38 protein-coding genes (1 of these 38 cut by a window edge) are annotated in these 42,707 nt (G+C 51.9%); 34 read left to right on the top strand and 4 right to left on the bottom strand.

The window, feature by feature from the left end; translation table 11 throughout:
* Nucleotides 1-485: 485 nt before the first annotated feature.
* The 16 genes from IEY53_RS18635 (at nt 486) to IEY53_RS18560 (ending at nt 21,766) form a co-directional block, all read left to right on the top strand.
* Complete coding sequence (locus tag IEY53_RS18635; RefSeq protein ID WP_189027605.1) at nt 486-2,135, top strand: response regulator; 1,650 nt, start codon at nt 486-488, stop codon at nt 2,133-2,135.
* A gap of 3 nt (nt 2,136-2,138) precedes the next feature.
* Nucleotides 2,139-3,959, top strand: a complete 1,821-nt coding sequence (locus IEY53_RS18630; RefSeq protein ID WP_189027604.1) for a sensor histidine kinase — start codon at nt 2,139-2,141, stop codon at nt 3,957-3,959.
* On the top strand, nt 3,959-4,981 hold the full coding sequence (locus IEY53_RS18625; RefSeq protein ID WP_189027603.1) for a substrate-binding domain-containing protein: 1,023 nt from the start codon (nt 3,959-3,961) through the stop codon (nt 4,979-4,981). The genes IEY53_RS18630 and IEY53_RS18625 overlap by 1 nt, the downstream gene beginning before the upstream one ends.
* 312 nt (nt 4,982-5,293) lie before the next feature.
* On the top strand, nt 5,294-6,370 hold the full coding sequence (locus IEY53_RS18620) for a galactose ABC transporter substrate-binding protein (protein ID WP_189027602.1): 1,077 nt from the start codon (nt 5,294-5,296) through the stop codon (nt 6,368-6,370).
* A 120-nt stretch (nt 6,371-6,490) separates the two neighbouring features.
* On the top strand, nt 6,491-8,002 hold the full coding sequence (locus IEY53_RS18615; RefSeq protein ID WP_189027601.1) for a sugar ABC transporter ATP-binding protein: 1,512 nt from the start codon (nt 6,491-6,493) through the stop codon (nt 8,000-8,002).
* An 84-nt stretch (nt 8,003-8,086) separates the two neighbouring features.
* The gene (mglC, locus tag IEY53_RS18610; protein ID WP_189027600.1) at nt 8,087-9,094 is read left to right on the top strand and encodes a galactose/methyl galactoside ABC transporter permease MglC; all 1,008 of its coding nucleotides are present in this window, start codon (nt 8,087-8,089) and stop codon (nt 9,092-9,094) included.
* A gap of 195 nt (nt 9,095-9,289) precedes the next feature.
* Nucleotides 9,290-9,664: a nuclear transport factor 2 family protein gene (locus IEY53_RS18605; protein ID WP_189027598.1), complete on the top strand. Its 375-nt coding sequence runs from the start codon at nt 9,290-9,292 to the stop codon at nt 9,662-9,664.
* A 28-nt stretch (nt 9,665-9,692) separates the two neighbouring features.
* Complete coding sequence (locus IEY53_RS18600) at nt 9,693-10,241, top strand: hypothetical protein (protein ID WP_189027597.1); 549 nt, start codon at nt 9,693-9,695, stop codon at nt 10,239-10,241.
* A 104-nt stretch (nt 10,242-10,345) separates the two neighbouring features.
* Nucleotides 10,346-12,310, top strand: a complete 1,965-nt coding sequence (locus tag IEY53_RS18595) for a WG repeat-containing protein (RefSeq protein WP_189027595.1) — start codon at nt 10,346-10,348, stop codon at nt 12,308-12,310.
* Between the two features lie 263 nt (nt 12,311-12,573).
* Nucleotides 12,574-13,308, top strand: coding sequence for a CAP domain-containing protein (locus IEY53_RS18590; protein WP_189027594.1), 735 nt, complete (start codon nt 12,574-12,576; stop codon nt 13,306-13,308).
* A 303-nt stretch (nt 13,309-13,611) separates the two neighbouring features.
* Entirely contained in the window at nt 13,612-14,514 is a 903-nt protein-coding gene (locus IEY53_RS18585) for a GDSL-type esterase/lipase family protein (RefSeq protein ID WP_189027592.1), read from the top strand.
* A 39-nt stretch (nt 14,515-14,553) separates the two neighbouring features.
* Nucleotides 14,554-15,534: an ABC transporter ATP-binding protein gene (locus tag IEY53_RS18580; RefSeq protein ID WP_189027591.1), complete on the top strand. Its 981-nt coding sequence runs from the start codon at nt 14,554-14,556 to the stop codon at nt 15,532-15,534.
* Entirely contained in the window at nt 15,527-16,516 is a 990-nt protein-coding gene (locus tag IEY53_RS18575) for an ABC transporter permease (protein ID WP_189027589.1), read from the top strand. Before IEY53_RS18580 ends, IEY53_RS18575 begins: the two co-directional genes overlap by 8 nt.
* Nucleotides 16,517-16,585: 69 nt before the next feature.
* Nucleotides 16,586-18,568: a DNA topoisomerase IV subunit B gene (gene parE / locus IEY53_RS18570; RefSeq protein ID WP_189027588.1), complete on the top strand. Its 1,983-nt coding sequence runs from the start codon at nt 16,586-16,588 to the stop codon at nt 18,566-18,568.
* Between the two features lie 104 nt (nt 18,569-18,672).
* Nucleotides 18,673-21,114, top strand: coding sequence for a DNA gyrase subunit A (gyrA, locus tag IEY53_RS18565; RefSeq protein WP_189027586.1), 2,442 nt, complete (start codon nt 18,673-18,675; stop codon nt 21,112-21,114).
* A gap of 208 nt (nt 21,115-21,322) precedes the next feature.
* Entirely contained in the window at nt 21,323-21,766 is a 444-nt protein-coding gene (locus IEY53_RS18560; RefSeq protein ID WP_189027584.1) for a MarR family winged helix-turn-helix transcriptional regulator, read from the top strand.
* 72 nt (nt 21,767-21,838) lie between these two features.
* On the opposite strand, the gene IEY53_RS18555 is transcribed toward IEY53_RS18560, so the two are convergent.
* The gene (locus IEY53_RS18555) at nt 21,839-22,582 is read right to left on the bottom strand and encodes an RluA family pseudouridine synthase (protein ID WP_189027582.1); all 744 of its coding nucleotides are present in this window, start codon (nt 22,580-22,582) and stop codon (nt 21,839-21,841) included.
* Nucleotides 22,583-22,586: 4 nt separating this feature from the next.
* Nucleotides 22,587-23,450 (bottom strand): class I SAM-dependent methyltransferase, encoded by an 864-nt coding sequence (locus IEY53_RS18550; protein WP_189027580.1) that lies wholly within the window; start codon nt 23,448-23,450, stop codon nt 22,587-22,589.
* Between the two features lie 186 nt (nt 23,451-23,636).
* On the opposite strand from IEY53_RS18550, the gene IEY53_RS18545 reads away from it, so the two are divergent.
* The 6 genes from IEY53_RS18545 (at nt 23,637) to IEY53_RS18520 (ending at nt 28,009) form a co-directional block, all read left to right on the top strand.
* Complete coding sequence (locus tag IEY53_RS18545; protein WP_308424233.1) at nt 23,637-24,512, top strand: helix-turn-helix domain-containing protein; 876 nt, start codon at nt 23,637-23,639, stop codon at nt 24,510-24,512.
* 79 nt (nt 24,513-24,591) lie between these two features.
* Entirely contained in the window at nt 24,592-24,984 is a 393-nt protein-coding gene (locus IEY53_RS18540; RefSeq protein ID WP_229696225.1) for a VOC family protein, read from the top strand.
* A gap of 114 nt (nt 24,985-25,098) precedes the next feature.
* Nucleotides 25,099-26,031: a YwqG family protein gene (locus tag IEY53_RS18535; RefSeq protein ID WP_189027576.1), complete on the top strand. Its 933-nt coding sequence runs from the start codon at nt 25,099-25,101 to the stop codon at nt 26,029-26,031.
* Between the two features lie 194 nt (nt 26,032-26,225).
* Entirely contained in the window at nt 26,226-26,678 is a 453-nt protein-coding gene (locus tag IEY53_RS18530; RefSeq protein WP_189027575.1) for a flavodoxin, read from the top strand.
* A gap of 2 nt (nt 26,679-26,680) precedes the next feature.
* Complete coding sequence (locus tag IEY53_RS18525; RefSeq protein ID WP_189027573.1) at nt 26,681-27,460, top strand: hypothetical protein; 780 nt, start codon at nt 26,681-26,683, stop codon at nt 27,458-27,460.
* A gap of 90 nt (nt 27,461-27,550) precedes the next feature.
* Nucleotides 27,551-28,009, top strand: coding sequence for a hypothetical protein (locus tag IEY53_RS18520; protein WP_189027572.1), 459 nt, complete (start codon nt 27,551-27,553; stop codon nt 28,007-28,009).
* 142 nt (nt 28,010-28,151) lie between these two features.
* Here IEY53_RS18520 and IEY53_RS18515 read toward each other — a convergent pair whose 3' ends face one another.
* Both IEY53_RS18515 and IEY53_RS18510 read right to left on the bottom strand, forming a co-directional pair.
* Nucleotides 28,152-28,985 carry a GNAT family N-acetyltransferase gene (locus tag IEY53_RS18515; protein ID WP_189027570.1) on the bottom strand — a complete coding sequence of 278 codons (834 nt, stop codon included), beginning with the start codon at nt 28,983-28,985 and terminating at the stop codon, nt 28,152-28,154.
* Between the two features lie 100 nt (nt 28,986-29,085).
* Nucleotides 29,086-29,382, bottom strand: a complete 297-nt coding sequence (locus IEY53_RS18510; RefSeq protein ID WP_189027568.1) for a GNAT family N-acetyltransferase — start codon at nt 29,380-29,382, stop codon at nt 29,086-29,088.
* Nucleotides 29,383-29,649: 267 nt separating this feature from the next.
* Here IEY53_RS18510 and IEY53_RS18505 point away from each other — a divergent pair, with 267 nt between their 5' ends.
* From IEY53_RS18505 to IEY53_RS18450, 12 genes are all read left to right on the top strand, one after another.
* Nucleotides 29,650-30,270 carry a 50S ribosomal protein L25 gene (locus IEY53_RS18505; protein WP_189027567.1) on the top strand — a complete coding sequence of 207 codons (621 nt, stop codon included), beginning with the start codon at nt 29,650-29,652 and terminating at the stop codon, nt 30,268-30,270.
* 127 nt (nt 30,271-30,397) lie between these two features.
* On the top strand, nt 30,398-31,774 hold the full coding sequence (locus IEY53_RS18500) for a vWA domain-containing protein (RefSeq protein ID WP_189027565.1): 1,377 nt from the start codon (nt 30,398-30,400) through the stop codon (nt 31,772-31,774).
* Nucleotides 31,775-32,134: 360 nt separating this feature from the next.
* Nucleotides 32,135-33,976: a fibronectin type III domain-containing protein gene (locus IEY53_RS35910; protein WP_308424232.1), complete on the top strand. Its 1,842-nt coding sequence runs from the start codon at nt 32,135-32,137 to the stop codon at nt 33,974-33,976.
* 189 nt (nt 33,977-34,165) lie between these two features.
* Entirely contained in the window at nt 34,166-34,504 is a 339-nt protein-coding gene (locus tag IEY53_RS18490; RefSeq protein ID WP_189027561.1) for a DUF2294 domain-containing protein, read from the top strand.
* Between the two features lie 269 nt (nt 34,505-34,773).
* Nucleotides 34,774-35,856 carry an ABC transporter substrate-binding protein gene (locus IEY53_RS18485; protein ID WP_189027559.1) on the top strand — a complete coding sequence of 361 codons (1,083 nt, stop codon included), beginning with the start codon at nt 34,774-34,776 and terminating at the stop codon, nt 35,854-35,856.
* Between the two features lie 3 nt (nt 35,857-35,859).
* The gene (locus tag IEY53_RS18480) at nt 35,860-36,828 is read left to right on the top strand and encodes a nucleoside hydrolase (protein WP_189027557.1); all 969 of its coding nucleotides are present in this window, start codon (nt 35,860-35,862) and stop codon (nt 36,826-36,828) included.
* Nucleotides 36,825-37,646 carry an ABC transporter permease gene (locus tag IEY53_RS18475; protein WP_189027555.1) on the top strand — a complete coding sequence of 274 codons (822 nt, stop codon included), beginning with the start codon at nt 36,825-36,827 and terminating at the stop codon, nt 37,644-37,646. Before IEY53_RS18480 ends, IEY53_RS18475 begins: the two co-directional genes overlap by 4 nt.
* A gap of 4 nt (nt 37,647-37,650) precedes the next feature.
* Entirely contained in the window at nt 37,651-38,439 is a 789-nt protein-coding gene (locus tag IEY53_RS18470; protein WP_189027553.1) for an ABC transporter permease, read from the top strand.
* A 15-nt stretch (nt 38,440-38,454) separates the two neighbouring features.
* The gene (locus tag IEY53_RS18465) at nt 38,455-39,519 is read left to right on the top strand and encodes an ABC transporter ATP-binding protein (protein WP_189027551.1); all 1,065 of its coding nucleotides are present in this window, start codon (nt 38,455-38,457) and stop codon (nt 39,517-39,519) included.
* Nucleotides 39,520-39,542: 23 nt separating this feature from the next.
* Nucleotides 39,543-41,270, top strand: coding sequence for an adenine deaminase C-terminal domain-containing protein (locus IEY53_RS18460; RefSeq protein ID WP_189027549.1), 1,728 nt, complete (start codon nt 39,543-39,545; stop codon nt 41,268-41,270).
* 222 nt (nt 41,271-41,492) lie between these two features.
* A complete protein-coding gene (locus IEY53_RS18455) occupies nt 41,493-42,209 on the top strand; it encodes an SMI1/KNR4 family protein (RefSeq protein WP_189027547.1) in 717 nt (238 codons plus the stop codon).
* A gap of 69 nt (nt 42,210-42,278) precedes the next feature.
* Nucleotides 42,279-42,707, top strand: partial view of a carboxymuconolactone decarboxylase family protein gene (locus IEY53_RS18450; protein ID WP_189027545.1) — the 5' portion only. It continues 27 nt past the right edge of the window; only the first 429 of its 456 coding nucleotides appear in the window; its start codon is at nt 42,279-42,281; its stop codon lies off the right edge, out of view.

The following is a 42,707-nucleotide window of genomic DNA, read 5'->3' as shown; positions in this document are numbered from 1 at the left end:
TAATCTAAAGCTTGCGAATTGACCTTTTTACTGTGTCCACTCTATTGACAGAAGTACACATTTTCCCTTTAGTTCGGAAAATATCGTGTTTTAGTTAGATTTAGTGGGTGTATTTCCCGCTATATAGATTGAACTTGTGATCCAGTTTCAGACCTCCCCCTCTGTCACTTTCCCCTTTTTGTTTATTTTTCAAGTTCGATCTCTGTATCCACTTCCCACCCTATTCCGACCAACCCGTAAGTTACTTGGACATTACCGCGCGAGCTCACCATTTGCTTCCCCAAGTCTTCCACTTTACAGACTTTCCGCAAAATTCTTGAGTCATAAGTTGGTTATAGCCATCTGGCTCAAATCAGTTTATAGTAGATTTCACCCCAATATTTTAAACACAAGGGATAAGGATTGAATCAACAACACAAAATGTCTGTAATTACCAACAGCACAGCCGTGAATGCCCCGTAATTACAGAAACAGAGGGATGAAACATGTTCAAACTGATTCTGGTAGAAGATGAAGAAGACGTTAGAGAAGGAATGGCCGGGCAGATTGACTGGGCCCGTTACGGATTTGAAGTGGTGGATCAGGCGGAGAACGGCAGGGAAGCGACAGAAGCGATTGACCGTTTGCTGCCGGATGTGGTAGTGACGGATATACAAATGCCGTTCATGAACGGGCTGCAGCTGGCGGAATGGATCCGCAGCCATCATCCTGCCACCAAAATTATTATTTTGACCGGCTATGATGAATTTGAATACGCCCAGCAGGCCATTAAGCTGCAAATTGACGAGTATATTCTGAAACCGTTTTCTTCGCAGGAGCTGATTGATGTGCTCCTTAAAGTCAAAGTGACGCTGGAAGCCGAAATTGCCGAGAAGGAAAATGTGTTCGTATTAAGCGAGCATTACCGCAAGAGTCTGCCGGTACTGCGGGAGCAGTTTTTGTCCTCACTGGTTTCCCGCAGACTCCCTTCAGCCGAAATTGCCGCAAAAAGTGCGGAATACGGGATTATTCTTGCCGGGGAACGATTCCAGTCCTCGGTCATCCGGGTCGATAATATCCGCGGTGCAGGAGAAGCTCAGCAATCCGCCGATCAGCCGGTATCTCTGAGGGATACCGGAGACCATAATTTGCAGCTGTTTGCGGTCCTGAATATTGCCGAGGAAATATCGGAGAAGCACGCTTTTGGACGGGTGTTTATTCATCGCGACGATGTGGTCCTGCTCTCGGTCAGCGCCTCCGGTGATAAGGGGGAGATTACGGGGAAGACGCTGGAAATCCTTGAAGAAATCCGCCTCAATGTCCAGCGATTTCTGAAGCTTACTATTACTGCAGGTGCCGGAACCGTCTGCGATTCTCCCGCGCTGCTGTTTCAATCGTTCGAAGATGCGCTGCAGGCACTAGACTATCGCCTGATCCTCGGCAACAATAAGGTCATCTGGATTGAGGACGTGGAGTCGCGTCCGAGCCGAATGCTTGCGTATGACGAGCTGACACAGCAATCGCTGATCCGTACCATTAAGCTGGGGACCGTGCAGGAGCTGAAGGAGGTAGTGGAAGAGCTGTTTGGCGGGCTGGATGCCGGTCAGGTATCCACACAAGATTATCAGATCTTCCTGCTGGAGATCATCACCTCGATCCTGCGGGTTGCGAAGGAATCGGGCAGCGAGACCAGCGGACTGATCGGTTCAGGCATTCATTCACTGCTGGATATGAACCAATTCAACAATATGGGCGAAGCCAAACAGTGGATTATTGCCGTGTGCACGCGGCTTATGAATTCAATAGCCCTGGAGCGTCAATCCAGTTATAAACAGCTGATCGACCAGGCAAAGGAATATATCCGCAGCCATTACGAGGAATCGGATATTTCCATCGGCAAGGTCTGCCAGCAGCTGCATATCAGCACAGGTTATTTCAGCAGTATTTTCAAAAAAGAAATGAAGATGACGTTCGTCAGCTATCTTCTGCAAATCCGCCTTGAAGCGGCCAAGGAGCTGCTGCGTTCCACGGAGCTGAAAGCCTTTGAGATTGCTGAAAAAATCGGCTTTGCCGATCCGAATTACTTCAGCTTCTGCTTCCGCAAGAAATACGGGCAATCTCCGAAAGAATACAAAAACAGCTCCAGGGGAGGGTAAACGATGCCCCGGAACAAATCCCGGTTTTTTCCGCTGCGTCCGCAGCGGCGCGAAGCAGGCAAGGTCAGGCTCTCATCCAAGCTGCGAAGCATTCAGCTGATCATCACGTTGACCTTTACGGCAATAACCGTCTTGGTGGCGATTATCGTCAGTTTAATGCTGTACAACAAATTTTCTGCAACAGCGGAACAAAACGCCAATATGAACATGCAGCAGATCATCGAACAGGTCACTTACAATCTGGATTTGTATGTCAAAGGGATGCGTAGTTTGTTTGAAACGGCTGAGGCCCAGATTACGGGCAGTTCCTCCATCACTTCTCCGCTTTTGACCGAGCGAATGGCCATGCTGATGGGCAGCCGGGAGGATCTGGTATCGATGGCCGTTTTTACACCACAGGGACACTATGTCTCGGGGACTCCCGGCCAGCGGCTGCGCCAGAATACACAACTGGAGAGCCAAAGCTGGTTTACCTCTGCCCAGCGGGCATCTGCCATTGCCTTTTCGGCACCTCATATCCAGAATTTGTTCAAAGGGCAGTATACCTGGGTTGTTTCCGTAAGTAAAATGATTCAATACCGCGAGAACGGGGAACTTAAGACCGGCATTCTGCTGATTGATTTCAACTTCCGGACCATTGACCAGCTCAGCAAGCAGGTCAAGCTGGGAAACCGGGGTTATGCCTACATTTTGGATGCGCTGGGCAACATCGTATATCACCCTCAGCAGCAGCTTATTTATGCCGGACTCAAATATGAGAATGTGGAGCCGGTGCTGGAATATTCTTTCCGCAGCTATCTCGACGAGTCTACGGGGGAGAAACGTTTTATTACCGTGCGTACGTTGCCCCAGACCGGATGGAAAATTGTAGGCGTAGCCTATTATGATGAGATTGTAACGACCAAACGCGATCTGAATCAATTCCTGGCCTGGTTCCTGGCCGCTGTCATCCTGGGAGTGATTATCGTGTCCGTGCTCCTGTCAGCCCGTATTGCCAGACCTATCCGCAAGCTGGAACGCACCGTGAAGCTCGTGGGAGAGGGAGATCTCCACACGCCGATTAATGTGAGCGGAGCTTATGAGGTGGAGCAGCTGTCCAAAAGGTTCAACCTGATGCTGCAAAGAATCCGGCAGTTGATGGAGCAGATTATTTATGAGCAGGAGACCAAACGCAAAGGCGAGCTTGAAGTGCTGCAATCGCAGATTAATCCGCATTTCCTGTACAACACCCTGAACTCTGTCATAAGACTTGCGGAGCGCGGCAAAACGGACGAGGTCATCACCATGATACAGTCTTTGTCGAGGTTCTTCCGCATCAGTCTGAGCAAGGGAAGCAACATTATCACCGTACAGGAAGAGCTGGACCATATCCGCCACTATCTCGTGATCCAGAGCTTCCGGTTCAAGAATAAATTCCGCTATGAAATCACTGCCCGGGATGAAGTGCTGCAGGTGCAGACCATCAAGCTGATTTTGCAGCCGCTGGTTGAGAATGCAATCTATCATGGCATTGAAATGATGCCGGATGAAGGACTGATCTCGATAGATGCCCGGCTGCAAGGCGAGCTTGTGGTCATCCGCATCAGCGACAATGGGCTTGGGATGTCCCCCGAGAGACTGGGTATGATCTTATCCGGCAGCAAAAGCAGCAGCGGTTCAGGCGTAGGCGTCAAGAATGTGAATGAACGGATTGGGCTCTATTACGGCCGCGAATACGGGCTTTCCTTTGAAAGTGAAATTGAAGAAGGAACAACAGTGACTATTACCTTCCCGGCTAGAAGAGACGCCCGGAACGAGACGGAAGTAAAGGAGGAATCACCGTGATGAGGAGACGGCGTTTGTGGCTTGTTGTGCTGGCAGGTGTTGCCGTGAGTCTTCTGGTTACCTCCTGCTTCCAGTCGTCGCCTGATTACATCAACACGAGCAAGACGCGCAACATCCATATGATTGTTAAGATGGGCAGGGGAGACTACTGGAATACGGTGAAGCTGGGAGCGGAAGCGGCAGCCCGGGAATTCAACGTCAAGCTGACCTTTAAGGCCCCGGATTCGGAAAGTGATATCAACGAACAGATCGGTATGGTGGAGGATTCCATCAAGCAGAAGGCGGATGTTATCATTCTGGCGGCGAGTAGTTATATGGGACTGGCCCAAGTGGTAGACCGGGCAGCCTACTCCCGTATTCCGGTCATTTCCCTGGATGCGGAGGTCGGCTCGGCTAAAGTGAAATCCTATATCGGCTCGAACGGCTATAAGGCGGGTCAAAGGTCTGCGGAGAGGCTGATTCAGCTCTTGGACGGGTATGGAGAAATCGGCATTATCAACTTTACGAACACTGCGCTGAACGGGGAAACGGCAGCGACGGGGGTTATTGATTATGGAGCCCGGGACGCGGATGAGCGGGAGAAAGGTTTCCTGAACTACGTTGCCCGCTATCCGGATGTTCATGTGGTCCAGATTTCATATACGTCTTCCAGTACGGCGGAAGCCGAAGAGCTTACCCGCCTGATGCTGCTGAAGCATCCCGATTTGCGCGGCATTGTCACTTTGAATGAGACGGCTTCCCAAGGCGCAGGCAAAGTGATCCAGAGCCTGGGAACAAACCGCATCAAAATGGTCGCTTTCGACAGCTCGCCCTCCATGCTGGAGATGCTTCAGGATGGAACGGTGCAGGCCACAGTGATCCAGAATCCGTTCAGCAATGGCTATTTGGCCGTAAAACATGCCGTTGAAATCGTAGAAGGGATTAAAGTTCCGGAACGCGTGGATACAGGCACGAAACTTATTGACCTGGAGAACATGCTGTGGCCGGAGAATCAGAAGCTGCTGTTTCCTTTTGTCAAATAGGGAGAAGGGTAGAGTTAAAGGGTGAACGGGATGATCCTGGTTCATCCTTTTTTTAAATATAAGAATTTATATGCTTCGCACTATAAATTATCCTTCTATTTCTCGCTGAAACGGTTACCGTCCTTATAAGGACGGCATAGCCGTTTCTACTTGATGAATGCGTTTTTTGCTCCGATTTTTTTATATGAGAATTTTTATAAAACAGAGGAGGATTTTATATTCGCAACCGTTTTCATATCAGACATAATAAGGATGTGCCCGGGAGCGACCGGAGACACTAACAAAGAAAAATAATCAGGAGGTCAATTGATTATGAAAAAGATAACTTCCGTTTTACTGGCTAGTGCTATGCTGGGTGCTGCTCTGGCAGGCTGCGGCGGCAATAACAAAGCTGAAGACACCGCGAACACAGACAGCGGCGCTGCCACCAATACAGCAAACTCGGGAAAAACTGCAGATATGCCTAAAGTGGGGGTTGCGATTTACAAATTCGACGATACATTTATGACGGGTGTCCGTAATTCCATTGACAGTGCAGCAAAAGACATCGCCACCGTGGATATCGTCGACAGCCAGAACTCCCAACCTACGCAGAATGATAAGGTAGACCTGTTCATCACTAAAAAATACAACGGTATGCTGATCAATCCGGTGGACCGGACAGCTGCAGGCGTCATTATTGAAAAAGCTAAAACGGCAAATATTCCCGTGGTCTTCCTGAACCGTGAACCGCTGCCTGAAGATATGAAGAAGTGGGATAAGGTCTACTATGTAGGCGCCAAAGCGGAAGAGTCCGGCACTATGTCCGGCCAGCTGATCGTCGATTACTGGAAAGCACATCCCGAAGCGGACAAAAACGGCGACGGTGTTCTCCAATACGTAATGCTGAAAGGCGAGCCGGGACACCAGGATGCCGAGCTGCGCACAACTTACTCGATTCAAGCGATCGAGGATGCCGGAATCAAGGTGGAGAAGCTGGCTGAAGATACGGCAATGTGGGACCGCGTAAAAGGCCAGGAAAAAATGGCGGCCTTCCTCGGCTCGCATGGTGACAAGATTGAAGCCGTTCTCGGAAACAACGATGATATGGCCCTTGGTGCCATCGAAGCTCTGAAAGCGGCCGGTTACTTCACAGGCGACAAATATATGCCTGTAGTAGGCGTGGATGCAACAGCTCCGGCGGTTCAGGCCCTGCAGGATGGCACGATGCTCGGTACGGTTCTGAATGATGCCAATAACCAGGGCAAGGCTGCGATTACCGTGGCAACGCTGCTTGCCAAAGGCGAAACCCCAACCAAAGACAATGTTGGTTTTGACATCACCGACAACCAGTACGTATGGATTTCCTATAAAAAAATCACCAAGGACAACGTGGCGGACGCTCAATAAGCAGGCAGTGTCATTACCGGGAAGCGTAAGCCGCTTCCCGGAATTCCTTACGGGTAGGAAACAGGATGGAACCGCTGTGCCTCTCATGGAAAAAGAAAAAAGCGTAGGGGGCGAAACAACATGGCTCAAAGCGAATTTTTGCTCGAAATGAACAATATCACCAAAGAATTCCCAGGCGTAAAAGCGCTGGATGGCGTAAGCTTAAAGGTTAGGCCGGGTTCAGTTCATGCCCTGATGGGCGAGAATGGGGCCGGAAAATCTACATTGATGAAATGTCTGTTTGGCATATATTCACCGGATGCCGGTGAGATCTTTCTGGATGGAAAAAAGGCTTCGATTAACAGCTCCAATGATGCGCTGGGACTTGGAATCTCGATGATTCACCAGGAGCTGCATCCTGTACCGTTCCGCAGTGTAATGGAGAACATCTGGCTGGGCCGGTTTCCTACCAGGGGTTTCGGACCCATTCAATTTATTGACCATAAAAAGATGTACACGGACACGGAAAATTTGTTCAAGGACCTGGATCTCGATCTGAATCCGGAGACACTCGTGGGCAAATTGTCAGTCTCCAAAATCCAATCCATTGAAATCGCGAAGGCCGTTTCTTTTCATTCCCGTGTGATTGTCATGGACGAACCCACCTCTTCCCTCACAAGTGTAGAAGTGGAGCATTTGTTCCGGATTATCCGGGATCTGCAAAAAAGAGGCGTTGCTATTATTTATATATCTCACAAAATGGAGGAGATTCTTGAAATCTCCGATGAAGTGACGATCATGCGCGACGGTAAAAAAATCGGCACCTGGCCGGCAGCGGAAATGACCACGGATCTGATTATCTCCAAAATGGTCGGCCGTGACCTGACGAACCGCTTCCCTGAGCGCTTCAATGTGCCGGGTGAAGTGTTTATGAAGGTGGAGGGCCTGACTTCTCCGGAGCCGAGATCGTTCAAGGATGTGTCCTTTGATCTTAGACGCGGAGAAATTCTGGGGATCGGAGGCCTGGTGGGGGCCCAAAGAACTGAAGTGATTGAAGCGTTGTTTGGTCTTCGCGCCATCAAATCGGGAAGCATCTCCATTAAAGGCAAGCAGGTCAAAATCAACTCGCCGGAGGATGCCAAAAAACATGGATTGGCACTGCTGACGGAAGAGCGGCGTGTAACCGGGATATTCCCGGTATTGTCTGTCCACGAGAATGGGGCGATTGCCAATCTGGTCCGTTACCAAAAGCCTTATTTGCTGCTTGATGGCAAGAAGAAAAAAGCGGAAGTCGATCAAATGATCGAAAAGCTGCGCACCAAAACACCAACTACCAAGACCCTGATAATGAATCTGTCCGGCGGCAATCAGCAGAAGGTGCTGCTCGCCAGATGGCTGCTTACGAATCCGGAGGTACTTCTGCTGGATGAGCCGACGCGCGGTATTGATGTTGGCGCGAAATTCGAAATTTATTCGATCATTGCCGACCTGGCGAAGCAGGGCAAAAGCATTATTATGATTTCATCCGAAATGCCGGAGCTGCTCGGAATGTCCGACCGTGTCATGGTGATGTCGGAAGGAAGATTAACCGGTATTCTGGAAGGCTCTGCGGCTACGGAGACCGAAGTCATGCGTCTGGCTGCACAGCACTAGTACGCTACAGCCCAGGAAAGAAGTTTTGCGAAGCCCGTAGTCAAACTCTGGTTTGCTTCGCATAACAACGAAGGAGGAATAGTAATGAATGTCAAAAAAGCTCAATCGTTTGTAACCCAAAATGCCATTTACATCGTGCTGGTACTGCTTATAATGAGTATCGCTATATATGAACCTGCCTTTATGTCCGTAAACACCCTGCGTGATATTATGATTCAATCGTCCACACGGATCATTATCGCCCTTGGGGTTGCCTTTATTCTCATTACAGCGGGCACGGATTTGTCCGCCGGACGGGTGGTCGGATTTACGGCGGTCATCTCCGCCTCCATGCTGCAAATTCCGGATTATTCCCGCCGTTTCTTTCCGGATCTGCCGCAAGTATGGCTTATTCTTCCTATTGTTCTCGCCATTCTGGCCGGTCTGATCTGTGGACTTATCAACGGAATTATCGTATCCAAGCTTAATGTTCCGCCCTTTATCGCTACCTTGGGCACAATGGTTATCGTCTATGGTGTAAACTCCCTGTACTTTGACATGGACCCAAACCAGTCCCAGCCTATTGGGGGTCTGCGTCCTGACTTTACCAATATAGGCTCCGGCTTTATAGGCAGCGGCCAGTATTCAATACCCTATATCGTCATAATAGCTTTGGTCGTAGCCGCGATAGTCTGGGTAGTGTTCAACAAAACCAAGCTGGGCAAAAACATGTACGCCATCGGGGGTAATATCCAGGCTGCCAAAGTCTCCGGAATCGACGTCTCCAAAAACCTGATTTACATCTATGCCATTGCCGGCTCACTATACGGTCTGGCCGGTGTACTTGAAGCTGCGAGAACCGGCGGCGCTACGAACAACTACGGCAACATGTACGAGCTGGATGCCATTGCGGCTTGCGTAGTCGGCGGAGTATCCACCACAGGCGGAATCGGTACTGTACCGGGTGTTCTAGTCGGTGTTATTATCTTCACCCTGATCAACTATGGCCTGACCTTCATCGGCATCAGCCCGTACTATCAGCTGATTATAAAGGGTCTGATTATCATTGCCGCAGTTGCGTTTGATATGCGGAAATACTCATCAAAGAAATAGAGTCTGACCCCGGTATTCCGGGTTTCCTAAAACTCAAAAAAGTGTAAACAAAGCAGCGATTTTCCCCTTCTTTGGAGAATCGCTGCTTTGTGCTGCAACACAGCAATCCTGAAGAAATTTATCCGGCTGAACTATGCGATAATGGAAAAGAATAGAGTAAATGGACAACAATTTTGATATAAGGGAGGAAGTCAGATGTCAACAAAGGGACAGTTTTTGCGGGAATTCAACGAAGCTTTTGTCACCGGGGACATGGGTTTTGTGGCAGAGCATCTTACTGACGATATTACCTGGAGCATGGTAGGGGAGCAGCCGGTTCAAGGAAAGGAAGCTTTTCTGGAGGTGATGAGGAGCGGTGGAAGCGAGACTGTTCTGGAAGTTGTGATATCAAATATCATTACCCATGGAGTTGAGGCGGCGGTCAATGGTACGATGAAGATGCAGGATACCTCGGGCAAGGTAACAACTTACGGGTTCTGCGATATTTACCGTTTCAGCGGTTTCAAGAACGGCCTCATCAAGGAGCTGACCTCCTACCTCATCAGAATCGGAGACAAGGCTATTCACTGAATCATCATCCGGAAAGGAAGGTACACCCATGGATTCCACAATGGAGGGATATTTCAAAAACCTCGAATCACCGGACAAGGAGCTTCAATATGAGGCTTTTACAGCCATTCAATCCACTCTGATGGAGCCCGTGGACTGGGCTTATGAGGTGTGGGACAAGCTTAAGACGCAACTCGCAGATCCCGGCAACCATCAGCGGTCAAGGGCGGCCCAGTTCCTGTGCGGTCTCGCGATCAGTGACCCCGAAGGCAGAATTCTGCAGGATTTGCCTGCCCTGCTGGAGGTTACCCGCGACAAGAGGTTTGTCACCGCCCGCCATGCTTTGCAGTCGGTTTGGAGAATCGCCTTGGCGGGTCAGAAGCACAAGCAACAGGTGCTGCATGAGCTTGCCGGCCGTTATGCGGAGTGTGCCGGGGAGGGGAACGGTACGCTGCTCCGCTTTGACATTATAGAGAGCCTGCGCAAGCTGTATGAAGCCGCACCGGACGAAGAGGTCCGGCAGCTCGCCCTTTCGCTGATCGAAGCGGAAGAGGACCTGAAGTACCGTAAGAAATACGCCGCTGTATGGAAGAAGTAACCGCATGCTCATAAGGGGCCTGGCAAGTTCCTGCAGCCCGCACATAAATCCGCCTTCGCCCATATCCTGTAGGCATAAGCCTTAGGGTAAAGGGGAGCAACTGGATGCTGAGGATACGATTGAACGAGCCGGGCAGCGGGCAGGATAGCGGCTTGGTACAGGCCGAGGTATGGAGATGGGATGGTATTGGGTGGAATGAATTTGTGACCCAGCAGGATGAAGAATTCCTGCGCTCCGGGGAAGAGTTGTCGGTGAGCATTCCTGCGGAGCCGGGGTTATACCGGGTAGATTATTCGATCAGACCTTCAGAGGCTCCTTTTGTGCTGTCGGAATGGGAAGGCCCTGAGCTGCGGACGACTGCGCTGCATCCGGCGCCTTTCAAATTGAAGGATGGCACGCTGTGGGGATATATCGACGATGAAGGGCGTACCGTAATCGAACCGAGGTATGAATATGCCGAGGATTTTCAAGAGAACGGGCTGGCCGTGGTCCAGCGCAAAGGCGGCAGCGGACTCATTGACAGTACTGGCCGGGAGAGGGTAAAGCCGGTTTACTCGTTCATTGCTCCTTTTTCCGAAGGGCGGGCCGTAGTCTCAGACCACACAGGATACACGCTGATTGATGAACAAGGAAAAGTGGTGACTTCGTCCCGGTATGACTATCTGAACTCGCTGCATGACGGGCGCGCATTGTTTTCGGTACAACAGCCGGACGGGGGACAGACGTTATACGGGTACGTGGACCCGCAGGGCAAAGAGGTGCTGCCTGCAGTGTATGAAGATGCCGGCGATTTCAGCAATGCAGCAGCCTTGGTCAAAATCCGCAGCGGAGAGTTCGCCCTGATTGATCCGGCGGGGCAACGTCTGCATACGTACAATTATCCTTTCGTAGGCAGTCCTGGCGACGGCCTGCTTGCTTATCAGGCGGTTGAGAACGGCGCATACGGCTATCTTCACACAGACGGAAGCGTCGCCATTGAGCCGCAATTCACAGCGGCTTTGCCTTTCTCCGAAGGCAGAGCGGTGGTGAATACCGCAGCTGATTATGGCAATGCCTACGGGTTGATCGACCCACAGGGCAGAAGGGTGATTCCCGCCAACTATTACGAAGTGCAGCAGCTTGGCGATAACAGGGTTGCACTGGGGACACCGCAATATGCGAGCCAGCCTTACCGCGGTTCCCGCTATGCCATTGCGGATGCGGCAACGGGAAGAATCCTCAGCAATCTTGGCTTGCTGGGAGTGAACAATTACCAGCAGGGCCTGGCTTCGGCTTATGATGATAAGGCGACATTTTTTATCGACCTAAGCGGCCAAAAGGCCGCACAGCCGCCTGTTATCCAAGGCACCGGAACCCTGTCCTTCAGCGGCCGCCTGATCAGAGCCGATGTGGATCAGCGCACAGCCTACTATGACCGCAAGGGGGAGCAGGTCTGGAGACAGAGCGGTATCATCCCGCTTCGGCCGCCGTATTCCGTACTGGAGAAGAAATACAAGCCGAACCGGGATTACCTGGTATATTATCCGGTAGTGGAGGGCATCGCCAGCTCGGAGGTTGCAAGAGATGTGAATGAAAGACTGCAGAAGCTGTCCCTGGCCGAAGGTGTCGGGAGCGGCGAACTCTCGCAGGACTTCAGCTACAACGGCGATTTTGCAGTGTCCTTTTTCCGCAAGAATCTGCTGGTGCTGGAATTGAACGGGTACCATTTCCCCTTCGGGGCCGCCCATGGCATGCCTACCAGAATCTATACCCCTATCAACCTGCGCAGCGGCCGCTTCTATAAGCTGGGCGATTTATTCAAGCCGGGCAGCAAATATGTGGCAAAGCTCAGTGAAATTGTCGGCAAACAGATTGAGAACGACCCGCAGTATGATTATGTATTTCCTGATACTTACAAGGGAATCACGGCCAACCAGCCTTTTTTTGTAGATGAAGAGGCACTTTATCTATACTTTACTCCCTATGAAATTGCTCCCTATGCCGCAGGTTTCCCAACCTTCCGTATTCCATATGCAGAGATCATGGGGCTGATATCGACAGAAGGGGATTTCTGGCAGTCTTATCACTAAACCTCCAGCAAGTCCAATATAGATTTATAAAGAAACGGCAGCACTGTTCCTGAAAAGGGATGGGGTTGCCGTTTTTTAGTGTGACTGTATAAACCGGCTGTCTGTCCGACAAGCTCGCCCTTTCTACCATCTATCACTGTAAAAAATTAGAAGCGCACAGCTGAGAGAATTATGCTACAATGACTGAGGAACAAATTACATTTTTGTAATCTTTGTCGCTGACCCTCATAGCAATATACAACAAGAACTAAGGAGATGGCAGAATGAAGAGCAAGACTTTGAGAGCAATGATAGGCGGAAGTGTGGCAGCTGTTATGGCGCTTAGCATTTCTATTCCAATGGAGGCCAAAGCAGCCCCGAATCAGGCTGGCCTGCAATCTGACAGCAACTATGCACAATTCCTGCAATTCCTGAACCAATATAACCTGCAAGGCTACAAAGTGATCGTGAATGGCAAAACGGTTGTAGTGAATCCGCAAACGGGCGGCCAGCAATCGGCTGCTCCGGCAGCAGCACCGGCAGCAACGCCAGCCCCTACAGCAGCACCGGCAGCAACGCCAGCACCTACGGCAAAACCTGCTGCGACAGCGAAACCTGCTACTACAGGTTCGGCACAAACAAACAGCAAATCGTCCTATATCGCCCAAGTGGTAGCACTGGTGAACAAGGAACGGGCCACAGCCGGATTGTCCCCGGTGACCGCGCTTGAAAGTCTGAATAAAGTGGCGGGAGCCAAAGCAACCGATATGCGTGTCAATAATTATTTTTCTCATACTTCGCCAACCTATGGCTCACCGTTTGATATGATGAAATCTTTTGGAGTCACTTACTCCTATGCAGGCGAGAACATTGCCATGGGGCAGAAAACACCGCAAGAAGTCATGACCGCTTGGATGAACAGCCAGGGGCACCGCGCCAACATTCTGAGCGCCAACTTTAACTACATCGGTGTAGGTTTTGACAACAACTACTGGGTACAGGAGTTTATCGGAAAATAAAATAGTTTCATAGCCAAATCGCCCTCCGAGCAGTTCGGAGGGCGATTTTTTTTGAAATATAAGAATTTATATGTTTCACGCTATATATTATCCTTCTATTTCTCGCTGAAACACCCCGTCCTTTAAAAGGACGGCGTAGCCGTTTTCACTTGATATGCCGGACGAGATTTCTGTTTTTCTGCCCCAAAGATTTGGATTTTTGACAAAAAAGCTGTAGGTCCGGCGGTTTTGGGTATTTGCAAATTAAGCATAGAAGAATTATGTTTATGTACATAGTTACAAAAGCAAAACGGAGGGATAGCTTTGAATGAATCAAAATGGACCTGGCGCAGTGTGAGCGTGATTTCCATCGCAGCAACTCTAATTCTGATGGCCGGATTCATCTACGCGGTCAATGATATTATTAATCCTGTTCCGGATGCTCCATTAACCTCCTTGCCTAAGCAAACCCCCGCTTTCAAAGATGGAGCGGAAGATGAACTGAGGATAGTGGCCCTGGGAGATTCGCTTGCGAAAGGAACGGGGGATAACACCGGCAACGGTTTTGTGAAGCGTGCGGTCACAACGTTGTCCTCTGAAGGCAGAACAGTGGAGCTAATGGGGAATATGGGCATCAACGGCCAGACCACAGCAGTGCTTCAGAACAGAATAAATGAAGAGGGCGTTCAGTATGCACTCCGTCAAGCCAACGTAATTCTGCTCTCTATCGGCGGCAATGATCTGTTCAGAGGTTCGGAGATTGCACAGAACGGCGGAGGAACAAAGGGGCAGGCCGAAGCACCGGCTCCTGCCGGGGAGACAGCCGGGCCTGCATCGACGCCGGGCACGGGCTCTGGCGCTGAATCTACCGGGGATGAGGAACTATCGGCGGAAGCGCTGCTGGCGGCATTGCCGGAAGCCTCAGCCCGCTTAGGTTCGATTCTGGAAAGGATCGCGGAGATTAATCCTCAGGCACACATCTATTACATAGGTTTATATAATCCGTTCGGGGATATTCCGGATTTGCTGGTGCCGGGCAATCAGGCAGTCACCTCCTGGAACAACGCGGCAATGGATATTATCAACCGTCACGGCAATATGACGCTGGTTCCGACCTTTGATCTGTTCAACCGTCATTTGGACAAATACCTGTCTTCCGACCATTTTCATCCGAACGGAGACGGTTACCAGCGGATGAGCGAACGGATCGTACAAGCTGTGAGATAGAGCACCCCAGAAATAAGGCACAAGGAGTTGTGTGAGAACATGAGCGATGTGAAGAATGTTGGTGCCGGAGCAGTTGTTCTGTCTGTCGAAGGCGTCCGCAAAAAAATAGGCCGCAAATGGATTATTGATGATGTGACCTTTGACGTAAGAGAAGGAGAAATCTTTGGATTTCTGGGTCCGAACGGAGCGGGCAAAACTACGACGATCCGCATGCTGGTAGATTTGATCCGGCCAAGTAAGGGCCAAATCACGGTCTGCGGCTATAATGTCAACCGTAATCCGGAACAGGCGCTGCAATATGTAGGCTCTATTGTCGAGAACCCGGAGGTATATACCTATTTGACCGGCTGGGAGAATCTGCAGCATTTTGCCCGCATGCAGCCTGGAGTGGATGAGGCCCGAATCGCCGAGGTTGTGGATATTGTTCGGCTGGATCAACGGATTCATGATAAGGTTAGTACATATTCCCTGGGCATGCGGCAGCGCCTGGGAATCGCCCAGGCTTTACTCGGCCGTCCCCGTCTGCTGATTCTGGATGAGCCTACCAATGGCCTTGATCCCAAAGGAATCAAGGAATTGCGGGAATTTATCCGCAAGCTTGCGGATGAAGGCCTGGCGGTATTCGTCTCGAGCCATCTGCTCAGCGAAATCCAGCTATTGTGCGACCGGGTGGCCATTATCAGCAAAGGGCGCGTGCTGGCCGTAGGCGGTGTGACTGAGCTGGTGGCACGTAACTCGCCATATGTGCTGTGGGAGCTGGAACCTTTTGCACAATCCGTGCAGATTTTGTCCAAACGTCCCGACATAACGATTCTGCAGCTGGAGGAAGTTACGCTGGATGATTCCGTAATTGCAGGTATGGGAGAACGCTCTTTGATTACCGTTATGGATGAGGAACTGATCCCGGAGATTGTAGCGATACTGGTGGCAGCGGAAATTGAAGTAAGGGCTGTGCATAAAATAAACCCGACACTGGAACAGCTATTCTTGAAACTAACGGAGGGTGAGACTATTGATTAACCTGCTGCCGCTCATCCGCAATGAATGTCTGAAGATTATCAAAAAGAAACGTTTTTATGTTATACTTCTGATCCTGCTTATACTGGTGCCTATGTTTACCTATGCCCAGATGAAAGTTGCTGAACGCAGCCAGAACAAATTCAATTCGGACTGGCGCCTTGAGGTGCAGCAGCAAATCACGGACAACCAGAATTCGCTGGGCAGCGACCGGATCCCGGAGGAATGGAAGGCTTACCGCCGCATATTTGTGCAGCAGCTGCAATATTATCTCGACCACGATGTGAATCCGAATGAGCCAAGCGGCGTTACGTTTACCCGTGAATTTCTGGATAACTCGGTGTCGCTGTTTATTCCGCTGCTGATTATGGCCGTTGCTTCGGATCTGGTGTCCGGGGAGAGGACGACGGGAACGATCAAGATGCTGCTGACCCGGCCGGTTAAACGCTGGAAGGTGCTTTTCAGCAAAATGACGGCTCTGCTGATGTTTGTCTCGCTGATTGTGCTCTCCACTTTTTTGGTCAGTTACCTGGTCTCGGGCCTGTTCTTTGGGTATAAGGGATTTAATGTGCCCATCTTTACAGGCTTCCAGATTAATGGCGATTCCGTGGATATGACCGCCGTCCATGCGGTGCCGCAGTGGAAATATATGCTGATGCAAGGCGGGCTGATCTGGTTCGTGAGCGTTGTGGTGGCCTTGCTGGCCTTTATGGTATCCGTTCTGGTGCGCAGCACCGCGGCAAGCATTGTTGTGATGATGGCAGCGCTGATCGCCGGCACCATTCTGACTAATATGGCTTCGGCCTGGACAACCGCCAAATATTTATTTATGGTCAACCTGGGTTTGACCGGTTATCTGGCCGGAACGCCTGCCCCCATTGAGGGGATGACCTTGTCTTTCTCGCTGGCCGTTCTGGCGGTATGGGGAGCTGTAGCGGTGATCATTTCATTCGCCGTCTTTACGAAAAGGGATATTTTGAATTAGAATGTACAAAGTGAACCAAAACATTTGTTTGCATTTTACAGGCAACGAAGAAAAGAAGGGGGAGCATGAATGCTCGAACAGATCGATATGTTTGCTGAAGTTTCCAAAAACGGCGAAGCGGCCGGGACTGGATACGATGCTGACGACATTCAAGTGCTCGAAGGTCTGGTTGCAGTCCGCAAACGGCCCGGCATGTACATCGGCAGTACGAGTTCATCAGGACTGCACCATTTGGTATGGGAAATCGTAGATAACGCCGTAGATGAGCATTTGGCAAAGTTTTGCTCAAAGATTGATATACTGCTTCGCAAGGACGGTTCTGTAACCGTTACGGATAACGGACGAGGCATTCCGACAGGGATGCACAAGACGGGAGTGCCTACACCTCAGGTAGTTTTTACGATTCTGCATGCGGGTGGTAAATTCGGCGGTTCCGGCTATAAAAAATCAGGCGGTCTGCACGGGGTCGGCGCGTCCGTCACCAATGCTTTGTCCGAGTGGCTGGAAGTGGAAATTTACCGCGAAGGCAAGGTTCACCGCCAGCGCTTCGAATATTGGGTGGACAAGAAGGGGAAAGAGCATGTCGGCGAACCTGTCACCGGGCTGGAAGTTCTGGGGAACACGAATAAAACCGGTTCGAAGATTACCTTCAAGCCGGATATTCGCGTCTTTGCAAACGGCATCTCGCTGAATTACGATACTTTGGCCGAACGTGTCCAGGAAATTGCTTTCCTGAACTCGGGGCTGCGCATTACATTGAACGATGAGCGCAACGGCCGTCAGGATGAATTTTTCTATGAAGGCGGCGCCAGCCAATTTGTTCAGTTCCTGAATGAAGGCAAGGATGTGCTGCATGATGTCATACATTTCAGCTCAGAGAAAGATGAGATAGAGGTCGAGGTAGCGCTTCAGTACAATGCGGGCTACACGGAAACGATCGCTTCTTTCGTCAACTCGATACCAACCCGCAGCGGCGGTACGCATGAGACCGGGTTCAAGACCGCTTATACCCGGGTGCTGAATGAATACGCACGGCGTACGCAGCTGCTTAAGGAAAAGGACAAGAATCTGGAAGGGAACGATCTGCGCGAAGGCATGATGGCTGTAATCAGTATCAAAATGTCGGATGTTGAATTTGTCGGACAGACCAAAGATCAGCTCGGCAGCGCTTCCGCGCGCAGTGCTGTAGACTATATTGTCTCTGAGAATATGGCCCGTTTCCTGGAGGAGAATCCATCCGTAGCCCAGAGTCTGCTGAAGAAATCGATTCAGGCGTCCAAGGCCCGGGAAGCGGCCCGCAAAGCCCGCGATGAGATTCGCACCGGCAAGAAACGCAGCGAAAGCTCCAATCTCGGCGGCAAGCTGACACCGGCACAGTCCAAAGATGTTACGCGTACGGAACTGTTCATCGTGGAAGGGGACTCCGCCGGAGGTTCCGCGAAGCAGGGACGGGATTCCAAGCTGCAGGCCATATTGCCGCTGAAGGGCAAACCGATGAACCCGGAGAAGGCCAAGCTGCTGGATATTCTGAAAAACGATGAATACAAGGCCATCATCTCGGCGATTGGAGCAGGGATCGGCCCTGATTTTGCCGTGGAAGACAGCAATTATTCCAAAATTATCATTATGACCGATGCGGATACGGACGGAGCGCATATCCAGGTGCTGCTGCTGACCTTTTTCTATCGGTATATGAAGCCGCTGATCGATGCCGGGAAGGTCTATATCGCACAACCGCCGCTTTACAAGCTTACACGCAAGTCGGGTAAGCTTGAGACGGTACGGTACGCATGGAGCGATGAAGAGCTGGCGAATTACCTGAAGGAATTCGGCAAGAATTTTGAGCTCCAGCGTTACAAAGGACTTGGCGAGATGAATCCTGATCAGCTGTGGGAGACTACAATGAATTCCGAGACCCGGACACTTCTGCAGGTGCAGATTGAAGATGCCGCCAAAGCGGAGCGGCGGGTGTCCACGCTGATGGGCGACAAAGTTGATCCGCGCAAGCGCTGGATTGTGGAGAATGTTGATTTCACGGAGATTGTGGAATAGCGGGGCGTCCCGATAATCCCTACAAGCAGCGCGCGTGTCCCAGTCGCCAGAATCAAGTTATATCAGGCAGCAGCCACAGATTGAGGAACAGAAGGTGAGTGACAATGAGCAGTTTATCAGAACAGTTTTTGCCGGCTTTTCTGGAAGAGGTCGTCGGTGACCGCTTTGGCCGGTATTCCAAATATATCATTCAGGACCGGGCGATTCCTGACGTCCGTGACGGACTGAAGCCCGTGCAGCGCCGGATTTTGTATGCCATGTACGATTCAGGCAATACGCCGGATAAGCCCTACCGCAAATCGGCCAAAACCGTCGGAGATGTAATGGGTAACTATCATCCGCACGGGGACTCCTCCATTTACGAGGGAATGGTGCGGATGGCGCAGCCTTGGAAAATGGGCCATGTGCTGGTAGACGGCCATGGCAACTGGGGTTCGATGGACGATGACCCGGCTGCAGCGATGCGTTACACGGAAGCCCGTTTATCTCCGATTGCGATGGAGATGTTGCGTGACATCGAGAAGCGCACCGTATTGTTCAAGGACAATTTTGATAATACGGCCAAAGAGCCGGTAGTAGTTCCTTCACGATACCCGAACCTGCTTGTTAATGGCACAAGCGGTATTTCGGCAGGGTTTGCTACGGAAATTCCGCCGCATAACCTTCGAGAAGTCATTGACGCCTGTATTGCCGTCATGCAGAAACCGGATATTGCCCTGGAGGATATCATGACCTTTATCAAAGGTCCCGACTTCCCTACGGGCGGTACGATTATGGGCGGCGAGGGTATTACTGATGCCTACCGCACCGGCAAAGGGCGCATCTACTTGCGCTCGAAGACGGAGATCGAGAACCTGCGCGGCGGCAAGCAGCAGATCGTCATTACCGAAGTTCCGTTCCAGGTCGTCAAGTCACGACTGGTTACCGCCATGGAGAATATCCGTCTGGAGAAAAAAATTGAAGGCATCGCCGAAGTGCGGGATGAAAGCGGCCGCGAAGGCTTGCGTATTGTAGTGGAACTGAAGAAGGAAGCTGAAGCACAGGGAATCCTGGCTTATCTGCTTAAAAAAACCGATCTTCAGGTTACCTACAACTTCAACATGGTGGCCATTGTTAACAAAGCGCCACAGCAGCTTGGACTGAAATCCATTCTGGAGGCTTACATCGCCCATCAGCGTGAAGTGGTCACCAACCGCACCAAGTTTGATCTGGAACGTGCGGAAGACCGCGCCCACGTTCTCGAAGGCCTGGTTAAAGCCCTGAACATACTGGATGAAGTTATTGCTGCGATCAAAGCCTCCAAGAACCGGCAGGATGCCCAGAACAATCTGGTCTGGATGTTCGGTTTCAGCGAACGTCAGGCCGATTCGATCCTGACCTTGCAGCTCTACCGGCTGACCAATCTGGAGATCAACTCGCTCCAGAAGGAGCTTGACGAGATGATGGCGCGGATTGCTGCACTGCGCGGCATTCTGGACAGCGACAAGAAACTGATCTCCGTGATCCGCAAGGAACTGCTGGAGATCCGTGATAAATACGGCATTGAACGCCGTTCCCTGATTCAAGAAGAAGTGGAAGAGCTTAAGGTCAACATGGAGGTACTGGTCAATGCGGAAGATGTGCTGGTAGCCCTGTCGGCGGACGGCTACATCAAGCGGACCGGCATGCTCTCCTTTACCCGTTCCGGCGGGGAGCGTCAGACCTCCGGAGTCAAAGACGGCGACCATATTGTAAGGCTGCTTGATCTGAATACGCGGGACAGTCTGCTCGTCTTTACGCGCAAGGGGCAATACTTCCTGCTGCCGGTGCATCAGATACCGGAGTTTAAATGGAAGGAGCCCGGTACAGCGATTGTCAATGTTATTGGTCTGGCCAAAGGCGACAGCATAATCAGTGTCTTGCCTGTCAATAATCTGGATGATCCGCAGGCGAGTCTGGTATTTGTCACCCGTAAGGGACAGGTGAAGCGTACAGAGCTTAAGGAGTACTCTACCAGCCGTTCCGGGGCGGTTGCTGCCTGCAAGGTAGCGGAAGGGGATGAAATCATAACGGTGGCGCTTAGCCACAGTGACAAGGATATCGTGCTTGTCACGCGTGAGGGAATGAGCATCCGCTTCCGTGAGACGGAAGTGAACCCGATGGGCCGGGTGGCCAGCGGTGTCCGGGGCATCCAGCTGCGCGAAGGGGATGAAGTCGTATCCTGCTTCTGGGTCAGCGAAGATGAAGGGGAGATCCTGTCGATCTCGGAGCTTGGTTATGCCAAACGTTCACTGCTGGTGGATTATCCGTCCCAGAGCCGCGGCGGCAAAGGGATGCCGACCTTTGAATTCAAGGAAGGCAAGCGGGTTCGCTCCAACGGCAACAGACTTGCTGGCGCCTTCTATTGCAGAGAACCGCTGCAGCTCACCGCCATTACCCGCGAAGGTATGATACACACCTTCTCTACGGAGTCGGCGCCGATCGGCGAACGCCGATCCACAGGCAAGCAGATTGTACCTGTAGAGAAGAAAGACGAGATTAACAGCCTTTTACCAGGCATTCTATAAGTACAGGCAACTAAAAGGCGCTGAGGCCTGTCTCATAATAAGAGCAGACCAAAGGCGCCTTCTTTTAAGTGAGGCCTTCAGAAACGATATACAACCGATATAAAGCGTGCTTGAAATGATTTTATTTTTTCCTTTTGCAGGAAATGGAATTTCTTTCGCGAACAAGTTAGGTATAGCGGAAAGAAGCTTAGGGAAGGAAGGAATACGTGTGCACTCTTCTGAATTCAGTAAGATCTGGCATAAAATATTGAAGGACTATAAGCTGCATATGGACAGCAAGCTTGCTCCAACATTAACGGATGCCCAACTGACCGTCTTGGAACTGCTGCAGGAACGTGATGCCATGAAGCCTTCCGATCTGGCCCCGCATCTGGCAACCAGTCCGGCAGCCGTTACAATGCTGCTTGACCGGATGGAGAAACACGGATTGATCTGCCGGGAAAGAGATGCTTCGGACCGCAGAATTGTCTGGGTGAGCATCACCGAAGTAGGCAAACAGGAGACAGCCCGCGGACTTCAGATCCGCAGTGATTTTTTTGCCGAAGCCCTGGACCCCATCTCTTCCCATAACCAGCAGCTGCTTCTGTATTTAATGGGGAAGATGGCCGTTACGCCAACTTCAACAAGGGCCCCCGAAGGCTCGACACCTTAGTTTGAATCAACCCGGCAGCCACACCCGTTCGGGAATCACATAGCCGTACTTACTCCAAAAAGCAGGCCGTCCTTAAAGGACGGCCTGCTTTTGCAATGGCTGCGGCCACAAGCTCCATGGATGGGTCTGCGGCGGCAGCGAGAGAAGTTCTACAGCGTTCTTGGTAACAGGGTGGGGAAAACCAACCACGGCGGACCAGAGCGCAATCTGTTGACCCGGTCTGTTCACCGCAGCACCATATTTCTGATCGCCGTACAAGGGACAGCCGATGGAGCTGAGCTGCACCCGGATCTGATGCGAGCGGCCGGTGAGCAGATCGATCTTCAGCAGGCTGAAGCCCTCTGCCGTACCGAGCACGCTGTAGTCCAGAATGGCTTCCTTGCCGCCGGGGGTACCTTTACGGACTACGGTCACGGTATTGCTCTTGGCATCCTTGAGCAGCGTATCCACAAGACGGCCATGTGAGGCCGGCGGCTTCCCGTGGACCACCGTCAGATAGACCTTGTTAAAGCTGTGACTGCGAACGCTCTCCGAGAGCCGTGAAGCGGCTTTGGAGGTTTTGGCAAAAACCATGGCCCCCCCGACAGGGCGGTCCAGCCGGTGGACCAGACCCATATATACATTGCCGGGCTTGTTGAAGCGTACCTTCACATCTTCTTTTAGCAGACTCAGCAGGTCGAGATCGCCGGTGGCATCCTCCTGCACGGGGATATTAACCGGCTTGACGACCCCCAGCAGATGGTTGTCCTCGTAAAGAATTTCAATGGAAGAAGCGCTGCCCGTTCTTTCGGACTTCCCCGGTAAATGATGTGTCAAAAGCTTACGCCTCCCAGCGTCCCAGAATGCCGCATGGCAGATTCATCCCGGAAGCGGTAATCGGCAGGCCGATTTCACCGGAGGTCAGCTTGCCGCCATAACGTTTGCCCATCGTCATGGACAGCATATTGCGCAGCACGGTAGGCGAGATGCCTGTGGTGTAGGAATTAATGAGCATGAACAGCGGACTGTCGCTCATAATCTGCATACAGCTCTCCAGGAAAGGATAAAGGCTTGATTCGAGCTTCCACATTTCGCCGCCAGGACCTCTGCCATAAGATGGGGGGTCCATGATGATGGCATCATATTTGCTGCCGCGGCGTTGTTCGCGCTGCACAAATTTGAAGACATCATCGGTGATGAAACGTACAGGACGCTCGGTAAGACCCGAGAGCTGCACATTTTCCTTGGCCCATTGGACCATACCTTTGGCCGCATCCACATGGACGACCGAGGCTCCGGCACTGGCGGCGGCGACGGTGGCGCCACCTGTGTAAGCGAACAGATTCAGAACTTGAATGGGCCGTCCGGCGGAAGCAATCTTGTCCATCATCCAGCTCCAGTTAGCCGCTTGCTCCGGAAACAAACCCGTATGTTTGAAATTCGTTGGACGAAGATGGAACTTCAGCTTGCCGTAGCTGATGCTCCAGTTGTCCGGAATGCTTTTCTTCATTTCCCATTGACCGCCGCCAGCTGAACTACGGTGATAATGTCCGTGCACTTCACGCCACTGCGGGGTCTCTTTGGCGAGCGGCCAAATGATCTGCGGGTCCGGGCGGCGCAGGAGAATGTCGCCCCAACGCTCCAGCTTCTCACCGCCGCCGGTGTCGATAACTTCATAGTCCTTCCATTCACTTGCGATATACATGTGTGATCCATCCTTCAAAAATTCATTTAGCTTTTATTGTACAACAATCAACTCCTAGGAACAAACAAAATGCCTGCAAAACGGTGAGTTTTTGTGGCGCTGGCCGTTCCATTTGTATTATGATCGGATTAGGAATCACTGCGAACAGGCATTCTCCCGAGGTACCGGGGTTCGGAAAGGAAGCTTATGATTAATCTTACAGATTTGTACCACCCTATCACCGCCAATCCCGCCCATGCCCAGGAATTCCAGCCCTGCAAGGCGTTACGGCCATATATTCGCTGCTTCTGGGGGACGGTGGCGCCGGAAGATGTAGCGCAGAACAGAGGAGCGCCGAGAAGTGTTTCAGCGGGCTTGCCTCATTCGGCCCCTTGGCCTCCGCCGGCAGAAGTTATTATTCCCGATACATGCATGGATATTATCATGGATATCGATGAAGAAGGCCGGGCAAGCACATTTTTTCATGGGATCAATGATGCCCCTTTTGAAGTGCCCATGAATCAGGAAAAAGCGGGGATAACAAGGTTTGCGATCCGGTTTCATTTTTGGGCGGTCTTTTATTTTGCCGATGAGCATATGAGGGAGAGCCTTAACATGCGGGTGGAAGTGGACCAATATTTCAATAACTTCACAAGAGAACTGGGCGGTCTGCTGATCCGGCACGGTTCCTTCAGGGAGCGGGTTGCTGCCGCCGAAGCTTATCTGCTGCGCAGAATAACGTCAAGTGTCAGGACAAATGATAACGTAATGAATGCGGTGTATGCCATAATACAAGCCAAAGGAGTGGTGACGGCCCGGGAATTGGGGGTCGGCACTAGCCTCAGCCAGCGCCAGCTGGAACGGCTGTTCCGCGAAACTGTCGGTCTGAGTCCCAAGAAAGCTGCAGATCTGGTCCGTTTCCAGCATGTCTGGCAGTCGCTCTACCAAATGCCCCGGCAGGAGCTGAAGCTGCAGGAGCTTGTGCATGCTTACGGTTTCAGCGATCAGGCCCATTTTAACAATACGTTCAAAAAATATGCCGGGCGATCCCCCTTGGCAGCTTTGGCCGCCGCTGGACGTTAGGATGTCGTTTTTTTACAATACGTTGGCGTTTGGACTCTGTAGAATAGTATAGAGCGGCACCGTCCGCCACTAATGATGAATGGTAAATGAAAGGGGTTTGACGATGATTACATCCTTTGAAGGCATTAACCTGTACACTAAAGATACGACGGCACTTGCGAAATTTTACACAGAGGTGCTGGGGATTCCTTTAGCTTTTGAGGGTTATGGAGATTACGATGGGGCCAAAATCGGCTTTGGCCGCGATCAGACCGGCATCATCATCTGGAACGAGAACAAATGGGATAAGCTCACTACGGGAGCCGTCAATCTTGTGTTCTCCTGTAATAATCTTGATGAAACTTACTTGGAATTACAAGCAAGGGGACTGGACTGCCAGCCCCCGGTGACGATGGAATACGGCGGCAAAGAAATGAATTTCCGTGATCCGGAAGGCCATAGTATCACGCTGCTTGAAGGCGGATATGTATAATTAACGTACGGTGGTTTGTGTAACAGCGGTATAATTGTGTGGTTTCTGGCTTGACCTGCCGGGATTTGGTATATTATTCTATATTGCCAAAATCACCGGGGAGGAACAACTTGAATGCTGCCGTTATCATTACAGGATAGTTTGAGCGAATTTATTCGGAAACAAGGGCTTGAAGGACAAGCGGGGGATCTGCTGAAGGCACTGGCTGAAACGTCGCTCGTCTATGAACTGGCCGGTGAAGAAGATTACGTACGGACCGGAAACAGCCGGATTGCCGGATGCCCGGACCTGCCGCCTTCCTTTTCATGGCCGCTGGACCCGGACGGGGAATATTGGACTTTTCTCGCCCAGATTAATCTGGGTGAGCTTCCGCTATCGCCGGTTGAGCTTTTGCCGCGTGAAGGGATGTTGTATTTTTTTCTCGGCCTGGATGAGCCTGCTTATGATATTGACCACCGCATTTATTATTACAACGGGAATATGAATGAACTGATACGAACCTCTCCACCGGAAGGGCGGGAGGAGATTGGCGCTGAGGACAGGGACTTCAAAAGCTATAAAATTACCTTTAAGCCAGTATGGACTTTGCCTGAGCAGGCTGCGGACCTGCTGCTGAATGATTACCCGGAGGCCTATGAAGCTCTGGAGCCGGCCTCAGATACCTTATGGGGCCAGTATCAAAGCTGGGCAGGCAATACTCCGCTGGATGCTTATTTGTGCCGGAACGGACTGCAGGATATTCTGTTTGGACATTACAAAACTCCTGAGAAGATCCGCGAAGAGGCCCGTGCAGCGGAGGAAAGAGGAAGTGCCGATTATGCGCAGCGGCTCCTAACCAAGGCTCTTCCCCAACTTACGGAGTATAAGCAGAATCAAGACAAGCATAAGGCCGCTGCCGCCAATTGGCACCTCCTGTTCTCGGTTTCTTCCCTGGATGAGGTAGGTATGTGCTGGTGGGATGCAGGATACTTGGAATTTTTTATCGACAAAGCAGATTTGGAGCAGCTTGATTTCAGCCGGACGTATGTTAATTTAGCCACAAGCTGACATCGGCACGAAACAAGGGCGAGTTATAAGAAAGCAGTCAGTTCGGGGCATGAAAATGCTTTCGAACGGCTGTTTTTTGTGCGTTTAATGGGATTGAAAAACACTTTTTATTGACATTGATAATCATTATCAAATAGAATGAAAGCAGAAATACTATGGAGTTAAATTACGTTTTGTTGGGAGGCACAAAAGGCATGGCAAAAGTATTGGTAGCGTACGCCAGCTTGACTGGAAATACGGAAGAGATTGCTGAGCTGATTGTTGAAGGGATACGCCAGGCGGGCGGGGAGGCTGTTTTGAAATCAGTCACCGACTGCAATGCGGTTGAGATAAAGCAGTATGAAGCCGTTCTTCTGGGGGCCTACACTTGGGGAGACGGAGAACTGCCGGATGAGTTCCTCGATTTCTATGAAGAGATGGAGGAGCTGGATCTGAGCGGTTATAAATCTGCAGCATTCGGGAGCGGTGATACGGGTTATGATATTTATTGCGGTGCTGTGGATCTGATCGAAAAGAAGCTGAAGGAATGCGGTGCGGAGATCCTGCAAGAGAGCTTGAAGATCGAATACGGCCCCAGTGCTTCCGAGAAGGACGCTTGCCGTCAGTTCGGACGTCAATTCATCGAATCCTGTGCGGCGGTGTCCTAGGTATGGATAGGTCAGCAGGCAACCGGACCGCTGGTTCAGAAAGGACGTCAGGGGCGCAGTCCAGCCGTCTTTTGGATTATCGCATGGAGCATCTCATGCTCAGCGGAGCAGGGTATTCAGACTCCGGCCAAGCCGCGCCGGGTCTCCCCCGCTGGAGACAGCAGACACAATATGCCATAGGACATACACTAAACGATTTCTACAGTCTGCTGCCGGAGGTGCGCAGGGAGACACCAATCCAGTTTCTTCTGGAGCGGCGATGGCCCCCGCAGGGCGATGCTTTTCCCTCACTCCTGCATTATTGGGATGTGAAGACAGCGGTCTCCGATGAATTGATGCGTATTGCTTCGGTCAATCATTTGCAGGATATCCCTGTTATGCTGTATGAACAGTGGTTTGTGCCTGTACCTCAGCTTAAGCTTGAACTGTCGATTATCTTTCAGCTGGCCTGGAGATCGGGCGTCAGCGGCCGCAGTCTGAAGATGCAGAAGTTTATGGTCAGCGGGAATGAAGAAGTGATCACGGGATACTTGCATATGGCGAATGTCTTTTGCCAGCAGGCTTATGGTGAGCCGCCTGAGACTGTGGAGATCTACTCATTGCTGGACGGGCGCAAGCACTGCTTCGACGGTGCTGCCTTCACTCTGAAGGAATCATTGGATTATGTGCAGCTGCTGTCGGTATTTGTGGAGGAGGAAGAAGAGGCAAGCCGTTCCCCAAGATGCAGTAACCGCAGAAGCGATATAGGCGAAGACGCCTATCGTGGCTATGGGCTGATGTAATGGTGAGTGGTACGAAGACTGGCGGCACGAGGCTGCAATTAAGAACGGGTGTCCCAAAAGCCATGAAAAATGGCTGTTTAGGGCACCCGTTTGCGTGGCAATGGGCGAAAAGAGAGGCAAAAATGCCTCTCCTGGGGCGCCTGGCGCGGCAATGGTCTCGTGGAGCGCCTGGCGCGGGAATGGGCGAAAAGAGAGGCAAAAATGCCTCTCGTGGAGCGCCCGGCGCGGCAATGGGCGAAAAGAGAGGCAAAAATGCCTCTCGTGGAGCACCCGGCGCGGCAATGGGCGAAAAGAGAGGCAAAAATGCCTCTCCTGGGGCGCCTGGCGCGGGAATGGGCCAAAGGAGAGGCAGAAAATGCCTCTCCTGGAGCGCCTGGCGCGGGAATGGGCGAAAAGAGAGGCAAAAATGCCTCTCCTGGAGCGCCTGGCGCGGGAATGGGCGAAAAGAGAGGCAAAAATGCCTCTCCTGGAGCGCCTGGCGCGGGAATGGGCGAAAGGAGAGGCAAAAATGCCTCTCGTGGAGCGCCTGGCGCGGCAGCTTGCTCATAAAACCAAGCCGCGAATAATCAAAAAACAGAGCAGCAATTCTCCAATAACCGGAGAATCGCTGCTCTGCTGTGTTTAGACAGTTTCAGATCCTGCTTATGGGGACAGCCCTCTTAGCGGCACGCTTACCTTAGCCTACCCAGGATCAACCGGTGTATCGGTAATAATCCTGTTTGTTGACGATGACAAAGCCGCAGCTTTCATACAGCTTCAGCGCATTGGGGTTGTCCAGAGAAACCTCCAGATTGACGCCATTATAGTTCTGCTGTTCCCGTTCAATGGTCTGCAGGAGGGCACTGCGGCCAATGCCCAGGCCACGCAGTTTCGGAAAGACCGTGAGCCCGTAGATCCAGGTCTCATTATCTTCCGTGTATAGCCGCATTTTTCCGGCAGTCTGACCGCTCAGCTCAATAATAATATGCTCCTGCATGCCTTCGTCTTTATGCAGCTTGTAGACCTCTGCAGCCGCTTCTTCCGTCATATCAAATCCTTGGCTGTCCAATTGGATCAGCGTAGGAGTATCTTCCTGAATTGCCGGGCGCAACACGACCTCACCACCTGCGGAACTGGCATCGGCTGATAAGGAAGGGGACGAGTTCCCATTCCATTTCATCTGATATTCGGCATGATTGAAGGTGAGTGGCAGCTTGGCCAGAAAGGCGGTGCCGGAAGCGGAAGCCGCAGGGGTATTCAGCAGTAAAGTGGTAACCTGGCCCCTTTTGATGATGGACTGTGCCCGGTTCCAGAGGGAGGTGAATATTCCCCGGCGGCGGTAGCCCGGGCGGACCATGCCGCAGATCTCCATTTCACTCCCGAAGCCGTACAGTCCAAGAAAGCCGACCAGCAGCTCATCTTCATAGGTTACCAGCCATTCCGTATTTCCGGCAGCGGAAGGCTGACGCAGCATATCCCAATTCAATTTCAATGAAATTCCGTCGTATTGTTCGCAGCGTTGCTGCAATTCCTCAATATTTCTCAATGTGTCAGCTGAAGTCAAACCCGTTTCCTCCTAAAATGTAATAGGGCTTGCAAAGCCCTGACAGGTTAAGTTGTTTAGCGGAAACGAGCTCCTGCCCTCTTCAAGAAGACAGGTTGGCGTTTCCGCTTAGTACATCATGGTACTCTGCATGCTTGTTGAATTGATGAGCCGCGTATGAACACAGCGGTACAATCTTCAAGCCTTCTTCACGGGCTTTGTCTACGACAGCCCGCACCAATTCTTCCCCGGCCCCTTGCCCGCGCAGTTCTTCCGAGACCCGGGTATGGTCAATGACCAAATCCCCCTTGTCTCCATCCTGTCTGTATGTAATCTCGGCAAGGTCCTTATTGTCTCCGGCGACATAAAAACGCCGGTCACCTGCTACAATCTGTACCATGTATCTTCACTCCCGACTATTTTGATTGCCTTTATTTTACTACTGTAAGTCGCAAAAAGCGAGAAAACAAGGAGATTGAGCGTAAGGATTAACAGGACTAATTGCAAACATATGGATGAATATTGCTTAAATGGAGTTTTTGACTTGTTCCGTTCTCAAATGCTATACTGTTTCCAATGCAGACAAATATGGTTAATAAGAGACTGATTAGACATACATATCTAATCGGTCTTGTGTTTTTTAATCCCTACTTAGGAGGAATTGAATATGAATACGACAGTACGTTTGACAGAAAGATCCGGATCAGCAAATGCGCAGAGAAGCAAAGGCTTTGTACCGGTAGTCGTCTACGGTGCAGGTTCAGATACTCAATCCTTTACAGCGGAAGCGAAGACAGTGAACGAAATTCTGAACAAGAACCCGCGGGCTATTCTCAAGGTGGAACTGCCCGGCGCAGGCTCCAAAAATGTTGTGATACAGGAAGTCCAGCGCCAGCCGCTCTCCAGGCAGCTGCTGCACATTGATTTCCAACAAATTGATATGAAAGCTGAACTGGATACGAAGGTAGCCTTCCACTTCACCGGCGATCCGGTGGGCGTGAAGAGCGGCGGTGTACAGCAAGTGGAATTGTACGAGCTGGACATTCGTACCTTGCCGGATAACTTGGAAGCCACGTTCGAGGTAGACATCAGCGGGCTGGATATCGGCGATCAATTGCTGGTCTCCGATCTTCCAAAGCATGAAGGCTGGGAAATCCTGACCCCTGAGGATACATTGATTGTCCGTATCTCACCACCGGTAACCGTGGCAGATCCTGCCGATGAGGATACTGCAGCCGCAGAGCCGGAAGTTGTGGGAGCAACTGAAGAGGACAAGCCAGCAGAATAAAGGATACGGGTCTACAATCGGCGACTTGAGTATCAACGTTTTGGAACCAGGAGCAGACAGAACCTTTCCAGGGGCTGTCTGCTCTTTTTGCAATAATACCTCAGCAGACAGCAAGGAGAGCGATAATATGAGTGTGTCCCCTACCCATCTGATTACCGGGTCAAATGCCAAACTGGAGGATTCCGCGGCCCAGGCCAAGATCCGGATCTCCTGCAGCGCTTCCCCGGCTGAGCTGGATCTCAGCTGCTTTATGGTGGGTGCAGATGGCAAGGTGCCATCCGATGATTTTTTTGTGTTCTATAACCAGCCGGCGGACCCGGCAAGGATCGTCCAATTCCATCCCATGGATAAGCACAGCGGGGAGTTTGTGATTAATCTGCAGGCGCTGCAGTCTTCTGCTGTGGACAAATGTGTATTTGCCGTGACTCTGGATGGCCCCGGCACATTTGCGGAGGTGCGCGGGTGCCGGATCACGGCGGCTACAGATCAAACCGAACTGGTGTATGACATTACAGAAGGGAATGAGGAGACCTCGCTAGTGTTGGCCGAGTTGTACAGGCATGCTGCCGGCTTTAAGCTGCGGGCGGTAGGCCGGGGGTTTCACGGCGGCCTGAAGCCGCTGGCTGAAGCACATGGCGTTGAGGTGGAGGACGAGGCCCCGGCACAGCAGCCAGCCACTCCGCCAGCGGCTTCGTCAACCCGGATCAGCCCGCAAGCCTTTGCCCCAGGTGCAGCGGCTTCCCGTTCCGAAGCTGCAGCCGCTTCCAGCACCGGGTCTCCTTCCGGGACACCGGCACCGCCAGCTGCACCATCCAAGCTCAACCTGACAAAGATTGATCTTCTCAAGCAGAAAGTGACGCTCTCCCTGCGCAAAAAGAACATTGAACAGGAAAAAGCGCGGGTCGCCGTGGTCATCGACGCTTCCGGCTCCATGTCAGCCTTGTACCAAAAGGGGGTTGTCCAGCGGGCGTTTGAACGTGTGCTTGCGGTGGCTGCCAGTATGGACGATGACGGAATTCTGGATGTCTGGTTCTTCGGCTCCAAAAGCAAACGGATGCCCAGTGTGGGCGAAAACGATTATGAGGATTACGTAAAACGGACGTATCCCGCACCGCGTGTATTTGGAGGTCTCGGGGCCGGTAACAATGAACCCGTGGTGATGGAGGATGTCATCAAGAAATACACAAAAGAAAGTCCAAGCCCTGTGCCCACCTATGTGGTTTTTTTCAGTGACGGGGGTATTTATGAGACCAAGAAAATTTCCAAGCTTCTGGTCGATAGCTCGAGACACAATATCTTCTGGCAGTTTGTCGGAATCGGCAACGCTGATTATGGTGTGCTGCGCCAGCTGGATGATCTGCAAGGACGGGTTGTGGACAATGCCGACTTCTTTGCGCTTGATGATATGGACAAGGTCAGTGATGAGGAACTCTATGACCGTCTGTTCAACGAGTATCCGGGATGGCTGCGGGCTGCACGGGCCCAGGGGGTTTTGCAGTCGTAACTCCAGCGTTATGCACTTATTAAATATATTTCGGTAAAAGACATCTTCCAAGCCTGCGCGGGTTTCCCGTGCGGGCTTTTTTTGGCAGCAGCCTATTTGCGTGATAACGAATGTGCAGCCTGATGTTGAGGGCTTTCGCCTGATTTTTAAAATGTATAATTTGGGTGTTTCGCCTTGTTTCGGATTATTTTATAAAAAATGGTTTGACTCCAAGCCCCTGAGCACAGAAAATGAGAGTGAATCCCCGGCAACAGCAGTAATAAAGCATGATTATGATTTGTGAAAGCGCTTTAGAAGACGGATTGCTGTCGGTCAGCCATGGAATGCTGCTTCATCCATTATGATTTGAGGAGGCAAAGTATGAAGAACAAATGGGTTCGGATGGGAATGGCGATTGTGCTGGGAGTGGGATTGATGCTGCCCGTTCAGGGTGTGGTCCGGGCGGATGCGGCGAGTGAGGCATCAAATGGGGCCTTAACCTGGCTGTCTTATCAGCAGGATGCGACGTCGGGGTATGCTTTTGACGGATTGGTGGACAGCTTTGAAGATTTCTGGGGCCCGAATAACCCGAAACAGATTGTATACACGTATGACCAGGCAGTGGCGTCGATAGCTTTCATCGTCAAAGGCGAACGTGCCCGGGCCGAAAAGGTATTGAATAAAATGCGGGATATTCAGGACCCATCCGGATACTGGCTGAATTCGTATTGGTACAACAACGGCTATGGGGAAGAAATCCGCAAGCATGTAGGGCCTGTAGTGTGGATGGCGATGGCGGCGATGGCTTATGAGAAGCAATATAATGATACCCGGTACCGTCCGATGGCGCTTAAAGCGCTGGACTGGAGCCTGCAGTATCAACAAGCAAACGGCGGGATCGCCGGGGGCTGGAGTGCCTGGGCCAACTCGGATGAGCCCTGGAGCTCTACCGAACACAATATTGATATTTACCGGGTACTGCAATATTTTGCTTCGGTAGAATCTTCGAAGACGGCGGTGTATACCAGTGCAGCAAATGGTGTTAAAAGCTTCCTCGATACCTACGTGTGGGACGAAAGCGCCAAACGATTCAAGGGGGGCTGGAAAAACGATACCAACCTGATCGACCCCAAAATTCCGCTCGATGTCAATCCTTGGGCCGTGCTGGCTTTAGGGTCTACGGGAACCCGTAATTATGGCGCAAGTCTCGCCTATGTCGAGAATGCCTCCGGCACACCGGGCACGCTGGCCAATCCGCGCTACAAGCAAACGTTGACCTACAATGACGCCGGGCAGACACTGACAGGTTATGATTTTGACTGGACCGATGAGGTGCTGCCGGCTTACGATGACAACGGCAACCAGATCGGGCATACGGGCGCGGATGTTTGGTTTGAAGGGAGCGCCTTTATGTCGCTGGCTTATTACTTGCAGGGAAATACCGCCAAAGCGGACACTATCAACATGGAGATTATCAAAAAACAAGGCACAAGCGGCGCTTCCCTCGGCGGCATCCCCTATTCACTGAAAGGCACCAGCAACAGCTATTGGGTGATGGCCCAGCAAAACTGCGTCTCCAGCACCGGCTGGCTGATTCTGTCCCTGCACCGGTTCAATCCGTTCACCAGTCAATATCTCACCGGGGGCAGCAACCCGGGGGATACCACCCCACCGACAGCACCGGCTAACCTCGCGGCAACAGGCAAGACCGGTACCACCGCAAGCTTAAGCTGGTCTGCGTCGACCGACAATACCGGAGTTACCGGGTACCGTGTGTACCGGGGAGGAGCAGAGGTGGCTGCGGTGACAGGAACGTCAGCTACCATCAGCGGACTGACGGCCGCCACCGCGTATACTTTTACGGTAAAAGCTATGGATGCCGCAGGCAACCTCTCGGCCGCCAGCAATGCAGTGACGGTTACGACCGATCCGGCTGACAACGGTGGCGGTGAACATGTCACCCCGGACTTCACGGCAGGAGGAACTAAACTGTCTTCGACAGAAGTTAGCCTTTATATCACACCGGTCATACCCGCGCTTTATGTGGATGTACATTATAAGATCAATGGCGGTCCGCAGCTGAACCACCGCATGTCCCTTGCCTCCGGTACCTGGCGGCACACGGTCAGCGGCTTAGGTGGCGGCAGCAGTGTCGAGTACTGGTTCACCTATGAGAAGTCGGGCCCGCAGTTTGATTCGGCGCACTACACTTATATTCATTAACTCCGCGCTTCAACTAACCGTTATACAGAAATTTGAAGTCGGGAGTACCCGGTTTGTCGTACATTGTTCGTGTTTGGCGTTACTTTAATGTTATGTTTGGCTTTTTTCTTGCCCGAAATGCAATAATTATGTATAATAGCAATTGTTGATGAACGGATTGTACGATATTCTGTTTTTGAAGGTGGTTTCATGGCAGAACTGGACAATAATGAAGACAAGAAGAAGATGTGCCAGATCTACAACGAGCTTTCCAAAGAATTGTTTGGGTTCGGAACCACCCTGCTCCGTGTAACTGTCGATCAGCGGGTGATTACCTTTCACGCCAAACACCGCAGATCCCCCCGTTCTTCCGCACTGGAAGGGGAGGCGCCGGAGCTTAAGCAGGAAGTCGACTTCCGAATGTCGCTTCTCTTTAAGAAGAAATTCAAGGAAAGACTCGAAGAAGAGATGGGACTTAACATCGAGGTTCTGCTTAGGGATTACGATGCACCGACCCAATGGGCTTTTACGAACATAGTTGTAGGTTAGAAACGGTTTATGCACAAACGGCAGTTGATAAATGGATACTCACGGATTTTCGTTTTTGATCTATCTTAAGCGAAGACCGTCCTTTCATAACGGGTAGCTCTTTTCCTTTGTTTTTACGAAGAGAAGTGTTCTTGTTCACACAAGAATACTTTTCTTTTTTTTATGTGAAAAATTGGGGATAGTAAGATTTGATTAGCTGTAGGGGGTGCTGAGGCGAAAACCGCAATCACTGTATGACCGAATGATCCAAACTTAGGGAGGTTATTATGATGAGAAAATGGATGAAAATGGGTCTGGCCGTTACACTTACTTCGCTGCTTGCAGCCTGCGGCACTGCCGGGAATAACAACGGAGCAACGAATAACGGTGCAGCTTCTGAAGGGGCAGAGACTTCGGCACCTGCAGAGCTTGTGATCTCGACGTGGGGATTCTCGGAGGACTTTTTCAAGGAAGCCGTCTATGCCCCGTTTGAAAAAGAACATAACGTCAAAATCGTGGTCGAAATCGGCTACAACGCCGAACGTCTGAACAAAATCCGTCAAGGCAGCTCCGATGTGGATGTTATCTACTTGTCGGATTACTATGCACAGCAGGGGATTGACGAAAAGCTCTTTGATACGGTAGACCGTGCCAACATTCCAAACATCGGCAAGCTGTATGACATTGCCAAAGCTCCGCTTGGCGAAGAATATGGCCCAGCCTACACCGTAGGCCGTCTCGGTATCGCGTATAACCCCGCTCTGGTTAAAGGTGAAGTGAATTCCTGGGCGGATATGTGGACCGCCTTCGACAATAACCTGACGCTGCCGGCTATTACGGCCACCGCAGGTCCAATGATCGTGGATGCCGCTTCGGTGGTTGCGGGCAGCACGGAGTTTAATGAGGACCAATCTTTTGCGAAGCAGAAAGAACTGGACGCCAGCGTCGTGAAATATTACAGCCAGACCTCCGAATATGTGAACATGTTCGGCCAGGAGGAAATTGCCGGTGGTCCGATCATGGAAATGTACTTCAAGGACCTGCAAGCTGCTGTGCCGGATGCCAAATTCGTGGCCCCTACCGAAGGAGCTTATGCGGTAATGAACACAATTAACGTGGTGAAGGGCAGCAACAACAAGAAGCTAGCCGAGGAATTCATCAACTGGCAGCTTAGCAAGGAAGTACAGGAGAAGTCCGCCAAAGCGAAAGTGGATTCCCCAGTAAACACGGAAGTCGTATTGACGGAAGATGAAGCGAAAGGCGTGACCTATGGTGCCGATGTTATCGGGAAGCTGCGCAAGCTGGATATGTCTTTCGTGAACCAGCATATTTCCGAATGGACGGACCGCTGGAACCGTGAGATTGGCGGCTAATCCATGAGTGCACGCAAAAAAGTCATTCTCGATGTGGATACCGGTGTGGATGATGCGCTGGCGATCATGCTGGCTGTAACCAGCGGTCAACTCGATATTCTCGGTATCACCACAGTCAGCGGCAATGTGTCTCTGGATCAGGCGACCGAAAATACATGCAAAATTCTGCAGCTGCTTGGTGTATCCGCCGGGATACCGGTCTACCGTGGAGCTTCGAAACCGCTCCGGCGGGAAGAGCATTTTGAACACCGGGTACATGGCAAGGACGGGCTTGGCGGTGCGCTCGCAGACATGACGGTGTCCAAACAGGCTGAAGCCGAAGCGGCTGCCGATTTCATGATCCGTCAGGTGATGGAGCATTCAGGCGAAGTCACGCTGATTATGACCGCGCCGCTGACTAACCTGGCCGAAGCGCTGGCCAAATGTCCGGAGCTGATTGACCACACCGCCGAAGTGATTGTGATGGGCGGGGTGGTCAAAGGCTTCGGCAATATTACGCCGACGGCAGAGTACAACATGTATGTCGACCCCGAAGCTGCGAAGCAGGTGCTGGCCGCAGGCTTTAAGCGGTTGACGCTGGTCGGGCTGGATGTGACGCGCCAGGCGCTGCTCAGCGAGCAGGATATCGCCCGGTTGAATCACCCGGTCATTGCGGAGTATGTGGAGACAAGCACAGCCGATTACCGTCAGCGTTACTTTGAACGCAATGGGGTACAGGCCTGTGCACTGCATGATCCGCTGGCGGTGGGCGTGGCTCTGAATCGTGACTTTGTGACTGTACAGGATTTCTATGTAGATGTGGAGACACGCAGCGAATTGTGCGACGGGCAGACCGTATGCGATTTCCAGAACCGGCTGAACCGCCCGCAGAACGTCAGTGTCTGCCTGGAGGTGGACGCGCCCGCTTTTCTGGACTGCTTTATCCATAGTTTAAACCAAGAGCCCAAGAAGGACGGGAGTCATTCGAGATGAACAAAAGATTTTTGTATCTGCTGCTGCTGCCGGGACTGCTGTTCCTGACCGTATTCATGCTGATCCCGATCATGCTTACGATTGCCTCGACATTTGTGCAGGACGGCAAGCTTACCTTGGAGGGATACCTGCATTTTTTCCGCGACGGCTACTTTAACCGGATTCTGCTCACCACTTTGCGGGTCAGTGTAGTAACTACTGTGCTGTGTGTGCTGCTCGGTTATCCGGCAGCCTACTATATTTCGCGTACCGGCGTACGCAAGAAGAGTTTTCTGCTGGCGCTGTCGATCTTTCCGCTGCTGACAAGCCCGGTCGTGCGCTCGTTTAGCTGGATGATTATTCTCGGCAAAAAAGGGCTGGTCAACACCTTCCTGGTGAATACAGGCCTGATTGACAAGCCGCTTGATATTTTATATACCCCGGCAGCAATGATGATTGGTCTCGTGCATCTGTTCCTGCCGCTGATCATTATTACGCTGCTCGGCGTGATGGAGAACCTCGACTATGAACTGGTCAGGGCGGCACGTAGCCTGGGGGCCTCCTCTTTTACGGCCTTCCGCAAAATCACCTTCCCGCTAACCGTGCCGGGGCTGATCATTGGCGGTATTCTGGTCTTCGTCGGCAGCCTGACGGCGTATACAACACCGGCACTGCTCGGAGGAAAAGAACGTGTCATTTCGACCTTTCTGTACCAGAACGCGATGACCCTTAACGACTGGCAGGCGGCTTCCGTCATTGCCGTCATCATGATTGTCATTACATTTGTGGTCGTTGGCCTGATGAATGCCTGGGCGAACCGCTTAAATCCGAAGGGGTGAGAACATGAAGGAAAATAGCCGCGTTTTGTCTTTGTACACGCTGCTGGTCTTTATATTTTTGCTGGGCCCGCTCGTTATTATTTCCGTGACTTCCTTTGAGCCGGGTACCGTCCTGAAATTCCCCCCGGAGGGCTTTTCACTGCGCTGGTACAAAAATATTTTTGAGGTCAGTATGTTCATGGAGACGTTCAAGACTTCGATCATTGTCTCCATGCTGGGCAACCTGCTGGCGCTGCTGCTGGGTGTGCCCGCTGCCTATGCGCTCAGCCGCTTTAAATTCCGCGGGCGGGACACATTGAATGCGCTGTTTCTGTCGCCGGTGCTGATTCCCGGAATCGTGCTCGGCTTCACCCTGCTCCGCTATCTCATCGTGGTCTACGGGTTGCCCATCTATACGGGACTCTTGATCGGACATACCGTGATTATGCTGCCTTTCATTATCCGGGTCATTGCTTCAAGCCTGCAGAACTTTGATTTTGCCGTGGAAGAGGCGGCACAGAGCCTGGGTGCCAGCCGATTGTACACTTTTTTCAAAGTAGTCCTGCCCAATATCCGTTCGGGGATTCTCGCCGCGATTCTGATTGCGTTCCTGGAGTCCTTCAACAATGTCGATATTTCCGTATTTATGACCGGCCCGGGAGTAAGCACGCTGCCGATTCAGATGCTGACCTATGTGCAGAATTATTTTGATCCGACGATTGCGGCCATTTCGGTCATTCTGATGGTGTTGACCGCAGCCTTGATGTTCATCATTGAGCGGCTGATGGGTTTCGCCTATTTTACGAAACGATAACGGAGGTTTGACGAAATGGCACTCTTAAGCCTGGAAAATGTAGCGGTTGCTTACGACAACCACTTTATATTGGAGAATTTCAATCTGCAGCTTGAAAAAGGGCAGCTTCTGTCCCTCCTCGGACCCAGCGGCTGCGGCAAAACGACGACCTTGCGCCTGATCGCAGGGTTCCTGAATGCGGAGCAGGGCAAGTTCATGTTCGCCGGCAAGGATTACACCAAGGTTCCTGTAGACAAACGCAATTTCGGCTTTGTGTTCCAGAGCTATGCGTTGTTCCCGCATATGACGGTCTATGACAATGTGGCGTTTGGCCTCAGACTGCGCAAGCTGAAGGAAGCCGATGTGAAGAAACGGGTGACCCGGATGCTGGAAATTGTCAGTCTGGAAGGGTTCGAGAAAAGATTGCCGGGTGCCCTGTCCGGCGGACAACGCCAGCGGGTGGCCATCGCCAGGGCGCTGGTGATCGAGCCGGATCTGCTGCTGTTCGATGAGCCGCTCAGCAATCTGGACGCCAACCTTCGCGTCAACATGCGGGTAGAGATCCGCCGGATTCAGCAGGAGCTGGGTATTACCACCGTATACGTCTCGCATGACCAGGAGGAGTGTTTCTCCATCTCGGATCAGGTGGCCGTAATGAACAAAGGCAAAATCGAGCAGTTGGACCATCCGACAGCCATCTTCAAATACCCGGCCAGTGAATACGTGGCCCGGTTTATCGGGTTTGGGAACTTTATTTCGTTTGAGGGCCGCAAGGATGAAGGTGCCGATATTGAGCTGTCCCGCGGAGCCCTGCAGTTCCGGGCAGCCAAACGTGCCGATGGGGCCGGGAACCAGGGACTGACCGGGGCAATCCGTCCCGACGATCTGCAGCTGTACGGCAGCATGCCGGACCTTGACGTCGAGGGCAACACATTAACCGGAACGGTGCAGGTCAGCACGTATCTTGGCCGCAGCTACCAGTATCAGGTACAGACAGAGCTTGGCGTATTTACCGTCAACCAGGAGATGAATGATCCTTTCCGGCAAGGGGAAGAGGTCACGGTTTATTTTCCAAAAGAAAAGCTGGTGCTGGTGCCGTAACGCATCCATAAGGAGTATACAAGATGACTACAGATCAACTGCTGCTGAATGTGAAGGTATACAACAGTTACTATAAAAGATTTGAAACGGCCAATGTCGCCGTAAAAGACGGGCGGTTTCTGTACATTGGACCGCTGGGGGCCGAGACCTTTGAAGCTGCGGAGAGGATCGACGGGGAAGGCAGGTACATGATTCCCGGCCTGATCGATATTCATCTGCATATCGAAAGCACGATGATTACTCCGCAGACGTTCTCCTATGGGATTTTGCGCCACGGGGTGACGTCTATCGTGCCAGAGCCGCATGAGATGGCCAATGTGTTCGGCGTCGAGGGTGTGCATGAGATGATCCGGGCCAGCCGGGATTGTGTTGTCGATATGTTCTATGCGATTCCTAGCTCTGTGCCCGCGACCCAGCTCGAGACGACCGGGGGTTCGATTGAAATCGAAGATATTGACCGGTTGATGGCGACGGAAAAAATGATCTGCCTCGGCGAAGTGATGAACTACGTCGATGTGATCCGTGACCCGGAAGGCAAAAGCAACCGCATCCTCCAGCACACCCGCTCGCATTATCCGCAGCTCGTGATCGAAGGGCATACCCCGAAGCTGCTGGACCTGGATCTGCATCGCCTGATCTATGCCGGCATTGATTCGGACCATACCCATCAGAGCATTGAAGGGCTGACGGCCCGGATCGCGGCCGGGATGTTCATCGAAATTCAGGAGAAGTCGATGACCCCGGAAGTCATGGACTATCTGATCCGGCATCCGGTCGCTGAGCATTTTTGTTTCGTGACTGACGATGTCATGACCGATTCGCTCGTAGCGACCGGCCACCTCGACCATCTGGTACGCAAGGCGATTGCCATGGGCATGTTGCCGGAGGACGCGGTATATGCCGCTACCTACACCCCGGCCAAGCGAATGAAGCTGGGCGACCGTGGTGTCATTGCCCCGAACAAGGTGGCAGACTTTGTGCTGCTGTCCGATTTGAACAGCTTTGAGCTGGACAGTGTCTATAAGCGGGGGGTACAGGTGTTTGACCGCCGCCATCCAGTGCTGCAGCGGGTAGAGGCCCCGCAATTCCCGGCACATTTCTATGAAAGTGTGAAGCTGGATCCGGTGACTCCGGCCGACTTCGTTGTCCGGCCGGAGCTTCCGGATGGACCCTACGGTTGCCGGGTGATGATGGTCAATAATGTATCTACCTTCACCGAGGAGAAACATGGTGAGGTTCACGTGTCGGGCGGGCTGCTGGAGTGGCAGGACAGCGGTTATGGCCTGATCGCCACCTTCGAGCGCTACGGCAAAAATGGCAACCGTGCTTACGGCTTAATCGGCGGGGATACCATCAAGCGCGGAGCGATTGCCACCACCTATTCGCACGACAACCACAATTTGCTTGTCGTCGGCCATAATCCCGAAGACATGGCTGTAGCGGCCAATGCTGTCATTGCCAGCCAGGGCGGCTTCTGTGTGGTCTGTGACGGCAAGGTGCTGGCTGCGCTGGATCTCCCGGTCGGCGGCATCCTTACCGAAGCGCCGCTTGCGGAGACAGCGGAGAAGGTGCTGGCGCTGCGTACAGCGATGGAGTCGCTCGGGTATAACCACTACAACCCGATCATGTCCATCAGCACGCATTCCCTGCCGGTCAGCCCGGCACTGAAAATCACCGACCTTGGCCTGATTGATGTCGGTGCGGGCAAAGTTGTGCCGCTGCTGTTTCCGCTGGCGGAGCGCGGGAACTAGAATAGGCATTGAGGAAGGAACAAACACCCTGGACATCGGTCCGGGGTGTTTGTTGTTGTGGTTAGGAAGTTTAGCCACCTTTTGTCCGAGGTGAATTGAAAGAAAAATGGCCGGGCTGCTTGTTTTTGTTAAGATATATCATAATAATGGATAGTATTGAGGGTTTAGCCTACTTTGATAACCTTCCCGGAATGGGAAATTTGGTTAAGGGAGAGCAGTAATATGTATATCCTATCCACTCACCTCAAACCGGTGCAGGATGCGGAGTTGAAGGCTTGTGAGCAGAGTACCCGGGTGAAGCTGCCGGAGTCGTACCGCCGTTTCCTGAGTGAATGCGGGCAGGGGACCTATCGGGGGCTAATTAACATCAGCTTGCCGGATGCGGAAGTTTTGCAGGAATTTGCCGAATATGATCTCTGGGAGCATGGGGAGGAAAGTCCGGTCAGCCGGGAGCAGATCGCCGAATGTGTGGTCAGCGCTACCACTATAGATGGTGATTTCGTGGCGCTGCATCCGGCGGTGGAAGGGCTGTTGTGGCTGCCCCGCCATTCCGAGGAAATTACATGGAGCGGAATCACCGGTCCGGATTTCACGGCAATCCTGGACCGGCTCATCAGTGACCACTATGGAAATGAGTACCCCGGGATTTCCTATTTTGATCCATGGAACAACCGGAAGCAGCATCTTTTTCTGCATTTGAAGGACGGGAGCCTGACGCTGGAAGAACTGGCACTGCTGTGCCGTGAACGGTTTGGTGCGGATCTGTGGCTGGAGACGCCGCACAGCGGCCAGCTTTTCCTGCAGGACATTGGAGGAGGCATCCGTTTTAACTATGCTTACCGCCTTGAGGTGGCGGTGTTTTTTGAACCCGGGGAATTCCTGTCTGGTGCAATCATAAGATTTCTGGAGGCGTTAGGCTGTGTCCGCCAAAATAGTTGAAGCTCATGTGTCACAAATTTGCCTGCTGCGTTGTCTTCTCTATGTACACATCATAAGGAGGCGACGAATATGAGTTTGAGATTTAATCACACCAAGGCCAATGGAGCGGCCTTTCGAGCAATGATGGCACTTGAGGAGTATGCAGGCAGCCATGTTACGGATAAGGTGCTGTATGAGCTGATTAAGCTCCGGGCATCACAAATCAACGGGTGCGCCTATTGCCTCGAAATGCACGCCAAGGACATGCTGAAGCTTGGGGATCACAGTGACCGGATTCTGCTGCTGAGTGTCTGGAGAGAGGTCCCGCATTTGTACACGGACAAGGAGCGGGCTGTTATAGAACTCACCGAAGCGGTGACCCAAATTTCGCATCAGGGGGTCCCGGACGTTTTGTATCATAAAGTACGGGAGTTTGTCAGCGAAAGTGAGTATATGGATCTGATTATGGCGGTTAACACCATCAACAGCTGGAACCGGATTGCCATCTCCACCGGCATG

The sequence above is a fragment of the Paenibacillus albidus genome (assembly GCF_014644435.1).
In the GTDB taxonomy this organism is placed as follows: Bacteria; Bacillota; Bacilli; order Paenibacillales; family Paenibacillaceae; genus Paenibacillus_AQ; species Paenibacillus_AQ albidus.
This window is presented reverse-complemented; position numbering and strand designations above follow the sequence as displayed.

Excerpts from the sequence above, each read along its gene's own strand:
- IEY53_RS18635 (WP_189027605.1), top strand. The coding sequence starts at position 486 with ATGTTCAAACTGATTCTGGTAGAAGATGAAGAAGACGTTAGAGAAGGA.
- IEY53_RS18630 (WP_189027604.1), top strand. The coding sequence starts at position 2,139 with ATGCCCCGGAACAAATCCCGGTTTTTTCCGCTGCGTCCGCAGCGGCGC.
- IEY53_RS18625 (WP_189027603.1), top strand. The coding sequence starts at position 3,959 with ATGAGGAGACGGCGTTTGTGGCTTGTTGTGCTGGCAGGTGTTGCCGTG.
- IEY53_RS18620 (WP_189027602.1), top strand. The coding sequence starts at position 5,294 with ATGAAAAAGATAACTTCCGTTTTACTGGCTAGTGCTATGCTGGGTGCT.
- IEY53_RS18615 (WP_189027601.1), top strand. The coding sequence starts at position 6,491 with ATGGCTCAAAGCGAATTTTTGCTCGAAATGAACAATATCACCAAAGAA.
- mglC (WP_189027600.1), top strand. The coding sequence starts at position 8,087 with ATGAATGTCAAAAAAGCTCAATCGTTTGTAACCCAAAATGCCATTTAC.
- IEY53_RS18605 (WP_189027598.1), top strand. The coding sequence starts at position 9,290 with ATGTCAACAAAGGGACAGTTTTTGCGGGAATTCAACGAAGCTTTTGTC.
- IEY53_RS18600 (WP_189027597.1), top strand. The coding sequence starts at position 9,693 with ATGGATTCCACAATGGAGGGATATTTCAAAAACCTCGAATCACCGGAC.
- IEY53_RS18595 (WP_189027595.1), top strand. The coding sequence starts at position 10,346 with ATGCTGAGGATACGATTGAACGAGCCGGGCAGCGGGCAGGATAGCGGC.
- IEY53_RS18590 (WP_189027594.1), top strand. The coding sequence starts at position 12,574 with ATGAAGAGCAAGACTTTGAGAGCAATGATAGGCGGAAGTGTGGCAGCT.
- IEY53_RS18580 (WP_189027591.1), top strand. The coding sequence starts at position 14,554 with ATGAGCGATGTGAAGAATGTTGGTGCCGGAGCAGTTGTTCTGTCTGTC.
- parE (WP_189027588.1), top strand. The coding sequence starts at position 16,586 with ATGCTCGAACAGATCGATATGTTTGCTGAAGTTTCCAAAAACGGCGAA.
- gyrA (WP_189027586.1), top strand. The coding sequence starts at position 18,673 with ATGAGCAGTTTATCAGAACAGTTTTTGCCGGCTTTTCTGGAAGAGGTC.
- IEY53_RS18550 (WP_189027580.1), bottom strand. The coding sequence starts at position 23,450 with ATGTATATCGCAAGTGAATGGAAGGACTATGAAGTTATCGACACCGGC.
- IEY53_RS18545 (WP_308424233.1), top strand. The coding sequence starts at position 23,637 with ATGATTAATCTTACAGATTTGTACCACCCTATCACCGCCAATCCCGCC.
- IEY53_RS18540 (WP_229696225.1), top strand. The coding sequence starts at position 24,592 with ATGGTAAATGAAAGGGGTTTGACGATGATTACATCCTTTGAAGGCATT.
- IEY53_RS18535 (WP_189027576.1), top strand. The coding sequence starts at position 25,099 with ATGCTGCCGTTATCATTACAGGATAGTTTGAGCGAATTTATTCGGAAA.
- IEY53_RS18530 (WP_189027575.1), top strand. The coding sequence starts at position 26,226 with ATGGCAAAAGTATTGGTAGCGTACGCCAGCTTGACTGGAAATACGGAA.
- IEY53_RS18525 (WP_189027573.1), top strand. The coding sequence starts at position 26,681 with ATGGATAGGTCAGCAGGCAACCGGACCGCTGGTTCAGAAAGGACGTCA.
- IEY53_RS18510 (WP_189027568.1), bottom strand. The coding sequence starts at position 29,382 with ATGGTACAGATTGTAGCAGGTGACCGGCGTTTTTATGTCGCCGGAGAC.
- IEY53_RS18505 (WP_189027567.1), top strand. The coding sequence starts at position 29,650 with ATGAATACGACAGTACGTTTGACAGAAAGATCCGGATCAGCAAATGCG.
- IEY53_RS18500 (WP_189027565.1), top strand. The coding sequence starts at position 30,398 with ATGAGTGTGTCCCCTACCCATCTGATTACCGGGTCAAATGCCAAACTG.
- IEY53_RS35910 (WP_308424232.1), top strand. The coding sequence starts at position 32,135 with ATGAAGAACAAATGGGTTCGGATGGGAATGGCGATTGTGCTGGGAGTG.
- IEY53_RS18490 (WP_189027561.1), top strand. The coding sequence starts at position 34,166 with ATGGCAGAACTGGACAATAATGAAGACAAGAAGAAGATGTGCCAGATC.
- IEY53_RS18485 (WP_189027559.1), top strand. The coding sequence starts at position 34,774 with ATGAGAAAATGGATGAAAATGGGTCTGGCCGTTACACTTACTTCGCTG.
- IEY53_RS18480 (WP_189027557.1), top strand. The coding sequence starts at position 35,860 with ATGAGTGCACGCAAAAAAGTCATTCTCGATGTGGATACCGGTGTGGAT.
- IEY53_RS18475 (WP_189027555.1), top strand. The coding sequence starts at position 36,825 with ATGAACAAAAGATTTTTGTATCTGCTGCTGCTGCCGGGACTGCTGTTC.
- IEY53_RS18470 (WP_189027553.1), top strand. The coding sequence starts at position 37,651 with ATGAAGGAAAATAGCCGCGTTTTGTCTTTGTACACGCTGCTGGTCTTT.
- IEY53_RS18465 (WP_189027551.1), top strand. The coding sequence starts at position 38,455 with ATGGCACTCTTAAGCCTGGAAAATGTAGCGGTTGCTTACGACAACCAC.
- IEY53_RS18460 (WP_189027549.1), top strand. The coding sequence starts at position 39,543 with ATGACTACAGATCAACTGCTGCTGAATGTGAAGGTATACAACAGTTAC.
- IEY53_RS18455 (WP_189027547.1), top strand. The coding sequence starts at position 41,493 with ATGTATATCCTATCCACTCACCTCAAACCGGTGCAGGATGCGGAGTTG.